Raw genomic sequence first — 57,671 nt, forward strand, 5'->3', positions numbered from 1 at the left:
AGGGAACCGCCGATGGCTCGAAGTTGGGCTCACCCATGTTGACGCGCACCAGCTCGTCGTCGGTGACGCTGAGCACCATGCGACCATTCGCCGTGCTGACGCGAATATCGCGCTTGTTGGTCAGCCCTTTCAGGCGCACGAAGCGCGCAAAGCAGCGCGCACCGTTGCCGCACTGGGAGACTTCGCTACCGTCGGCATTAAAGATGCGGTAGTGAAAATCGAGATCGGGATCGTAGGGCGGTTCGACCACCAGCAGCTGATCAAACCCCACTCCCAGATGCCTGTCCGCCAGGCGACGAATCAGCTCAGGGGAAAAAAAGACATTCTGCGTTACCGCGTCGACGACCATAAAATCGTTGCCAAGGCCATGCATTTTAGAGAACTGCATCATTTACTCCATTGCGCGGTTGAACAACTGATTGTCAGAAGTTGACCTGGCTTGGGCCACCGTTGTCGCCGCGATCGTTGCTCACCGGTGTCGATGACTCAATCTGGCTTGGCACGGGTTTGGTTGGCGGCGGAGCGGTTTTATCTGCCGGCGGGAAGTACAACGGCCCTTTCAGACCACAGCCAGTCAGACTAAACAAAGTGATGAGAACGGCAAGCGTTCGAAAAACGTTTTTCATTATAGGTTGCCCGTAAGTTCATGCTTTCTGTTTCTATCATCGCAGGAGAAGGCACAAAAGCAAGAGTTAGCCGCTTTCCTGCAACGGGAATTATTTAGCGTTATACTGCCGCCATCACGAAAAACAGGAACAAAACCATGAATGACAGTGAATTCCATCGCCTGGCCGATACCCTGTGGCAGACCATTGAAGAGCGTCTGGACGACTGGGATGGCGACAGCGATATCGATTGTGAGATCAACGGCGGCGTGCTGACGCTGAGCTTCGAAAACGGCAGCAAGATTATTATTAACCGCCAGGAGCCGCTGCACCAGGTGTGGCTGGCGACAAAACAGGGTGGCTACCATTTTGATCTGAAAGGTGACGATTGGATTTGCGACCGCAGCGGCGAAGCGTTCTGGGATTTGCTGGAGCAGGCGGCGACGGGGCAGGCGGGCGAGGCGGTGAGTTTTCGCTAAATGAAAACATACCGTTTCTTTCTGGAAACGGTATTCACCGAAAATATTCCATCAATAGTAATTATCTTTTCTATTCATTAATAAAAACAGGCACGATCATCACCTCACATTGGTCCGTTAAAACCATTGATTTATTTTCAATGCGAGAACAATATTTCGCCTTGTATATTCAAAAACGTCAAATACATAATTTAAATAAATACATAACGAGGGAATGATATGTCTGACCTGGTTTATTTAACACTAAACGGCGATCTACAAGGTTTGATTTCTGCTGGCTGTTCCTCAATGAGTTCCATTGGAAATAAAGCTCAACTCGCACATGTTGATCAGATCATGGTCTATGCGCTGAAACACGCACTGTCGCGAGTCCAGAACGTTAATCATCAGGAATTAAGCATCGTCAAACCCATCGATAAATCCTCGCCTCTGTTAGGGAAAGCCATCAACGATAATGAAACGTTGAGTTGCGAATTTAGTATTTATCGTACTAACCGGGTGGGCATGCATGAGCTTTACTATAAAATAAAACTGACTAACGCCCACATTTCGCACTTTGAAACTGTAATCCCACACAGCGTGATTGAAAACGGTGCAGAGTCGCAGGAGAGAGTGTCATTCAGCTATGAGTCAATTACATGGGAACATTTCTCTGCCGGAACCAGTGCCTATAGCTTATGGAACGAACGGATTTTTTAATTTGATGGAGTTGTGACGATGAATCAATGGAACAATCAACCTGATAATTGGAATAATGATCCCTTTCATCCCTATCCCAGTTTGAATCCGCTGCTGGGAGATATGGCCAGATTCAATGAATCATTCATTACTGAAAGTCACCATATTCTCTTGCTGACGCTGGAAGAGGCACAAGGCGTTGTTGATGATCTACTCGGAAGAATTGATAACTTTTTCTCGTACCGGGCTGGGCCGGGGAACATCAAAGACTCAATAGACGGTTTTCATTTTCTCAATCGACTGACAACCTACTACAACCCCACAGGGCAATTGATCGTTAACTTTAAATCACTGGGTATTAAGGCAGTTGAGTACACGCTGAATGGTCATAGTTATATCAAAATTACGGGTTATCCTGGTCTGCGTCGTATTTTCCAGGGGACCCGCTATGGTGCTCGCAATGTACAGATGCTGGAAATGGGAGTTGGGAGGGTTGGATTCTTCGGTGCTATTACAGGAGGGATTAAATGTTGTATCTATTTTTCCCTGGCTTGGCGGGCAATAGAACTCATTTTTAAATCTGACTACACGCTAAATGACTTCCTGGTAGATGTTCCAATGGATGCAGTGAAGGCGATTGTTGCGGGTGTGGTGATTGGGTTCATTGGTGGGGTCGTTATGTTAATAAGCAGCTCAATTTTAATTGCTCCTGCTTGTATCATTGTCTTGGGAATTTTTGCGAACATTGGGTTAAATATTATAGATGACAAATTACACTTGTCTTCAGGGCTGAAAAAAGAGCTATTTAAAGCGATTCATGAAAGAAATAAAATCAGTGAATGGAATTTTCAACATAACAATCAATTTTCCAGCAATTTATTTATACAGGGATGGTAACAATGAAAAAAAACACAATACTAAGCTGGAAAATGTTTATCATTAGAAAAATTGCCTCTCTTTTTATAATGATAATATTCTCGCTATTAATTCTATTTATTATCAAGTCAGCCCCACTACGTAGTGTGATATCATTAATTAAACATAGTGATGTTGTTTTCAACTACGGTATGTCGATCGCATGCGTTGGAGGCTTACCATTTGCTATATATATGATTGGCCTTTCGTTACGTACTTTATTTCAGAAAAGAAGTACTCGTTCAGAACGACCAACCTTAGCAGGGAGTATATTTTTATTTTTCAGCATTATTATTTTGGGTGTATTTATTATCGCATCTTATTTAGTACCATTTTGGTTAATGTTCTCTGGTTATCATCCGTGTAGGGGGGACTCGATGCATGGGTACTTTGCTATTGATATAAATTTGTGTAAGACAATTATACCGCCAGCAGGTTTTTGGTAAAGCATTACAGTATTTCTGAATTTACTTATAAAGCCTTTGCCCGGTGGCGCTGCGCTTACCGGGCCTACGGTTCGAGGCATTGTAGGCCGGATAAGCAAAGCGCATCCGGCAAAAACGCCTCAGGAGAAATACTGCTGCAACAGCGGCTGATTGGCGTCCTCATTCATCGGCAACGGAGCAATCGTCTGGGTGCGGAACGGAATCACCTGCGCGCGGCCATCAACTTTCACAATCTGATAGAACTGCGGCAGGTTGAAGTTGATGAAGCTTGAGCCGTAGGTAAAGCGATCGTGTGAGGACGAATAGAAGCGGCTGACGTCGCGCACCAGCTCCTCTTTGCTGCCTTCGCAGTGGTGATACACCTCAGCGCGGTTGGTCTCATCCAGAATATAAATATTAAACCCGGATTCATCCCCCGCCTCTTCGAAGAAGAACTGAATAATCCCTTCGCTGGCAAAGCCATCCACCACCTGCGGCAGTTTAACGTGGTTGGTTTCCACCTGCACGGACAGGCCGTGAAGTTTGTTGTGGGAAATCGCGCCGTAGAACTCAATCGCGTTTTCCAGCTTCTGCACCGACACGTTCAGACGTTCAAAGAACAGACCCCAGGTCTGGCCGGAGACGCGCAGCGCTTTGAAGCGTCCGGTTTCCTGACGCGTACTCGACAGGCGCAGTTCGATGCATTCGGACACCAGCTGCTGCACGCGGGTGCGAATCAGACCACGCAGATGCTGGCTGTAGCAGAACACTTCCACGCTATCCGGCGGTGCGGCGTCCTGGTGCATTTTGCCGAGAATGGTTTTCAGGGCTTCGATCATCGCCTGCTCGCCGTTGAAGTGCAGGGTACGCACTTCGTTCCACGAGTTGCGATACAGCAGGTCAACGCTGCCCACCAGGCAGTTTTGCTGCTCGCCAAAGCTAAAGACATCCAGCTTGCGGAAATCAAAATGGACCACCTGATTGCGGAAGGCCGCCGTCGGGTCGTATTCCAGGTTGACGATAATCGCCAGATGGCGAATTTCACACGGGCTGTAGAGCGCTTTTGGCGTCGGCGCGGGCAGACGCAGCGGGAAGTGGTGCGACACATCGGCGACCATTTCCTGCAATTTAGCGAGATCGACGACGTCGTTGCCTTTGATAAACAGGCGGGTACGCGACGTCAGCAGGCCGTTGAACCAGGCCCAGGCCACCAGCTTATTGAGATAGCGGTTATATTCCAGCGGCTGATGGCTGATGATCGAATCCATGCTTGGCGCACGGTTGTACAGATACCAACCGGTGCGGTTGGCGCGGCCTGGCGGAACATAGATAAAGGTCAGGTTCGGTTCTGACAGGTCAGGCGAAATCTGCGGGTTCACCAGCGTGACTTTGCCCGGCAGCGCTTCGAACGCGGCGTACAGTTTACGGGTCAAGACACCGATATCCTGCGGGCTGGCGGAGACGCTGAGGTTGTTACGGCGGGCGAAGCGAATCAGGTTGCGGTAGCTCTGCATCATCGCATCGAGCAGTTCGTTGTGCGCTTCACGCACCTGATCGATTTTCCAGTTGGCGCGGTTATCGAGCATGGACAGACGCTCTTCGTCCCATCCCCACTCTTTGACTAACTGACTGACCACTTCACGACGCCAGCCAACGCATGCGCGTTCGCGGCTGAGTTTTTCACAGACTTTGAGATAGAAACATCGACGCACCAGGTCGAGACGCGTGGTGTCATCAATGGCTTTCAGGTATTCGGTGACGCGTTCGAGCATCATGCAGTAGGCATCGAGGCCGAAGGAGACGATCTCCCCGTCGTGCAGACGCTGTTTGATATCTTTCGCCAGCAGGCGTGGCGTCGGGTATTCCCAGGAGTAGGCTTCGAGCAGCAGGGTTTTCAGCACCGCTTTGTACGGTGAATCGATACTTTTATAGAGCTGCCACAGGCTCGCGCCAAAATACTCTTCGGCGGACAGGGAGCTTAAACCGCCCAGATCCAGCCATTCGTTTGGCGTCAGAACACCCTGAGAATAGAGCGACATGACGTAGTCGTCGTAATGCTCTTCTTCTTCGCACGGCACCATATTCCACAGAATACGCTTCCCGGCGAGACGCACGGCGCTACGGTAAAATTCGTCGAGCAGCAAAATGTGCTGCGTGGAGCCGCAGTCTTCACCGCCGAGACTGCCACTTTCGTTGTGGCGGAAACGGTTCTCATCAATCAGGAAGAAGCTCACTTCCACGCCGAGCGACGCCGCCCAGCTTTCCAGCAGGCTGCATTTACGCTGCAGCAGCTGACGCTCGTCGTTATCGAGCCAGGATTGATGGCAGACCCAGATATCCAGGTCAGAAGAGCAGCTTTGTCCTACGGACGAGGTACTCCCCATGGTGTAAACGCCGGTAATCGGCAGCTCACCTTTCGGGGATTCTTGCGGCGGCATACCGCGGTAGAGTTCCAGCTCGCTCAGATAGTGCTGCTGGGTTTCATCAGGCGTGAAAATACATATGCCCTGGGGAACGTTACCATCAAGGTAACCCGGCATCAGCGGATGGTGATAGTGCAGTAATGTTGGCAGCAGACTGTAAACCTGTTGGAAAGCAGGTCCCATGGCAGCAAGCGCACGATCCACGCGCAATTGATTTATGGCATCCAGTCTCTGTTTCAGAGTCTCAATATAGAGGTACAAGACATATCGCCTGATGTTGCCGGACGTAGCAATCGTTCAAAAGCGCGAATGATTACGAGCCCGCAGTATTTCAAAAAAGAACCGTTACCCTTTTTCGTCTCTCACTTTATGGTGGTAGCGACGAAAAAATGGTCTAAAACGTGATCAATTTAACACCTTGCCGATTGACCGTAAAGAAAGATGCGCTACATACAAGTGTAGCACCGTTCTGTACGTGTAAATTCCTTAATACGGCAGCGGGTGTCCTGCGCACCGCCTTGTCCCTCACCCCTTCATCGACCGTAAAACTGACATCCCAGAGTCAACAATGTTAGGATGGTCAGCGATTGATAATGACGGTAACAAGCATGTTAGACAATGTTTTGAGAATTGCCACACGCCAAAGCCCCCTTGCGCTCTGGCAGGCACAATATGTTAAGCAGCGCCTCGAAGCCTGCCATTCAGGGCTGCGTGTCGAACTGGTTCCGATGGTGACGCGCGGCGATGTGATCCTTGATACCCCTCTCGCGAAAGTGGGCGGAAAAGGCCTGTTTGTCAAAGAGCTGGAAGTTGCACTGCTTGAGAATCGCGCCGATATCGCCGTCCATTCCATGAAAGATGTTCCGGTCGAATTCCCTGAGGGATTGGGCCTGGTGACGATTTGCGAGCGCGAAGATCCGCGCGATGCGTTCGTCTCCAACCACTACGCCTCCCTCGATGATTTACCTCTCGGGAGCGTGGTTGGCACGTCAAGTTTACGCCGCCAGTGTCAGCTGGCTGAACGCCGTCCGGATCTGGTGATTCGCTCCCTGCGCGGTAACGTCGGGACGCGTCTCGGCAAACTGGATAACGGTGATTACGACGCCATTATTCTGGCGGTAGCGGGCCTGAAGCGTCTGGGGCTGGAGTCTCGTGTGCGTGTCGCCCTTCCGCCTGAGCTTTCCCTTCCAGCTGTCGGCCAGGGCGCGGTAGGAATTGAGTGTCGTCTTGATGACGAGCGCACCCGCAGCCTGCTCGCCCCGCTCAATCACGACGAGACCGCGATTCGCGTTCAGGCAGAGCGTGCGATGAATACCCGTCTGGAAGGCGGCTGTCAGGTGCCGATTGGCAGCTATGCTGAATTAACCGACGGTGAACTCTGGCTGCGTGCGTTGGTTGGCGCGCCGGACGGTTCACAGATGGTGCGCGGTGAACGCCGCGGCCCGGCAGCAGACGCCGAAGCGCTCGGCATTTCTCTGGCCGAAGAGCTGCTGAATAACGGCGCACGTGAGATCCTGGCAGACGTCTACAACGGAGAACCACCAGCATGAGTATTCTCGTCACCCGCCCTTCTCCCGCAGGAGAGCAGTTAGTGAGCCGTCTGCGCGCACTGGGGCAGGTGGCATGGAGTTTTCCGCTGATTGAGTTCTCCCCGGGTCGGCAGCTCTCTGCGCTCGCCGACCATCTTTATGCCCTGAAGGAAGGCGATTTGGTTTTCGCCTTATCGCAACACGCCGTAGAATTTGCTCACGCCCAACTGCAGCAAGAGAAGCAAAGCTGGCCGACTGCGCCACGCTATTTCGCCATTGGACGCACCACCGCCCTGGCCCTGCATGCGGTCAGCGGAATTGACGTTCAATACCCGTTAGATCGGGAAATCAGCGAAATCTTGCTACAATTACCTGAATTACAAACTGTTGCGGGTAAGCGCGCACTGATCCTTCGCGGGAACGGCGGTCGTGAATTACTGGGTGAAACCTTAAGCGCCCGTGGGGCTGACGTGACCTTCTGCGAATGCTACCAGCGCTGTGCCAAATATTATGATGGTGCAGAGGAAGCGATGCGCTGGCACACGCGCGGCGTGGATACGGTGGTCATCACCAGCGGCGAAATGCTCCAGCAGCTCTGGTCGCTGATTCCGCAATGGTATCGTGAAAACTGGTTACTCCGCTGTCGACTTCTGGTCGTCAGCGAGCGTCTGGCGAACCTCGCCCGGGAACTGGGCTGGCAAGATATTCGGATCGCTGATAACGCCGACAACGATGCGCTGCTGCGCGCATTACAATAACTCTCATAATGGGAAGCCATAATGACGGAACAAGAAAAATCCTCCGCCGTGGTTGAAGAGACCAGGGAGACTGTGGCCACCCCGCCGCAGCCAGAGAAGACTGAACAGATTGTTGAGAAAAAAAACGGCAGCAATAAAACCAGCCTCGCGCTGAGCGCGATCGCTATCGCCATTGCCCTGGCGGCCGGTGTCGGTTTGTACGGTCTGGTGAAAAAGCAGGCCACTAACCAGACAATGACCAGCGATGCGCTGGTGAATCAAATCACTGCCCTGCAAAAAGCGCAGGAGACGCAGAAAACCGAGCTGGAAGGCGTGATCAAGCAGCAATCTACGCAGCTGGCCGAAGCCCATTCCCGTCAGGAAGAGCTGACCAAACAGCTCGGCGAAGTGCAGCAGAAAGTGGCGACCATTTCCGGGACCGATGCCAAAACCTGGCTGCTCTCTCAGGCGGATTTCCTGGTCAAACTGGCCGGGCGTAAGCTGTGGAGCGATCAGGATGTCACCACTGCCGCCGCGCTGCTGAAAAGCGCCGACGCCAGCCTGGCCGACATGAACGACCCAAGCCTGATCGTCGCCCGTCGCGCGATTACCGAAGACATCGCCAGCCTCGGCGCGGTTTCGCAGGTGGATTACGACGGCATTATTCTCAAGGTCAATCAACTGGCTAACTCGATTGATAACCTGCGTCTCGCGGATAACAACGACGACGACTCCCCAATGGATTCCGACGGCACCGAGCTGTCGAGCTCCCTGAGCGAGTGGCGCATCAACCTGCAGAAAAGCTGGCAGAACTTCATGGACAGCTTTATCACCGTCCGCCGCCGAGACGAAACCGCCGTTCCGCTGTTAGCGCCGAATCAGGATGTCTATCTGCGCGAGAACATCCGCTCCCGCCTGCTGGTTGCCGCGCAGGCCGTGCCGCGTCATCAGGAAGAGACCTACAAACAGGCGCTGGATAATGTTTCGACGTGGGTGCGTGCTTACTACGACACCAGCGATGCCACCACCACCGCGTTCCTGGACGATGTCGATAAGCTCAGTCAGCAGAACATCACCATGAACGTCCCGGACAAACTGGAAAGCCAGCCGATTCTGGAGAAACTGATGCAAACCCGCGTGCGCAACCTGCTGGCTCAGCCAGGCGTGGCCGCACAGCCGGATGCAGCAGCCCCTGCGCCTGCCCCTGAAAGCGCACCTCAAGGAGAGTGATCATGTTAAAAGTCTTATTACTCTTCTTATTGCTGATCGCCGGGATCGTCCTTGGACCTCTGATTGCAGGTCACCAGGGCTATGTCCTGATCCAGACCGATAACTACAACATCGAAACCAGCGTCACGGGTCTGGTGATCATCTTGATCCTGACCATGGTGGTGCTGTTTGCGATCGAATGGATCCTGCGCCGCATCTTCCGTACCGGGGCGCATACCCGCGGCTGGTTCGTCGGACGCAAACGCCGTCGCGCGCGCAAACAGACCGAACAGGCGCTGCTCAAACTCGCGGAAGGCGATTATCAGCAGGTTGAAAAGCTGATGTCGAAAAATGCCGATCACGCCGAGCAGCCGGTGGTGAACTATCTGTTAGCCGCCGAAGCCGCTCAGCAACGTGGGGATGAAGCGCGCGCGAATCAGCATCTTGAGCGCGCGTCGGAGCTGTCATCGAACGATCAGATCCCGGTAGAAATTACCCGCGTGCGCATTCAGCTGGCGCGTAACGAGAATCACGCTGCGCGTCATGGCGTTGACCGTCTGCTGGAGATCACCCCGCGTCATCCGGAAGTGCTGCGTCTGGCCGAGCAGGCTTATATCCGCACCGGCGCATGGGGTTCACTGCTGGATATCATTCCGTCGATGGCGAAAGCCGACGTGGGCGATGACGAGCATCGCGATGCGCTGCAGCGTCAGGCGTGGATTGGTCTGATGGATCAGGCGCGAGCCGATCTGGGCAGCGACGGTCTGAAAACCTGGTGGAAAAACCAGAGCCGCAAAACGCGTCAGCAGGTTCCGCTGCAGGTGGCGATGGCGGAGCATCTCATCGAATGTGACGATCATGACACGGCGCAGGAGATCATACTTGATGGCCTGAAACGTCAGTATGATGACCGTCTGGTGATGGTGATCCCACGTCTTCGGACCAACAATCCTGAGCAGATGGAAAAAATGCTGCGCCAGCAGATCAAAACCGTGGGCGACCGCCCGCTGCTGTGGAGCACGCTGGGCCAGTCGCTGATGAAGCACGGCGAATGGCAGGAGGCGAGCCTCGCCTTCCGCGCAGCGCTGAAACAGCGCCCGGACGCGTTTGATTACGCCTGGCTGGCTGACACGCTGGACAAGCAGCACAAGCCGGAAGAAGCCGCAGCCATGCGTCGCGACGGCCTGCTGTTAACCTTGCAGAATAACGGTCAGTAAGTTCAAGCACCGCGCATCAGGAGGCCTCAAGGCCTCCTTTTTTATGGCCGCTATTTCGGGCATCGCCCATAAAAAAACGCCTGCTATAAAAGCAGGCGTTAAACAGGTCTGTTTGACAACATATGTGGTGCTTCACTCAACGTTATGTCCATGGTGTTTGATGAGACCGAAGCGACATCTGTCTGTGGACGATAAGCACCTTAAATGGCTCTGCGTCATTCCTGAGTTTATGAGGCACTAAGGCGAACATAAGAGATGGAATGAGCATCTACACGTATATTATTGCACGTAACGTGCCAGGGTTACAGAAAGAAGTTTTACATTTCGCAACATGATAAGAAAAAAGGAATTTTTCTTTTAATGGGGGTATTCGGAGCAGCAGAAAGAGCTTCAAAACTGGCGCATGTGTCTCCTGAGAGCGACACAAATACCAATAAAGAAAAATAGTGATATAAAACAGTGAATTAGCTGTCTCTGAATCGCGACAAAGAGGGATGGCGTTGTCGGGAAATGACAACACAGGCACAAACCGCAGAAAACAAAAAACCCCGCCGAAGCGGGGTTCAAAATTGGTCGGCGAGAGAGGATTCGAACCTCCGACCCACTGGTCCCAAACCAGTTGCGCTACCAAGCTGCGCTACTCGCCGATGTACTGCTTTTTTGAATTTTTAGTTCAATTCTGTAAGTCGTGGTGCGAGGGGGGGGACTTGAACCCCCACGTCCGTTAAGACACTAACACCTGAAGCTAGCGCGTCTACCAATTCCGCCACCGTCGCAATGTCACAACTTATCAAATAATGGGGTGGCTAATGGGATTCGAACCCACGACAACTGGAATCACAATCCAGGGCTCTACCAACTGAGCTATAGCCACCACTACTTATTCTTTCACGCGGTATGTACTACTACCACCGCAGCTCGAACGCCAGACTACTTAATTGGCGCGCCCGACAGGATTCGAACCTGAGACCTCTGCCTCCGGAGGGCAGCGCTCTATCCAGCTGAGCTACGGGCGCTTAGCGCCGTTGCGGGGCTGGATATTACGGAGGTCTCGGTCTGCTGTCTAGTGCTTTTTCGAAAAAAATGCGCGTTTGGTTACGCTTTGTGCATTTTGTCGCTTATTACTCCACTTTCTGGATTTCAGCGTGGCGGCTGAGGCCAAAAAGCTTGTAGCCAATCGACACGGCGGCCATAAAGATAATCCCGACAAACAGCGACATGCGGGTGTCTTCATTGAAGTACATTCCGATCAGAACGCAAATCAGGAACGCCATCGTCGCATAGTTCGCCCATGGGAACAAAATGGAGCGGAACGGGTGGCTGGCAATCGCCTCTTTGTGCGCCTGACGGAAGCGCAGCTGGCTTATCAGAATCACAAACCACGGCACCATGCCCGGCAGCACGCTGGCGCTGTAGACGTAAACGAACACACGCTGCGGATTCGGGATAATGTAGTTCAGGCACGAGCCTATCAGCAGAATGACGATAGAAACCGTCACACCCGCCACAGGCACACCAGCGCGGGAGACTTTACCCATTGCCGCCGGCAGCTGACGGTTTTTCGCCAGCGCATAGAGCATACGGCCACAGCTGTACATCCCGCTGTTACAGCCCGACAGCGCCGCCGTCAGCACCACGAAGTTGATAATCCCTGCCGCCGCGGTAATCCCAATTTTGGCGAAGGTCAGCACGAACGGGCTGCCGGTGGTGCCAATCTGGTTCCACGGGAAGATGGTGACGATAACGAAAATCGCGCCCACGTAGAAAATCAGGATGCGCCACAGGACTTTGCCCACCGCGCTACGCAGGGTGACCTGCGGGTTTTTTGCTTCACCGGCAGTGATGCCGATCAGCTCCACGCCCTGATAGGACGCCACCACGATACAGAGCGCCGTCAGGAAGCCCTTCCAGCCGCCGGCAAAGAAGCCGCCGTGCTCGGTCAGGTTGCCAAAGCCAATCGACTGCCCGCCGTTGCCGAAGCCAAAGAAGATCACGCCAAGGCCAACCACAATCATCACGATAATGGTGGTGACTTTGATCATCGCAAACCAGAACTCGATTTCCCCGTACAGTCGCACGGCCGCCAGGTTTGCAAGCGCCACCAGCCCCACGGCGATGAGCGCGGGTATCCACTGCGCCATTTCCGGGAACCAGAACTGGACGTAGACCCCAATCGCGGTGATCTCCGATATCCCCACCGCCATCCACATAAACCAGTACGACCAGGCCGTGAGGTAGCCAAAGAACGGGCTCATGTATTTGTGCGCGTAAACGGCGAATGAACCGGCGACCGGCTCAAGGAACAGCATTTCGCCCATCGAGCGCATGATGAAGAAGACGAACAGCCCGGCGACGATATACGCCAACAGTACAGACGGACCAGCCCATTTGAGCGTGCTGGCGGAGCCCATAAACAGGCCAACGCCGATAGTGCCGCCCAGCGCTATCAATTCTATGTGACGAGCTTCCAGCCCACGCTGAAGCTCAGGTTTTTTCTCTGCCATAAATCCTCGGTTGTGTTTGCTGTTGCCCGGCTTTTGCCGGTTATTATTTTTGGGTACTGAAATACGGGGAGGAATGGTTTCTTAAATCCTGCCAAATGGCAAACGAAGCATTAAAAAAATGAACGTATTGCACAGAAACGCAGCAGTTTTGCAGGTGGGTTGCAGCGCGAATAGCACATCGCGCTACATTTTGATTACATTTTGCCGGTGTAGTGCCAGGCGAGGTAACGCAGGAGTTTGATCTGTCGTTTGATGCGGCTCGGCTGGGACAGGAGGCGATACAACCACTCCAGGCCTAAGTTCTGCCACACTTTTGGCGCGCGCTTCACATGGCCAGTAAAGACGTCGTAGGTGCCGCCAACGCCCATATACAGCGCATTCGGACAAACCAGACGGCAGTCGCGCATCAGGATTTCCTGGCGCGGTGAGCCCATCGCCACAGTCACGATTTTCGCCCCGCTGTCGCGGATGCGCTCAAACAGCGCCTGCCTGTCTTCCGGTTTGAAGTAGCCGTCCTGACTGCCCACGATGTTAACATTCCACTGCGCGCGGAGCTTCTGCTCCGTCTGCGCCAGCACATCGGGTTTGCCGCCAATCAGGAACACCGGCGTGCCGTCCTGCCCTGCCCGCGCCATCAGCTCTTCCCACAGATCGGCCCCCGCGACGCGCGAAACCTGCGCCTGCGGGAACTTCTTGCGGATCGAACGGACGACGCTGATGCCGTCAGCGTATTTAAACTCGGCGGCTTCAATCAGGCTTTTCACTTCCGCGTTATCTTCAACGGCCAGCATTTTTTCAGCGTTAATCGCCACCAGCGTACCGGATTTGATCTGCCCATCAGCGCAGAGATAATCCAGCGCGTGCTGCATATCGCGCCAGCCAATCAGTTTCAGTCCGCGCAGGGTATACACTGGCGCAGAGGTATTGTCAGTCATGATTATCCTTACTCAGACCTGGGAAAGTGTTCGGGTTGTGCGCGTCAGGCGACGGTGAATCAGGCCCGCGCTGTCAAACAGCCAGTACAGCAGTTTCGCCAGTAGCAGGCAGAGACCGAAGACCACCATGAAAAAGACCACGCGCGAGACAAATGAATCCAGCCCCTCACGCGCCAGCACGATCATATTGAAAATGGCACCAAAACAGAAACTGTGCAAAATCGCCGCCTTGTAGCGGTTGGTCTCTTCGTTCCCGCGCACATACAGCCAGTCGAACCATTTGATGATAAGCCCTACAGCCAGGGCGCCCGGCAGGATAAACCATACGCCGCCCATCACCACCAGCGAACCAATCAGCGTCGGGGAGATCGCAAGGCCGGAGTGATTATTCAGCACTTCCCAGGTGAAGTAGTTCGCCGTGTTCAGCACCACGCCTGGCCGGTCTGGCCATAGCCAGGTCGGGATAAAGACGTAGAAATCACGCACGATGGGCGCCAGCCCCTGGAAGTCGATTTTGTCGTAGTTTTGCAGGAGCAGCGCCAGGTTTTCCCACGGCGAGAAGGTGTCGCGAGTGAGGTACAGGAAGGTGTAAAACGCCTCGTCACCGCTCACGTCCATGCCGTAGCGTTTAAGCGCCAGCCAGAACATGCCGACGATGCCAAACACCCCTGCGGCAACCAGCATCCATAGCGAGATCCAGCCGCGGATGATGCCGATGAACAGGAAGATCGCGAAGGCAATGATGATGTTGGCGCGCGTTCCGCCCACAATCATGTAGGTCAACAGACCAAACGCCACCGTGCTCACCAGGAAGAACAGCCAGGCTTTGCTGTCCTGGCGCAGGAAGTAGATGACCAGCATTGCCGGGATGAAGAAATAGAAGAAACGCTTAAGTGCCACGCCGGAGACTTCGGCGGAAAATATCTGGCTGTAGGAGTGCAGTTTGAACAGCAAAAAGCCGTTATGCATGAAGAAAATACCGACGCTGACCAGGGCGATAATCATCAGCATCACCCAGGTCAGATGCGTTTCCACCCGGTTCATGGTGAACAGCGGGCGGCGCGGCGCGTGGTTCGCCGGGCGTAAGCGCGTTTTGTAAGTCACGTAATACACGGCATAGAAACAGGTGGCGGAGAGCAACGCCTGCATCAGAATTTCCGGCGGCGCGACGCTGACGTCAAAGCGGAAGACCAGAATGCTGGTCAGCGGAAAGCCGAAGAAGAAGGTCAGCAGGAACAGCAGCGAGAAGAAGACGTTGAAGTTAAAACGCACGCGGCGGAACTCAAACCAGGTGAGCGTGGCGATAAACAGCGAGGCCAGAAGCCAGATCACCAACAGGCCGCTAAATTGCAACTGGCTCATGCCTTCTCTCCTGCAGCAATCCGCAGCGCCTGATGCCAGGGCGTGAGGAAATTCGGGCTGAAAAAGTCGATGGCATTTTTATCCACCAACGCCAGCTGGCGCTGTGCTTCACGCACCACGTCGTCATTCAGTTCATCGGTAGTGAACAGCACCGGAATGTGCTGCTCGGCCATATCCTGCCAGAACGGATTCTCACGGTTCAGCACGCACGGCACTCCGGCCTGAATCAGCAGACACAGCGTGCCAATCCCCTGCTGACGGGCAAAAATGAAGTACCCAAGATCGCATTTTCGCAGCAGAGCCAGGTAATCATCAAACTCCAGCTTATCGCTGAGGATCTGCAGATTCTCCGGGCTAAACAGCGCCAGACCGCTCTGACGCACCTCTGAAATGTACGCGTCATTATTTGCAGGATAGCCCATCGGCACGATCACGTTCACCGTATCGCCAAACTGTTGATGGACGGCCTTCAGCGCCGCGATGTGTTCATTGCTGCGATCGCCGGAGTTACCTACCAGAATGGTCAGTTTGCCTTCCCGCTGCGCCTCGTTCGCCATATTGTTCAGCGCCGGGTCCATGCGGGTCGGGAAATAGAGTAATTCGCCGCGCACGTTGGGGTGCTGCTTCGCAAAATAGTTCAGGTCGCCGCGGGTGGCAAACACGCAGCCAACGCGGCCCTGAGCCATCCGGCGCAGAGGATAGAACAGGCGGAATTTCCAGCCGCAGGAGACTTCATACAGATCCGCGCCCCAGATATGCCAGTTAAACTGCGCGGGCTTGATGCCGCCTTTCAGCAACGCCAGCCACAGGCCGGTATTAAACTGGCCGTGGAAAAAGAAACGCTGCTCGCGATTCGCTTTGGCTTTGGCGATCACCGCCTTTGCCAGCGCGGATTTGTCCGGCCAGAAGCTTATCGACAGCGCAGGACAGGCGGCACTCAGCCCATTATCCTGGCCCGCGACCATAAACTCGCGCGCGTCGGCGCTGCCGGTCGCCAGCGAGTCATTAAAAAACTGTAATACTGTGCGGTTGTGATGCGGAATATCCGAACCCAACACGTGAATCAGTGCAGTCATGCGCGTCTACGCCAAAGTAAAAATACGCCGCAACAGGCAGCGAAATAGACAATGTAAGTGGCCATGTAGGCCTGAGCTGCGCCCAGCGCACCATGCGTTGGGATCAGCCAGTGAGAGAACGCGGTCAGCAGCGTGAACTGGCTGATCTCCGCCAGGATATAGAGTCGCAGAGAAGCTTTGGCAATCACCAGATAGCCGAAAACGTAAGCACCCACTTTCAGTACATCACCCACCAGCTGCCAGGCGAACAGGTCGCGCATCGCGGTAAATTTCGCGGAGAACAGCAGCCAGATAGCGACGTCACGCAGCAGCCAGACGGTCAGACTCGCGGCGGCCACGGCAGGCAGCACGAAGCGCAGGGAGCGGCCGATTTCGCGGGTGATGTCTTCACGAGAGGCCAGGCGCGACAGCGTCGGCAGCAGGTAGACGCTAAACGAGGCGGTGATGAACTGGAGATAAGCGTCAGAAATACTGCTCACCCCTTGCCAGATCCCTACTTCATCCCAGCTGTAATGCGCCGCCAGCAGGTTTCGCATCATCACATAGGCCACGGGAAGCGTGACGGAGGTGATCAGCGCCATCAGGGTGAATTTCCCCAACTGCCCGGCCAGCATTTTGTCCCACTGCGGTTTGAGATAGCTCAGCGGAATGGTGCGTCTGCGCATCAGCATAAACGCGGCAGGAATGACCACCAGCGCCGGAACCAGCGCCAGGCCCAGCAGCGCGCCTTCATAGCCGCCGAGACGATAGCAGACGTAATAGGCGACGACGCCGATAAGGCTCCCCAGAATCAGCGCCAGCGCATTCCCGGCGGCGTCGCGGAAGCCTTTCATCAGCGCTAACAGCAGGTTAGCCCAGGCGATTCCCATCTGCACCAGCGCGACCAGACGCACCAGCCCCTGATAATGAGTATTGCCAAACAGCCCCTGACTGATAGGCGCAGCAGCCAGTAAAAAGACGATGGCCAGCAGCGTGGAAAAACCTAAGACCATCGCCGAGGACGTCCCGACCACCCTGCGCAGCGCCGCCGCATCATCGTGATGCTGCGCCACGTATTTGGTGACACCGTTGAAGATTCCGGCCCCGGCGAGAACGCCGAGCACGGTCACAAGCTGGCGGAAGTTTCCGGCCTGTCCGACACCGGACGGGCCAAAGGAGACCGCCAGCAGTTTAACCACCAGCAGCCCTGCGCCAATCTTGACGAGCGTGGACGCGGCGGTCCACACCGATGCTTTCGCCAGAGACATATCAGCGGAAGTAGCTCAGAAGGGTATTAATCACCGTGCGCTGATTGACCGGCGCGAGGTTGTAGAACAGCGGCAGACGAAGCAAACGCTCACTTTCTTTGGTGGTGTAGCGATCTTCACCGACAAACTGACCGAAGGCTTCACCCGCCGGGCTGGAGTGCAGCGGGATGTAATGGAACACCGCCATGATCTCCGCCTCTTTCAGGTAGGCGATCAGGTTGCTGCGGTCATCGTTGTCGCGCAGTTTGATGTAAAACATGTGCGCGTTGTGAACGCAGTCTGCCGGAATGGTCGGCAGCTCGATGCGCCCTTGCTGCGCCAGCGGCGCGAAGGCATCGTAATAGGTCTGCCACAGGGACAGACGCTGCTGGTTGATGCGCTCGGCCGCTTCAAGCTGCGCCCAGAGATAGGCGGCCTGCAGATCGGCCATCAGATAGCTGGAGCCGATATCGCGCCAGGTGTATTTATCGACCTGCCCGCGGAAGAACTGGCTGCGGTTGGTGCCTTTCTCGCGAATCACTTCGGCGCGTTCCACCAGCGCACGGTCGTTGATCAGCGTCGCGCCACCTTCACCGCCTGCGGTGTAGTTTTTGGTTTCGTGGAAGCTAAAGCAGCCGATGTGGCCGATCGTACCCAGAGCGCGGCCTTTGTAGGTGGACATCACGCCCTGCGCGGCATCTTCCACCACGAACAGGTTGTGCTTTTTGGCGATGGCCATGATGGTGTCCATCTCACACGCCACACCCGCGTAGTGAACCGGCACAATCGCCCGCGTTTTGTCGGTGATCGCCGCTTCAATCAGGGTTTCGTCGATGTTCATCGTATCCGGGCGGACATCAACAAAGATAATTTTTGCGCCACGCAGAACGAACGCGTTCGCCGTCGAAACAAAGGTGTAGCTCGGCATGATGACTTCGTCACCCGGCTTGATGTCCAGCAGCAGCGCGGCCATCTCGAGGGACGCCGTGCAGGACGGCGTCAGCAGCACTTTGGCGCTGTGAAAACGCTGCTCCATCCACTGCTGACAGCGACGGGTAAATCCGCCGTCGCCGCAGAGTTTGCCGCTGCCCATGGCAGACTGCATGTAATCAAGTTCAGTGCCCACAACGGGAGGCGCGTTAAATGGAATCATCTTGTCACCTGTATAGCCAGTAAGCGGTCGCATCAATGTTGCCACCGCTTGCAATGTAACGTTTAAGCGCGGCGGTGTTACCCAGTTGGGTCGCCACCCGCAATGTTGATACCTGACGCTGCGCGGCCCAGTGAAGCGCCGCCTGCATCAGTTTGTCCCCCATCCCGCGACCGGCGAGCAGGCCGATACGTGCTTCGCTCTCACTCAGCTGGCGCAGAGAGACAAATGCCTCAATCTCGCCGCTGCTGGCGCGGAAAACCAGGCACTCATGGTCGAAGGTGCCTTTAACGGCGTTTTCAATCCACTGCGCGTAAAACCGACCGCTGGCGTCGGGCGCATACCAGGGCGCACGAAAGCGGCTCTGGGCAAAAGCCAGGGCTGCCATCTGGCGCAGCGCGGGAATATCCCGCTCCGTTGCCACTTCAGCTTCTGTCGGAGCGTGCTGCGTGACGGCGATGGTCAGATCGACTTCACCTTCCACCAGCTGAAAACCGAGCTTTTGCAGGGCATCTAACCAGTCGGCACGTCCCGCCGGGATTTTGGCCTGTACGCGCTGCCACGGCGTGAAATCCGCCGTCGTCAGTGCCGGAGCATCGTCGCGAAAGCGCACCACCGCCGAGGAGAGACCAAAAAAATCGGTCTCCCAGGTGAGCGGTTCAATACTGGCGTGGACGGGCACGAAGTAGCTCCAGCAGATACTGGCCATAGCCTGTTTTAGAGAGTCGGCTGGCGGCGCGTTTCACGCCTTCGTCGTCCAGCCAGCCATTGCGCCAGGCGATCTCTTCCAGGCAGGCAATTTTAAATCCTTGACGTTTTTCGACGGTCTGTACGAACGTACTGGCTTCAATCAGGCTGTCGTGAGTACCGGTATCAAGCCAGGCAAAGCCACGGCCCAGCAATTCGACGGTCAGCTTTCCATCCTCCAGATACATCTGGTTAATGGAGGTGATCTCGAGTTCGCCGCGTTCAGAAGGTTTCACCCGTTTCGCATAATCGACCACGTTGCTGTCGTAGAAATAGAGCCCCGTGACGGCCCAGTTCGATTTAGGGTCTTTGGGTTTTTCTTCCAGACTGATGGCGCGGAAATTATCATCAAACTCCACCACCCCAAAACGTTCAGGGTCCATAACCTGGTAACCGAAAACCGTCGCGCCTTCAGAACGTGCCGCGACATGACGCAGTTTAGGACTAAACCCCTGACCAAAAAAGATATTATCGCCAAGCACCAGGCAGGAAGGCTCGCCGTTTAAAAACGCTTCGCCAATGATAAAAGCCTGAGCCAGACCGTCCGGGCTCGGTTGCTCGGCGTAACTCAGTTCAATGCCAAACTCTGAACCATCACCCAGAAGACGCTGATAGGAGGCTTTATCTTCCGGCGTCGTGATGATCAGAATCTCGCGAATACCTGCCAGCATAAGCACTGAAAGCGGATAGTAAATCATGGGCTTATCGTAAATCGGCAGAAGCTGTTTCGACACGCCTCTTGTGATCGGATGCAGTCGCGTACCGGATCCACCCGCCAGAACAATACCTTTCATCAGATTTCTCCTGCGTTATCCCTGTAGACCCAGTCGCTCGCCCTGATAGCTCCCATCCTGAACCTGTTTCCACCAGGTCTCGTTTGCGAGATACCACTCCACCGTTTTACGAATACCGCTCTCAAAGGTTTCTTGCGGTATCCAGCCCAGTTCGCGCTCAATCTTCGATGCATCAATAGCATAACGAAGATCGTGCCCGGGGCGATCGGCGACGTAAGTAATCAAATCACGATAATGGTTCACGCCTGCAGGTTTTGCCGGAACCAGATCCTCCAGCAGATCGCAGATCGTCGTCACCACATCCAGATTTTTGCGTTCGTTATGACCGCCGATGTTATAGGTTTCGCCAGGTTTACCCTGCGTAGCCACCAGATACAGCGCTCTGGCATGGTCTTCAACATGCAGCCAGTCGCGAATTTGCTGCCCATTGCCATAAACAGGCAGGGCTTTTCCGGCAACGGCATTCAGTATGATCAGTGGAATAAGTTTTTCAGGGAAATGGTACGGACCATAATTGTTGGAACAGTTGGTCACCAGAGCGGGCAGTCCGTAGGTTCTCTGCCATGCGCGCACCAAATGATCGCTACTGGCTTTCGAAGCAGAATAAGGGCTGCTTGGCGCATAAGGCGTTGTTTCTGTGAAGTAATCATCGGTTGAATGCAGGTCGCCGTACACTTCGTCCGTCGAGATGTGATGGAATCGGAACTGGGCTTTTTTATCGCCAGATAGTCCCGCCCAGAATTCACGGGCACTCTCGAGCAGCGTGTAGGTGCCAACGATGTTGGTCTCGATAAACACTGCAGGGCCGTCGATGGAGCGGTCCACGTGGCTTTCAGCGGCCAGATGCATGACGGCGTCTGGCTGGTATGTCGCGAATATCCTTTTTAGGGCGTCGCGATCGCAAATATCCACCTGCTCAAACGCAAAGCGCAAATCATCCGCGACCGGGGCCAGAGAGGCCAGGTTGCCGGCATAGGTCAATTTGTCCACCACCACCACGGAGTCCGTGGTGTTTTGGATAATGTGGCGGACAACCGCAGAGCCGATAAACCCTGCGCCGCCGGTAATCAGGATCCGTTTCAACGCCACACCCCTTTGGTATCAACGATAAACTTCTGCTGCACCGCGTCGCCGCTGATGGCTTTGAACTCTTTGTGATCCACCAGCAGGACCAGCACATCGGCCGTTTTCAGAGCGTCATCGAGCGTGGCGAGCTGACAGTGCCCCGCCAGTTTCTTCGGCAGGGTATGAATATTTGGCTCAACGACCAGCGTTTCGCCCGTGTGCCAGGTGGCAATCATCTCGGCGATGCCCATCGCCGGGCTTTCGCGCAGATCGTCGATGTTCGGTTTAAACGCCAGACCAAAGCAGGCAATTTTGACTTCGCTGGCGCGCTTGCCGCTTTCGGCGAGGCAATCCGCCACCGTGGCTTTCACCTGGTTCATCACCCAATGCGGTTTGCCGTCGTTCACTTCGCGGGCGGTGCGGATCAGGCGCGCCTGATCGGGGTTTTGCGCCACGATGAACCACGGGTCTACGGCGATACAGTGCCCGCCGACGCCTGGGCCCGGCTGGAGAATGTTGACGCGCGGATGGCGGTTCGCCAGGCGGATCAGTTCCCAGACATTAATCCCCTGGTCGGCGCAAATCAGCGACAGTTCGTTGGCGAAAGCGATGTTCACGTCGCGGAAGCTGTTTTCGGTCAGCTTGCACATTTCCGCCGTGCGTGAGTTAGTGACCACACACTCGCCTTCGAGGAAGATGTTGTAGAGTTCGCTGGCGCGCGCAGAACAGACGGGCGTCATGCCGCCAATCACGCGGTCGTTTTTAATCAGCTCAACCATCACCTGGCCCGGCAGAACGCGCTCCGGGCAATAGGCGATATTGATATCAGCCTGCTCGCCCGCCTGCTGCGGGAAGGTCAAATCAGGGCGGGCTTCGGCCAGCCACTGCGCCATCTGCTCGGTCGCCCCGACAGGAGAGGTCGACTCCAGAATCACCAGTGCGCCTTTCTTCAACACCGGGGCGATGGATTTGGCCGCCGCTTCGACGTACACCATATCCGGCTCATGCTCGCCTTTAAACGGCGTTGGCACGGCAATCAGATAGGCATCGGCTTCGACGGGCGTCGTGCTGGCTTTCAGGAAACCGCCTTCGACGGCGGTTTTGACCACTTTGTCGAGATCCGGCTCCACAATATGAATTTCACCACGGTTAATGGTATCTACCGCATGCTGGTTGATATCCACCCCGATAACCTGCTTTTGACGTGAAGCAAAGGCGGCCGCAGTCGGTAGTCCAATGTAGCCAAGACCAATGACAGAGATGGTAGAAAAACTCATAGCGTTACCCGATTATGTTTAAGTGCATGCAAAATACGGCTGCAGGCCTGCCCGTCACCATAAGGATTATGGGCGTGGCTCATCGCCTGATACTCTTTTTCATCGTGCAGCAGGCGTGTGACCTCTGCCACCAGATGTTTGGTGTCGGTTCCCACCAGGCGCACCGTTCCGGCTTTGATCGCCTCCGGGCGCTCGGTGGTTTCGCGCATCACCAGCACCGGTTTACCCAGTGATGGGGCCTCTTCCTGAATGCCGCCGGAATCCGTCAGGATCAGCCAGGCGTGGTTCATCAGCCAGACGAACGGCAAGTAGTCCTGCGGCTCAATCAGGATCACGTTCTCGATATGACCCAGAATACGATTCACCGGCTCGCTGACGTTAGGGTTGAGGTGGACCGGATAGACGATCTGCACGTCCGGGTTTTGCGCGGCGATTTCCGCCAGCGCGTGGCAGATTTGCTCAAACCCGCGGCCAAAGCTCTCGCGGCGGTGGCCCGTCACCAAAATCATCTTTTTGCCTGCGGTAAGGAACGGATAGCGCACCGCCAGTTCTTCACGCAGGTCGTCGCTCGCCATCACGCGATCGCGCACCCAAATCAGGGCATCAATCACCGTGTTGCCGGTGACGAAAATTTTGTCGTCGCGAATGTTTTCGCGCAGCAGGTTCTGCCGGGAGTTTTCGGTTGGCGCGAAGTGATACATCGCCAGATGGCCGGTGAGCGTGCGGTTGGCCTCTTCAGGCCATGGGGAATAGAGGTCGCCAGTGCGTAAACCAGCTTCAACGTGCCCGACCGGAATGCGCTGATAGAACGCGGCCAGACTGGTAGCGATAGTGGTGGTGGTATCGCCGTGAACCAGAACGACGTCTGGTTTAAATGATTCCAGAATAGGTTTTAACCCTTCCAGAATACGACAGGTAATTTCGGTCAATCCCTGTCCCGGTTTCATAATATTAAGATCGTAATCCGGAACAATGGAAAAGAGATTTAAAACCTGATCAAGCATCTCCCGATGCTGCGCGGTGACGCAAACTTTCGCCTCAAACCAGGGATCATTTGCCAGCGCATGGACCAGCGGCGCCATCTTGATGGCTTCCGGCCTTGTGCCAAATACGGTAAGTACTTTCACATCGATTCTCTTCGATTAGGTGATGAAGGCCGGAGCCTTCATCGTAGACGGCGTTCTTAATTTGTGCGACGACGTGTTAACGCCACGCCTGCGCCCGTCAGTGCGCCCACAATCCCCCACATAATCATCAGGAATGCGCGACGCGGACTATCGCGTTTTACAGGTTCTTCAGGCGTTCGCAAATAACGATAGGTCTGAAAACGCGGATCCAGTGTTGGACCCACATTCAGGGTGTTAAGCATGGCGCGGTTCTGGTCGTAGTCGAGATCGAAATCTGGCCCGACGGCCTGCAGGTTTTCAAGACGCGCCTGCAGCATCGGGCGGCCCAGCAGGAACATTTCGGAATCCGGCAGCTCGTCGGCCGGAACGTCTGTTTCACTGCGGGAGATATTGCGCTGCTCGGCGATTTTCAGCGCCTGTTCAATATTATGGACGCGGCGGGAGAAAATGGCTTTTGCCACCTCTTCCTGACGTTTAACCTGCGCCTTCATTTGAATGGTGCGCGCGGCCCATGCGCCTTTCAGCTCATCGTTCAGATGGCTCGCAGCCCGCTGGCTGGCGAAGGCGACATACTGGCGAAGCAGATTGTTCGCGTCCGGCGCGGTTTCAGCAATCAGCTTAACGTTGTCGTTGATGTTGCGCAGCACATCGCCTGGCGTGAACTGGATGTTGTTGATCAGGTCATCCAGCAGGGCGGCGTCGGCTTTACTGTTACCGACCATGCGCTGTTTGTAGTAGTCCGTCTGGGACCAGAAGTCGCGGCGAGTATCCCAGGAGGCCAGCTGCATGATGAACTCTTTGTAGGATTCATCCATCACAGAGGGCTGGTCCGAAGAGGCCAGATTGGCTTTGATATCGAGGTTACGCAGGAACTGCTGCTGCGAATAGAAACCGCCCAACATGTTTACCGTTGGTCGATCGGTGATCGCGGTTGCGCTCCACTCTTGTTTCGCAAAAAAGGTGTACGCCAGCGCCAGCAGCGCGAACCCCAGTGCGATTCCTGCAATCCACAGCTTGCCCGCCCATAAAACACGAAACAAACCACGAATATCCAGCTCGTTCTCAGTTACCACTGATTTCGTTCCCGCCAACGGTTGAGTCATCACAGTCCCGTTTTTACTTAGTTAATGTTGGATTTTTACCACTGTTTCTACGCATCCGGCGTTTTACACGTTTAATGAAGCGCGCGACTTTCCATGCGCGTTTAATGCAATAGCCGTACATGAAGAATGCTAGCAAGAATAATACCAACATTACCCATTCAGGAATAAAGTGCGCATATTCTGCGGCTACCCCAATGCCGGCCAGCAGCGCGGCGGCGAGGGTGATCAGCACAAATGCCTGACGTGAAGTAAAACCTGCACGCATGATCAGGTGATGAATATGCTGGCGATCCGGTGAGAAAGGACTCATACCCTTGCGCAGACGACGATACATGATTGCTACCATGTCCATCAGCGGAATAGCGATGATCCACAGCGCGGTGACCGGGCTGATAGGGTGCGTTTTTCCCTGAGTCGTTTCCAGCAGGATCCAGATGACAGTGAAACCAATCAGCGTACTGCCTGCATCGCCCATAAAGACTTTATAGCGACGCCCCAGCACACCGAGATTAAGCAGGATATAAGGCAGGATGGCCGCAATCATGGCGAAACACCACATTGACAGGCTGTACTGACCATCAAACCATAAAATGATACCGATAGCGGCGAAGGAGACAGACGACAGGCCACCCAGCAGACCGTCAATTCCATCAACCATGTTGAAAGCGTTGATGGCAGCCCACACGGCAAACAGCGTCAGGAAGAAACCGAACGGACCGAGCACCATCTCCCAGGTGCCAAAGATATAACCGAGGCTGCTCAGATAGAGCTTACCGACCACCATCATGATGATGCCGATCGCGGCCTGAACCGAAGCACGGAATTTTACGCTGATATCGAAGCGGTCATCGAGCGCGCCCACCAGCACCAGAACACCCGCACAGGCCAGATAGAGTGCAGCGTGAGGGATATAATAATCTGCGATTCCAAAGGTAAAGCAAATGCCCGCGTAAACGGAGATTCCCCCAACCAGCGGGATCAGGCCCTGATGGCGTTTACGATAATTGGGTTTATCCACTAACCCGACTCTTTTTGCCACCTTACGCGCAATGAACAAAAAACAGGTTGTGAATAAAAAAATACTGATTAGCTCAGTAACCGCAGTGAGTAGATTCACAATTCATGCTCTCAACAAATGTTAATCCTGGAAGTATAACTACGAAGCCATAGCTCCCGAAGGAATAAAGCCAGCCTCTTACAACTCCCTTTGTATGTTTTTCAATCAATTACTTTTTGACGTTACAAACATTCTAATTGTCGCACTGGTCGGTCAAAAATGGGAGTCTGCGGTTATAGCGTATAGTCCAAAAAAAGAAAACGCCACGTAAAAACGTGGCGTTAGCTGGGTTTATTTGTATTACGAGCGTTTCATCATGTCGAAGAATTCGTCGTTTGTCTTAGTCATAGCCAGCTTATTGATGAGGAATTCCATTGCGTCGATTTCGCCCATTGGGTGAATGATTTTGCGCAGGATCCACATTTTCTGCAGCTCTTCCTGGGTGGTGAGCAGCTCTTCTTTACGGGTACCGGAACGGTTGTAGTCGATTGCCGGGAAGACGCGCTTCTCTGCAATTTTACGAGAGAGGTGCAGTTCCATGTTACCTGTACCTTTAAACTCTTCGTAAATCACTTCGTCCATTTTGGAGCCGGTATCGATCAGCGCTGTCGCGATGATGGTCAGGCTTCCGCCCTCTTCGACGTTACGTGCAGCACCGAAGAAACGTTTTGGACGATGCAGGGCGTTCGCATCCACACCACCGGTCAGCACTTTACCGGAAGCCGGTACGACGGTGTTGTACGCACGCGCCAGACGAGTGATGGAGTCGAGCAGAATGATAACGTCTTTCTTGTGTTCAACCAGACGCTTCGCTTTCTCGATAACCATTTCAGCAACCTGAACGTGGCGAGAGGCTGGCTCATCAAAGGTAGAAGCAACCACTTCACCTTTAACCAGACGCTGCATCTCGGTCACTTCTTCTGGACGCTCATCGATCAGCAGAACCATCAGTACGCAGTCTGGGTGGTTGTAAGCAATGCTCTGTGCGATGTTCTGCAGCAGCATGGTTTTACCCGCTTTCGGCGGTGCCACAATCAGACCACGCTGGCCACGACCAATCGGAGAAGCCAGATCCAGAACGCGAGCGGTGAGGTCTTCGGTAGAACCGTTACCACGCTCCATGCGCAGACGCGAGTTTGCGTGCAGCGGCGTTAAGTTTTCGAACAGGATCTTGTTGCGCGAGTTTTCAGGTTTATCGTAGTTAACTTCGTTAACTTTCAACAGCGCAAAGTAGCGTTCACCCTCTTTCGGAGGACGAATCTTACCTGAAATGGTATCACCTGTGCGGAGGTTGAAACGGCGGATTTGGCTAGGGGAAACGTAGATGTCATCAGGACCGGCGAGGTAGGAGCTGTCTGCAGAACGGAGGAAACCAAATCCGTCTTGCAATATCTCCAGGACACCGTCGCCAAAGATATCTTCGCCACTCTTTGCGTGCTGCTTCAGGATGGCAAAAATAATGTCCTGCTTGCGCATACGAGCCTGGTTTTCCAGCCCCATATTTTCGCCGAGAGTGATCAGCTCAGAAACCGGCGTATTCTTTAATTCGGTAAGATTCATAATGGTGTGGGTTCTTAAACTCGGGGTGATACTCGAACTTAATGTTGTGAATGGTATGGCAGGGTCATCCATGCCTGTTAGCGGCCATCAACTCATGTCTGTTCGCTGTCTGGTCAAAGAGAAAGCACAGAACTGAAACGACAAGACGGATTGAGTGACAAGCCCGGAATCTATCTACCTCTCGCATCGTTCATTTAACAATGGGAAGTATCGGGTAAAACCAGAACGACAAGGTAGTGTGTAAATCGAAGTCATAGGTAACTTAGCACGACTAAAGCCGGGCGTCCAGAGATCCACAGAATTTCGGAATCCAGACGCCGGCCGAGAAACCTTACGCCAGATTAGCGTCCAGGAACTCTTTCAGCTGACCTTTGGACAGTGCGCCCACTTTGGTTGCAGCCACTTCGCCGTTTTTGAACAGCAGAAGGGTTGGGATGCCACGGATGCCGTATTTTGGCGCGGTGCCCGGGTTCTGGTCGATGTTCAGCTTGGCAATGGTCAGTTTGCCCTGATATTCGTCAGCGATTTCATCCAGAATCGGGGCGATCATTTTGCAAGGACCACACCATTCAGCCCAGAAATCGACGAGGATCAGCCCGTCAGCTTTAAGTACGTCCGTGTCAAAACTGTCGTCAGTCAGGTGAATAATTTTATCGCTCATATATAACTCCACAGGAATAAGCCTGGCGTGTTGGTGTAGGATTAATCAACGACGTGTTGATGTAGCATTAACCAACTAAAGGTTGACTTTATTTCACCGGATACGCTTTCGTAAAGCAATAGTAAGCTGATATTCTACCACACTATGAGCAAAACACATTTAACAGAACAGAAGTTTTCCGACTTCGCCCTGCACGCAAAAGTTATCGAAGCCCTTGAAAATAAAGGCTTTCATAACTGCACGCCCATTCAAGCCCTCGCCCTGCCGCTCACGCTGGCCGGTCGCGATGTTGCAGGGCAGGCGCAAACCGGTACTGGCAAAACGATGGCGTTTTTGACGTCAACGTTTCATTATTTACTTTCTCATCCAGCAATTGCTGACCGAAAAGTTAACCAACCGCGTGCGCTGATCATGGCTCCAACGCGAGAACTTGCGGTGCAGATCCATGCCGACGCGGAACCTCTGGCACAGACCACTGGCCTGAAATTAGGCCTGGCTTATGGCGGCGACGGCTACGATAAACAGCTGAAAGTGCTGGAAAGCGGCGTTGATATTCTGATCGGTACCACCGGTCGTCTGATCGATTACGCAAAACAAAACCACATTAACCTCGGTGCAATCCAGGTTGTGGTCCTCGATGAAGCCGATCGCATGTACGATCTGGGCTTTATCAAAGATATCCGCTGGCTGTTCCGTCGTATGCCACCGACCACGCAGCGCCTGAACATGCTGTTCTCTGCCACCCTCTCCTACCGCGTCCGTGAACTGGCGTTCGAACAGATGAACAACGCCGAATACGTGGAAGTCGAGCCGGAGCAGAAAACGGGCCACCGTATTAAAGAAGAGCTCTTCTATCCGTCTAACGAAGAAAAGATGCGTCTGCTGCAAACGCTGATCGAAGAAGAGTGGCCAGATCGCGCCATTATCTTTGCCAACACCAAGCATCGCTGCGAAGACATCTGGGGCCATCTGGCGGCAGACGGACATCGCGTTGGCCTGCTGACCGGTGACGTGGCACAGAAAAAACGTCTGCGTATTCTTGAAGAATTTACCCGTGGTGACCTCGATATCCTGGTCGCTACCGACGTGGCTGCGCGCGGTCTGCACATTCCTGCCGTCACACACGTCTTTAACTACGATCTGCCTGACGATTGTGAAGACTACGTTCACCGTATCGGCCGTACCGGTCGTGCTGGCGCAAGCGGTCACTCCATCAGCCTGGCCTGTGAAGAGTACGCTCTGAACCTGACGGCGATCGAAACCTATATCGGCCACTCTATTCCGCAGAGCAAATACAATCCCGATGCGCTGTTGAGTGAACTGCCACCGGCGAAGCGCCTCACTCGCGCCCGCTCCGGCAATGGCCCACGCCGCACCGGCGGAGCACCACGTAACCGTCGTCGTTCAGGTTAATTACTATGCTCAGTTCCACCTCGCTTTATGCAGCTATTGATTTAGGTTCGAATAGTTTTCATATGCTGGTTGTACGCGAGGTGGCGGGGAGCATTCAGACCCTGACGCGCATCAAGCGCAAGGTCCGCCTCGCGGCGGGCCTGAGCAGCGATAATCATCTCTCTCCTGAAGCGATGGAACGCGGCTGGCAATGCCTGCGTCTGTTTGCTGAACGTCTGCAGGATATTCCGCACAATCAAATCCGCGTTGTGGCTACCGCCACGCTGCGACTGGCCGTGAACTCCGTCGATTTTATCGCGAAAGCGCAGGAAATCCTCGGCTGTCCGGTACAGGTCATCAGCGGTGAAGAAGAAGCGCGTCTGATTTATCAGGGTGTCGCCCACACCACCGGTGGCGACGATCGCCGTCTGGTGGTGGACATTGGCGGCGCCAGCACCGAATTGGTCACGGGCACCGGTTCACAGGCAACGTCATTGTTCAGCCTGTCGATGGGGTGTGTGACCTGGCTCGAGCGCTACTTTACCGATCGTAATCTTGCCCAGGAAAACTTCGACGAGGCCGAAAAAGCCGCGCGCGAAGTGCTGCGTCCGGTGATGGATGAACTGCGTTATCACGGCTGGAAGGTGTGTGTCGGCGCGTCGGGCACGGTTCAGGCTCTGCAAGAGATCATGATGGCGCAGGGCATGGACGAACGGATTACGCTGGCCAAACTGCAGCAGCTGAAACAGCGCGCCATTCAGTGCGGTCGTCTGGAAGAGCTGGAAATCGAAGGGCTGACGCTCGAGCGCGCGCTGGTGTTCCCGAGCGGTCTGGCAATTCTGATCGCCATCTTCACCGAATTAGATATTCAATGTATGACCCTGGCCGGCGGCGCACTGCGCGAAGGGCTGGTCTACGGCATGCTGCATCTGGCGGTGGAACAGGATATTCGCAGCCGAACGCTGCGTAATGTTCAGCGTCGTTTTATCGTCGATACGGAGCAGGCACAGCGCGTGGCCCAACTGGCCTCCAGCTTTGCAGACCAGGTGGCGACCACCTGGGCGCTTGAACCTCTGAGCCGTGATCTCTTACTGAGTGCCTGTGCGCTTCATGAAATTGGTCTGAGCATTGATTTCAAACAGGCGCCGGTTCACGCCGCGTATCTGGTCCGTAATCTGGATCTGCCGGGTTTCACTCCGGCGCAGAAAAAGCTGCTGGCGACATTGCTCCTGAACCAGACCAACACTGTCGATCTCTCGTCTTTGCATCAGCAAAATGCCGTCCCGCCGCGGGTTGCCGAGCATCTCTGTCGACTGCTGCGTCTGGCGATTCTGTTCGCCAGCCGTCGCCGCGCCGACTTATTGCCTGCTATCACCCTCTCCGCGGATGGCGAAAACCTGACGCTGACGCTGCCGGATAACTGGCTGGATCGTCACCCGCTTGGGGCTGAGATGATTGAGCAGGAATGCCAGTGGCAGAGCTACGTCCACTGGGATCTGGAAGTGAAATAGCGCCGCCGTTACTTCTCTTTGGCTTTCGCCAGCATGGCGCGAATGTTCGCCACGTTGGCTTGCCCTTTGTGCATCCTTTCTTCAGCCGTAATCACCTTACGCTCTTGCTCCCAAATCAGATCGTCCTGCGGCAGTTCCAGCAGGAAGCGGCTCGGTTCCGGGCGTACCATTTCGCCATACTGACGGCGCTCTTTGCACAGCGTAAAGGTCAGCTCTTTTTGCGCACGGGTAATGCCCACGTAAGCCAGACGTCGTTCTTCATCGACGTTGTCCTCATCAATGCTGCTCTGATGCGGCAATAATCCCTCTTCCATTCCCACCAGATAAACATAAGGGAATTCAAGGCCTTTGGACGCGTGCAGGGTCATCAGCTGAACCTGGTCCGCTTCCTCTTCGCTCTCGCCGCGCTCCATCATGTCGCGCAGGGTAAAGCGGGTGACGACCTGCGTCAGGGTCATCGGCTCGTCGATCTCGGAGCCCTCCAGCATTTCGGTCATCCACGTAAACAGCTGGTTGACGTTTTTCATGCGCATTTCTGCCGCTTTCGGGCTGGCGGACGTTTCGTAAAGCCAGGATTCGTAATCGACCCCGTGGATGAGATCGCGCACGGCGGCGATCGGCTCGCGCTCGGCGAGGCGCTGGATCTCTCCCAGCCACTGGGTAAAGCGCGTCAGCGACTCGTAACCGCGCCCGGTGAGCGTCGTGCTCAGCCCCATATCGAAGCTGGCGGTGAACATGCTTTTATTGCGGGTCATCGCCCATTCACCCAGCTTTTGCAGCGTCGCCGGGCCGATTTCACGCTTCGGCGTGTTGACGATGCGCAAGAACGCGCTGTCGTCGTCCGGGTTGGTCAGCACGCGCAAATAGGCGAGCAGATCTTTGATCTCAGGGCGGGAGAAGAACGAGGTCCCGCCGGAGATTTTGTAAGGGATGCGGTTTTGCATCAGCATCTTTTCAAAGACGCGCGACTGGTGGTTCCCGCGATAGAGGATGGCGTAGTCCTTGTACTCGGTTTTATTGACGAAGTGATGGGCAATCAGCTCGCCTGCCACGCGCTCGGCCTCGTGCTCTTCGTTGTTGGCACTGAGGACTTTCAGCTCGGTGCCATACCCCAGCTCGGAGAAGAGGCGTTTTTCGAAGACGTGCGGGTTGTTGGCGATCAGAATGTTAGCCGCTTTCAGAATGCGCCCTGATGAACGGTAGTTCTGCTCGAGCTTGACCACCTGCAGCGCGGGAAAATCTTTGCTCAGCAGGACCAGGTTTTGCGGACGTGCCCCGCGCCAGGAGTAGATCGACTGGTCGTCGTCGCCCACCACGGTAAAGCGCGCGCGTTGCCCCACCAGCAGTTTCACCAGCTCATACTGGCTGGTGTTGGTGTCCTGATATTCATCCACCAGCAGATAGCGGATCTTGTTCTGCCAGCGCTCGCGCACCTCTTCATTGCGCTGGAGCAGCAGCGTCGGCAGCAGGATCAGGTCGTCAAAATCGAGAACGTTACAGGCTTTGAGGTGGTCGTCATACAGGCTGTAACAGTGGGCGAAGATCCGATCGCGCTCGCCTTTGGCGCTCGCCGCAGCCTGCGCCGGCGTCATCAGATCGTTTTTCCAGTTGGAGATCGTTGAGATCAACTGCTGGAGGATGGTTTTGTCTTCTTCGAGCCGCCCTTCGGTCAGCTCTTTCAGGAGTGCGACCTGATCCGTATCGTCGAAGAGGGAGAAGTTAGACTTCATCCCCAGCGCGGCGTATTCACGCTTAATGATATCCAGCCCCAGCGTGTGGAAAGTGGAGATCATCAGCCCGCGCGCCTCTTTGCGCCCGAGCGTCTGCCCGACACGCTCTTTCATCTCGCGCGCCGCCTTGTTGGTGAAGGTCACCGCCGCGATATGGCGCGCCTGATAGCCACAGCCGCGGATCAGATGGGCGATTTTATTGGTGATCACGCGCGTCTTTCCGGAACCCGCACCCGCCAGCACCAGGCAAGGTCCGGTGACGAATTCGACGGCTTGTTGTTGTCCGGGGTTTAAACGCATAAGAAGTTCACTCAATGAAGGTCGGGAGGAGATAAAAAGGAAAAACGCGTGTGGTAGTATAGCGAGCCTAATCCATACCACTCAAGGCACGATCATGGCAAAAACAGCAGCAGCACTGCATATTCTTGTTAAAGAAGAGAAACTGGCACTGGATCTTCTGGAGCAGATCAAAAACGGCGCGGACTTCGAGAAGCTGGCGAAGAAACACTCTACCTGCCCGTCAGGCAAAAAAGGCGGCCACTTAGGTGAATTCCGTCAGGGCCAGATGGTTCCGGCGTTTGATAAAGTGGTGTTCTCCTGCCCGGTGCTGGAGCCAACCGGCCCACTGCACACTCAGTTCGGTTATCACATCATTAAAGTGCTGTACCGGAACTAACAGCAAAAAGCCCGGTGGCGGCTTCGCCTTACCGGGCCTACGAACGGAAGATGTGTAGGTCGGGTAAGCGTTAGCGCCACCCGACTTTTTTATTATCCTGCTACAGCAATACGCTTCATATCCTTCATGTATCCACGCAGCGTATGGCCCACGCTCTCAATCGCATGGCTACGAATCGCTTCGTTCACGTCGCGCAGCTGTGCGTTATCAACCGTGCCTTCGGCAATCGCTTTACCCAGATCGCCTGCCTGCAGGGTGGTCATGAACTCTTTCAGCAGCGGTACGCAAGCGTAAGAGAACAGGTAGTTGCCGTATTCTGCGGTATCAGAGATTACCACGTTCATTTCATACAGACGCTTACGGGCGATGGTGTTCGCGATCAGCGGCAGCTCGTGCAGTGATTCGTAGTAAGCGGATTCTTCGATGATGCCGGAGTCGACCATGGTTTCGAACGCCAGCTCGACGCCCGCTTTCACCATCGCGATCATCAGAACGCCTTTATCGAAGTACTCCTGCTCGCTGATTTTACCGTCAAACTGAGCGGCGGTTTCGAACGCGGTTTTACCGGTCTCTTCACGCCAGGTCAGCAGTTTCTTATCGTCGTTCGCCCAGTCAGCCATCATGCCGGAGGAGAATTCACCGGAGATGATGTCGTCCATGTGTTTCTGGAACAGCGGCGCCATGATCTCTTTCAACTGTTCGGACAGCGCATAAGCACGCAGTTTTGCCGGGTTGGACAGACGGTCCATCATCAGCGTGATACCGCCCTGCTTCAGCGCTTCGGTGATGGTTTCCCAGCCGAACTGAATCAGTTTTTCTGCGTAAGACGGGTCGGTACCCTCTTCCACCAGCTTGTCGAAGCACAGCAGAGAACCGGCCTGCAGCATACCGCACAGGATAGTCTGCTCGCCCATCAGGTCAGATTTCACTTCTGCTACGAAGGAAGATTCCAGCACGCCCGCACGGTGACCGCCGGTTGCCGCAGCCCAGGCTTTGGCAATCGCCATGCCTTCGCCCTTCGGATCGTTTTCCGGGTGAACGGCGATCAGGGTCGGTACGCCGAAACCACGTTTGTACTCTTCACGCACTTCGGTGCCTGGGCACTTCGGCGCAACCATCACTACGGTGATGTCTTTACGGATCTGCTCGCCCACTTCAACGATGTTAAAACCGTGAGAGTAGCCCAGCGCCGCGCCGTCTTTCATCAGCGGCTGAACAGAGCGTACAACGTCGGAGTGCTGTTTGTCTGGAGTCAGGTTAACCACCAGATCCGCCCGTGGGATCAGCTCTTCGTAGGTACCCACTTTAAAGCCGTTTTCGGTCGCTTTACGCCAGGAAGCGCGCTTCTCAGCAATTGCTTCTTTACGCAGGGCGTAGGAGATATCCAGACCGGAGTCACGCATGTTCAGGCCCTGGTTCAGACCCTGTGCGCCACAGCCGACGATGACCACTTTTTTACCCTGAAGGTAGCTCGCGCCATCGGCGAATTCATCGCGCGCCATAAAGCGGCATTTGCCCAGCTGTGCCAGCTGCTGACGCAGATTCAGTGTATTGAAGTAGTTAGCCATGGTGAACTCCGTGATGTTGTGTTGCTTGTTGTTCTGGTCGCTTATGCGAGTATGGACTTACTATATGACAGGAATTTTATTGCGGAAATTGATATATTCACAACGTCACGTTGCAATTTCTGCAACGTAAAAACGTGGAGTGTGGTCTGTGGATTTACGCGATCTCAAAACCTTTCTGCATCTGGCGGAAAGCCGTCACTTTGGCCGCAGCGCGCGGGCCATGCACGTCAGCCCCTCCACGCTTTCCCGGCAGATCCAGCGCCTGGAGGAGGATCTCGGTCAGGCCCTGTTTGTGCGCGATAACCGCACCGTGACGCTCACCGAAGCGGGCGAAGAGCTGCGATCGTTTGCCCAGCAGACGTTGCTCCAGTACCAGCGGCTGCGGCACACCATCGATCAGCAGGGGCCCTCCCTCTCCGGCGAGTTGCATATTTTCTGCTCCGTGACGGCCGCCTATAGCCACTTGCCGCCGATTCTGGACCGGTTTCGCGCCGAGCACCCGTCGGTAGAAATCAAGCTCACCACGGGGGACGCCGCTGACGCGATGGAGAAAGTGGTGACGGGTGAAGCCGATCTGGCGATCGCAGGCAAACCCGAAACGCTGCCCGGCGCGGTCGCATTTTCGATGCTGGAGAATCTGGCGGTGGTGTTAATCGCCCCGGCGCTGCCGTGTCCGGTGCGCAATCAGGTGTCGGTCGATCATCCCGACTGGTCAACGGTGCCGTTTATCATGGCCGATCAGGGGCCGGTGCGGCGTCGTATCGAGCTGTGGTTCCGCCGGCAAAAAATCAGTAATCCCTCGATCTATGCGACGGTGGGCGGGCATGAAGCCATGGTGTCGATGGTCGCCCTCGGGTGTGGCGTGGCGTTGCTGCCGGAAGTGGTGCTGGAGAACAGCCCGGAGCCGGTGCGCAATCGCGTGATGATTTTAGAGCGCAGCGATGAGAAGACGCCGTTTGAGCTTGGCGTGTGCGCACAAAAAAAGCGGCTGCATGAGCCGCTTATTGATGCGTTTTGGCAGATTTTGCCAAACCATTAAACCCATACCGGACGCATTGTAGGCCCGATAAGCGCAGCGCCATCGGGCATTTGGACGTTAGCCCGCCAGGAAGAACCTGAACGCCGGGTTATGAGTTTCGTCATGGCAATCGTAGCCCAGCTCGTTCAGCCGGGTTTCGAAATCCGGTTCATGCTCACCCAGCTCGAACGCCGCCAACACGCGCCCGTAATCGGTGCCGTGGCTGCGATAGTGGAACAGCGAGATGTTCCAGTGGGTGCCCAGCGTGTGCAGGAACTTGAGCAAAGCCCCCGGAGATTCCGGAAACTCAAAGCTGAACAGACGCTCCCGCAACGGCTTCGACGGACGCCCGCCGACCATATAGCGCACGTGCAGTTTCGCCATCTCGTCATCGGAGAGATCCACCACGCTGTAGCCGCCCTCATTCAGCAGGTGAAGGATCTCTTTGCGTTCCTCCAGCCCACGACTCAGCCGCACACCGACAAAAATGCAGGCATCTTTGGCATCGGCAAAGCGATAGTTAAACTCGGTCACCGAGCGTCCGCCGAGCAGCTGGCAGAATTTGAGGAAACTGCCCTTCTCTTCAGGAATCGTCACCGCCAGCAGGGCTTCACGTTGTTCACCCAGCTCGCAGCGTTCGGACACGTAACGCAGGCCGTGGAAATTGACGTTCGCGCCAGAGAGCACATGCGCCAGGCGTTCCCCGCGGATGTTGTGCTGAGCGATATATTTTTTCATCCCCGCCAGCGCCAGCGCGCCAGACGGTTCTGCTACCGCGCGGACATCCTCGAACAGATCTTTCATCGCCGCGCAGATCGCATCGCTGTCGACGGTGATGATGTCGTCGAGATACTCCTGACACACGCGGAAGGTTTCGTCGCCGATGCGTTTCACCGCCACACCTTCAGCAAACAACCCAACGCGCGGCAGATCCACCGGATGACCGGCGTCCAGGGCCGCTTTCAGGCAGGCGGAATCTTCCGCTTCCACCGCAATCACTTTGATCTGCGGCATCAGCTGTTTAATGAGCACCGCGACACCCGCTGCCAGACCTCCACCGCCGACCGGGACAAACACGCGATCGAGATGGGCGTCCTGCTGCAGCAGTTCCAGCGCCAGCGTACCTTGCCCGGCAATCACCATCGGGTGATCGAAAGGTGGTACCCAGGTAAAGCCCTGCTGCTGCGCCAGTTCGATGGCGCGCGCTTTGGCTTCATCAAAATTGGCACCGTGGAGCAGGACTTCGCCGCCGAAGCCGCGAACCGCGTCGACTTTGATATCAGCGGTCGCGACCGGCATCACGATCAGCGCTTTCAGCCCTAAACGTGCGGCAGAAAACGCTACGCCCTGGGCGTGATTCCCCGCCGATGCGGTGATAACCCCGCGCGCTTTTTGCTCTTCGGTTAACCCGGCCATCATCGCGTAGGCGCCGCGGAGCTTAAAGCTGTGGACCGGTTGGCGGTCTTCGCGCTTCACCAGAATCACGTTATCGAGACGGGACGACAGCTTGTCCATTTTCTGCAGCGGCGTGACCTGCACCGCCTCGTAGACCGGCGCGCGTAGCACCGCTCTGAGATATTCCGCCCCCTCAGGGGCGGCGGATAAGGGTTGTGATTCGGCCATCATTAGCCCCCAAGTTTGGATTTATCGCGCACCGCGCCTTTGTCCGCACTGGTGGCAAGGGTGGCGTAGGCGCGCAGGGCGAAGGAGACTTCGCGCTGGCGATCTTTTGGCGTCCAGGCTTTATCGCCACGCGCTTCCTGAGCTTCACGACGGGCAGCAATTTCCTGCTCGCTCAGCTGCAGCTGAATGCCGCGATTAGGAATGTCGATCGCAATCATATCGCCGTCTTCGATGATGGCAATGTTGCCGCCGCTCGCCGCTTCCGGAGAGACGTGACCGATGGAGAGACCGGACGTACCGCCGGAGAATCGACCGTCGGTGATCAGCGCGCAGGCTTTACCGAGGCCCATGGATTTCAGGAAGGTGGTCGGATAGAGCATCTCCTGCATGCCCGGCCCGCCTTTTGGCCCTTCGTAGCGGATGACAACCACGTCGCCCGCGACCACTTTACCGCCCAGAATGGCTTCCACCGCCGCGTCCTGGCTTTCATACACTTTTGCCGGACCGGTGAATTTCAGAATGCTGTCGTCCACGCCTGCCGTTTTGACGATGCAGCCGTTTTCCGCAAAGTTGCCGTACAGCACGGCCAGACCGCCGTCTTTGCTGTAGGCATTCTCCAGAGAGCGGATACAACCTTCGGCGCGATCGTCATCCAGGGTGTCCCAGCGACAATCCTGCGAGAAGGCCTGGGTGGTGCGGATGCCTGCCGGACCGGCGCGGAACATCTTTTTCACCGCTTCGTCTTTGGTCAGCATCACGTCGTACTGGTCCAGCGTTTGCGGCAGCGTCAGGCCGAGAATGTTTTTCACTTCACGATTCAACAGCCCGGCGCGCTCCAGCTCACCGAGAATGCCCAGCACCCCACCGGCACGGTGAACGTCTTCCATGTGGTATTTCTGGGTACTTGGCGCGACTTTACACAGCTGTGGCACCTTGCGGGAGAGCTTGTCGATGTCACTCATGGTGAAATCAATTTCAGCTTCCTGCGCGGCGGCCAGCAGGTGCAGAACGGTGTTGGTGGAACCGCCCATGGCGATATCCAGAGTCATAGCATTTTCGAACGCCGCTTTGTTGGCGATATTGCGCGGCAGCGCGCTGACGTCGTCTTGCTCGTAATAACGTTTGGTCAGCTCAACGATGCGCGTACCGGCATTGAGGAACAGCTGTTTGCGGTCGGCGTGAGTCGCCAGCAGCGAGCCGTTGCCCGGCTGTGAAAGACCCAGCGCTTCGGTCAGACAGTTCATGGAGTTGGCGGTGAACATCCCGGAACAGGAGCCGCAGGTCGGACAGGCAGAACGTTCAACCTGATCGCTCTGCTCGTCGGAGACTTTCGGGTCCGCGCCCTGAATCATCGCGTCGACCAGGTCGAGTTTGATGATTTTGTCGGAGAGCTTGGTTTTACCGGCTTCCATCGGGCCGCCAGAGACGAAGATCACCGGAATGTTCAGGCGCAGGGAGGCCATCAGCATCCCCGGGGTGATTTTGTCGCAGTTCGAGATGCAGACCATCGCATCGGCGCAGTGGGCGTTCACCATGTACTCGACCGAATCGGCAATCAGCTCGCGCGACGGCAGTGAATAGAGCATGCCCCCGTGGCCCATCGCGATCCCGTCATCGACAGCGATGGTATTGAACTCTTTCGCCACGCCGCCTGCGGCTTCGATTTGCTCGGCGACCAGTTTACCCAGATCGCGCAGGTGAACGTGGCCCGGCACAAACTGGGTAAAGGAGTTAACCACGGCGATAATCGGCTTACCGAAGTCAGCGTCGGTCATCCCGGTTGCGCGCCACAGCGCGCGGGCACCGGCCATATTGCGGCCATGGGTGGTGGTGGCGGAACGATACTTAGGCATGCTTTATTTACTCCCGTCTATCTAATAAATGGGACGGTGCGTGCCGTCCCAAAATTATGCTTATGAATTAACTTGATCCAACCAGCCCCATTTATCTTCCGTTTCACCGGTGAAGAGGCCAAAGAATGCATCCTGAATACGTTTGGTGACCGGGCCGCGACGACCTTCGCCCACCTGAATACCGTCTACGCTGCGAACCGGCGTGATTTCTGCCGCGGTACCGGACATGAAGACTTCATCGGCCAGGTACAGGGATTCGCGGGACAGCACCTGCTCGCGCACTTCGATACCCAGATCTTTCGCCAGCTTAATGATTGCATCGCGGGTGATGCCCGGCAGCGCGGAAGAGGTAAATGGCGGCGTGAACAGAATGCCGTCTTTCACTTCGAACAGGTTTTCACCGGCACCTTCAGAGATATAGCCGTTGACGTCCAGAGCGATACCTTCCTGATAACCGTGACGGCGCGCTTCGCTACCGACCAGCAGGGAAGAGAGGTAGTTCCCGCCCGCTTTCGCCGCGGTTGGGATGGTGTTTGGCGCAACGCGATTCCAGGATGAAACCATTGCGTCGATCCCCTGCTCCAGCGCTTCTGCACCCAGATAAGCACCCCACGGGAACGCGGCAATGATGACATCTGTGGAGTAACCGGCTGGCGGGTTCACGCCCATACCGACGTCACCCACGAAGACCAGCGGACGAATATAGGCGCTGGTCAGATTGTTTTTGCGCAGCACCGCGCGGCATGCTTCCATCAGCTCATCAACGCTTTGAGAAACCGGGAAACGATAGATTTTGGCTGAGTCATGCAGACGCTGCATGTGTTCGCGATGGCGGAACACCACTGGTCCTTTGTGAGAATCGTAGCAACGGACACCTTCAAACACAGAGGTACCGTAATGCAGGGCGTGGGACATCACGTGTACCGTGGCATCTTCCCAACGAACCATCTCACCGTTGAACCAAATGTAATCAGCTTTCTTCGTCGTCATGTTTTCTTCCTGTCACGCTCAAGCGCGGATTTGTTGTGATGTGGTTGTGCTCTGGCAGATGGCCACGTGGGCGACATCAACCAGTTTACTTAACTGGCTAAACAGTAAGTCGACCGACCGTGGGCTGGCAACGGTCAATTCGATATTTATGTTCTGGGCATCGGTGGCGGTTTCCATATTCATGGCGCAGATCTGAAAACCACGGTGACGGACCACGCGTAAGACGCGTTCTAATGTTTCGGGATTGAAGCGGGCCTGAACGGCGACCTGATGTTGCATCATGATAATTTCTCCATCATTTGTGCGTTACTGGCGCCAGGTGGCACCAACGGCCAGACATTCTCAAGCTCGTCGATTGAGACATGAAGCAGGTATGGCCCTTCGCTGGACAGCATGGTGTCGAGTGCCGCTTCAACCTGGTCTTTACGGGTGATGTGCTGGCCAGGGATGCCGAAGGCGCTGGCCAGTACGAGGAAATCGGGGTTATCCGTGAGGGTGGTTTCGCTGTAGCGCTCCTGGAAAAACAGCTGCTGCCACTGGCGAACCATTCCCAAACGCTGGTTATCCAGCAACAGGATTTTCAGCGGCAGCTGCTTACGTTTGACCGTGCCCAGCTCCTGCACGTTCATCATGAACGAGCCATCACCGGACACGCAGATGACCGTATCATTCGGGCGTGCAACCTGAGCGCCTACGGCTGCTGGCAGGCCGAAGCCCATGGTTCCCAATCCGCTGGAGGTGATGAAGTTTTCCGGGCGGGTATAGGTCATATGCTGGGCCGACCACATCTGGTGCTGGCCGACGTCGGTGGTGACGACAGAGTCTGCCGGTTTACGATCTGACAGCTGTTTTAACAGCAGCGGGGCATAGATGGCCTCGCCAGGATGCTCGTAACGCCAGGCGTTTTCCACGCGCATCTGCGCGGTGTGCTGGCGCCAGCTGTCGACGGACAATGGCTGTTGCAGCGCCGGTAACAGGGCGTTCAGATCGCCCTGCAGCGCGACGTGCGCCTGACGCAGTTTGTTCATTTCGGCCGGGTCGATATCCATATGGATCACTTTGGCATACGGCGCGAAGGTATTCAGCTTGCCCGTCACGCGGTCGTCAAAACGCGCGCCAACGGCGATCAGCAGGTCACACTCTTGCACCGCCAGGTTGGCGGCTTTGGTGCCATGCATCCCCAGCATGCCGAGGTAGTGCGGGTCATTGGCATCAACTGCACCCAGGCCCTTCAGCGTACAGGTGGAAGGTATTTGGGTGACGGCGATAAATTCGCGCAGCGCCGGAACCGCCTGCGCCATGCCCACTCCACCGCCCACGTAAAGCATCGGCTGTTGCGCCTGAGCCAGCATCTGGCGGGCTTCTTCAACGGCTTCGTGCGGGAAAGAGCCATCGCTTTCAACGGTGGAGAAATGCGGCTCTAAATCGCCGATCGCCAGCTGAATGTCTTTAGGAATATCAATCAGAACCGGGCCAGGACGGCCTGAGTTTGCCACCTGGAAGGCTTCTGCCATGACGCGCGGCAGCTCTTCCAGCGACTGCACCAGGAAGCTGTGTTTGGTGCAGGCCAGGGACAAACCGAGAACGTCCACTTCCTGAAACGCATCGGTACCGATGAACGGCGAGGCGACCTGCCCGGTAATCGCGACCACAGGGACAGAATCCAGCAGCGCATCGGCAAGTCCCGTGATCAGGTTAGTCGCGCCCGGTCCGGACGTCGCCATGCACACACCGGTTTTACCGGTGGCGCGCGCAAAGCCAATCGCCGCCATGGCCGCACCCTGCTCGTGTCGACACAACAGGTGCTCCACGCCGCCGTCATACAGCGCATCGTAGATCGGCATGATTGCGCCACCCGGATAGCCGAAGACCGTTTCGACCCCCTGTGCTCGCAACGCATGTACTACCCATTGTGCCCCGTTCATAGTGAGTTCCCCGTCATAAATCTGGAGAAACAGAATTTTGTGCTAGTTGTCATATTCTGCTCCTCGTTTAAGTTTTTAGGTCATAAAAAAACCCCCGGACCTTTCGGTGCGGGGGTCTTAGTTCGTTAAGGCTTGTTTTTTAAGCCTTTCCTCGTCCAAGTGCAGCCCCGCACGGTGGGATAATAATCACCACCACGCTAATCACGACCAGGCTAATCACTAGTAGAAGGGCTGTCATTTTGAGTTCTTTTGGCATCTTGTTCGAAGGAATACCTAAAGAGTTATCACAGACATCGAATTAAACACAAGAAAAATTTATGACCCGATTCCTTAGGCTGCGAATAATTTCTCAAAAAATGTTTGTTTTATATGAGAAAAACAGGAAATGAATATTTTTCATTTTTTGTCAGCCGCCGATGGCCGCAAAAACTTCGCTTTTTGTCTTTTTGCGAGCGGGATCCAGCCAGAAAGTAACCATTTCCTCATTGCATCAAAATGCAGGAACATGCCTCGTAATAGCGCAATTTGTCGCTAAAAAACGAAGAAATGAACTGGCATAGTGACCTCCAAAGGAGACACCTATGTCACTGTCAGTTGTTTATACTCGCGCCGCTTTAGGGGTGCAGGCACCACTTATTTCCGTTGAGGTCCATCTGAGCAATGGGCTGCCCGGCTTAACGCTCGTTGGACTCCCGGAAACCACGGTGAAGGAGGCTCGGGATCGCGTGCGAAGTGCGATCATCAATAGCGGTTATACCTTCCCCGCTAAGAAGATCACCATTAATCTTGCGCCTGCCGATCTGCCGAAAGAAGGCGGGCGATATGATTTACCTATCGCCCTGGCGCTCCTCACCGCCTCTGAGCAGCTTAACGCGCCCAATTTGAGCAGGTATGAGTTTGTGGGCGAACTGGCGCTTACAGGCGCGTTAAGAGGCGTTCCCGGTGCAATCTCTGGCGCGCTGGCAGCGTTAAATGCTGGAAGACAAATTGTTGTTGCTGCTGAAAATTCCTCAGAGGTTAGCCTGATCGAAGAGAAGGGCTGCCTGATTGCCGTGCATTTACAGGAGGTCTGCGCCTTTCTGGAAGGCCGTCATGAGCTGGCTGAGCCAGAGGAGAATCGCATCGTTCCACCGGAGCATACCGAAGACCTGAGCGATATCATCGGCCAGGAGCAGGGAAAGCGCGCATTAGAGATCACCGCGGCGGGCGGGCATAACCTATTGCTAATAGGGCCTCCGGGGACCGGGAAAACGATGCTGGCCAGCCGACTGAATGGTTTGCTACCGCCGTTGAGCAACCATGAGGCGCTGGAGAGTGCGGCAATCATCAGTCTGACGAATTCCACGTCATTACAGAAACACTGGCGCAGAAGGCCGTTCCGTTCGCCTCACCACAGTGCTTCACTTACCGCGATGGTTGGCGGCGGCTCGATTCCTGAACCCGGTGAGATCTCCCTCGCCCATCACGGCATTTTGTTTCTGGATGAGTTACCTGAGTTCGAGAGACGCGTGCTGGATGCGTTGCGAGAACCGATTGAGTCTGGGCAGATCCACATTTCGCGTACTCGCGCCAAGATCAGCTATCCGGCTCAGTTTCAGCTCATCGCTGCGATGAATCCAAGCCCTTCAGGCCATTATCAGGGTAACCACAACCGGAGCACGCCCGAGCAGACACTTCGCTATCTGGGGAGGCTGTCAGGGCCCTTTCTCGACCGTTTTGATCTCTCACTGGAAATTCCATTGCCGCCGCCAGGTGTGCTCAGCCAGACAAATGTGACTGGCGAAAGCAGCCGCATTGTACGGGACAGGGTGATTCACGCGCAGGAACGGCAGTATTTACGCCAGGACAAACTCAATGCGCGTCTCGATAACACTGAGATCCGTCAGTTTTGCCACCTGGCAGAGAGTGATTCTCGCTGGCTGGAAGAGACGCTGACGAGGTTTGGGCTCTCAGTACGTGCCTGGCAACGGTTATTGAAGGTGGCGCGCACTATCGCTGATTTAGAGGGGGATGATGATATACAGCGGCGGCACCTGCAGGAGGCGTTGAGTTACCGCGCAATAGATCGATTGCTGCTGCATCTGCAAAAGATGCTGGCGTAAAAAAGGGGCCGCAGCCCCTTTTCACATCATATCAATCGTCAGATTCGGTGTAGTCTTCTGCACCTTCCATCTGCGGCTTACCGCCGGAGAGAGTATGGAAACGCTTTGGTCGCTTGATGCGAGCCATGTATTTGATCCATACGCGTTCTGCTTCAGATTCTGGCTCACGCTCACCACGGCAAACGGCAACAAACAGTTTTTCGTCTTCAGTTGCAGGCTCACGTTTCCCCAGATCCAGCTCGTTAAAGGCATAACCATGGCGCTCAAGCAGTTGCGCCTCTTTGATGGTGAAATCGCCATGACGAGAGAACCCGCGCGGATAATTTTTATTGTCGAAAAAACGATTAGTTGTCGTAAAGCTTTCCGCCATCCTACACGCTCCTAATTCTTTGGCCGAGCTATTTATGGCGCGGAGTATTAGTTACGCTTGACAGAGCGTCAAACAAAACATTTAAATCATAACGACAAATAATTTTGCGGAGAAAGATGTGGATACGGAATTGCTAAAAACTTTCCTCGAAGTGAGTAGAACGCGTCACTTTGGGCGAGCAGCGGAAGCACTTTACCTGACTCAGTCGGCGGTGAGTTTTCGTATTCGTCAGCTGGAAAATCAACTCGGTGTGAATCTTTTTACCCGCCATCGCAACAACATCCGGTTAACGGCGGCCGGGGAGAAGCTCTTACCCTACGCCGAAACGCTGATGAATACCTGGCAGGCTGCGCGAAAAGAGGTGGCTCATACGTCCCGATACAATGAGTTTTCCATCGGGGCAAGTGCGTCTTTGTGGGAGTGCATGTTGAGCCAGTGGCTCACGCGACTGTATAAATCTCACGATAATCTACAGTTTGAGGCCCGGATCGCGCAGCGGCAGTCCCTGGTGAAACAGCTTCACGAGCGTCAGTTGGATCTCCTGATCACCACAGAAGCGCCCAAGATGGATGAATTTAGCAGCCAGATCCTGGGGCAGTTTAGTCTTTCGCTCTATGCGTCTGAGCCCTCAATGATGAAAGCGGACCTCAGTTATCTGAGACTCGAGTGGGGACCCGATTTCCAGCAGCATGAAGCCGGTTTGATCGCTGCCGATGATGTCCCTACGTTGACAACCAGCTCAGCTGAAATTGCCTGTCAGCAATTAGCCCTTCTGAAAGGTTGCACCTGGTTACCCACTCGCTGGGCAGATGAGAAACCGGGCCTGCATACTGTCGCTGATTCAACCACGCTTATCAGGCCACTTTATGCCATCTGGCTTCAGAACAGCGATAAACATGCTCAAATTAAAGATCTATTGAAAATCAATGTGATGGATTAGTTCAAAACGCTTGCAGGGACGCAAGAAAGAAGGGAAGTTTGAGGTTTTTGAAGCAAAAAAAATCCTTTGCCGAAGCAAAGGATTCTATATGGCAGGGGCGGAGAGACTCGAACTCGCGACACCCGGTTTTGGAGACCGGTGCTCTACCAACTGAGCTACGCCCCTAAATCTTCTTGCTATTAAGCCTGCTACGTAAGCAGGCTTAATATCTTAATAAGTGGCGGAACGGACGGGACTCGAACCCGCGACCCCCTGCGTGACAGGCAGGTATTCTAACCGACTGAACTACCGCTCCACCGAAGACTTCTGTAACCACCGGATTCATGCACCGGTTTACTACTTAATTTGATGCCTGGCAGTTCCCTACTCTCACATGGGGAGACCCCACACTACCATCGGCGCTACGGCGTTTCACTTCTGAGTTCGGCATGGGGTCAGGTGGGACCACCGCGCTAAAGCCGCCAGGCAAATTCTGTTTTATCAACACGCATCTCTGCATGCCGATTAATCTGTTATCAGGCTGAAAATCTAAGTCTCTGCTTTCGCCAAAACATCTTCGGCGTTGTAAGGTTAAGCCTCACGGTTCATTAGTACTGGTTAGCTCAATACATCGCTGCACTTACACACCCAGCCTATCAACGTCGTAGTCTTCAACGTTCCTTCAGGACCCTTAAAGGGTCAGGGAGAACTCATCTCGGGGCAAGTTTCGTGCTTAGATGCTTTCAGCACTTATCTTTTCCGCATTTAGCTACCGGGCAATGCCATTGGCATGACAACCCGAACACCAGTGATGCGTCCACTCCGGTCCTCTCGTACTAGGAGCAGCCCCCCTCAATTCTCCAGCGCCCACGGCAGATAGGGACCGAACTGTCTCACGACGTTCTAAACCCAGCTCGCGTACCACTTTAAACGGCGAACAGCCGTACCCTTGGGACCTACTTCAGCCCCAGGATGTGATGAGCCGACATCGAGGTGCCAAACACCGCCGTCGATATGAACTCTTGGGCGGTATCAGCCTGTTATCCCCGGAGTACCTTTTATCCGTTGAGCGATGGCCCTTCCATTCAGAACCACCGGATCACTATGACCTGCTTTCGCACCTGCTCGAGCCGTCACTCTCGCAGTCAAGCTAGCTTATGCCATTGCACTAACCTCCTGATGTCCGACCAGGATTAGCTAACCTTCGTGCTCCTCCGTTACTCTTTAGGAGGAGACCGCCCCAGTCAAACTACCCACCAGACACTGTCCGCAACCCGGATTACGGGTCTACGTTAGAACACCAGCCATTAAAGGGTGGTATTTCAAGGTTGGCTCCACGCAGACTGGCGTCCACGCTTCAAAGCCTCCCACCTATCCTACACATCAAGGACCAGTGTTCAGTGTCAAGCTATAGTAAAGGTTCACGGGGTCTTTCCGTCTTGCCGCGGGTACACTGCATCTTCACAGCGAGTTCAATTTCACTGAGTCTCGGGTGGAGACAGCCTGGCCATCATTACGCCATTCGTGCAGGTCGGAACTTACCCGACAAGGAATTTCGCTACCTTAGGACCGTTATAGTTACGGCCGCCGTTTACCGGGGCTTCGATCAAGAGCTTCGCCTTACAGCTAACCCCATCAATTAACCTTCCGGCACCGGGCAGGCGTCACACCGTATACGTCCACTTTCGTGTTTGCACAGTGCTGTGTTTTTAATAAACAGTTGCAGCCAGCTGGTATCTTCGACTGGTTTCAGCTCCGTCCGCAGGGACTTCACCTACACACCAGCGTGCCTTCTCCCGAAGTTACGGCACCATTTTGCCTAGTTCCTTCACCCGAGTTCTCTCAAGCGCCTTGGTATTCTCTACCTGACCACCTGTGTCGGTTTGGGGTACGATTTGATGTTACCTGATGCTTAGAGGCTTTTCCTGGAAGCAGGGCATTTGTTACTTCAGCACCGTAGTGCCTCGTCATCACACCTCAGCGTTAGTAAGCGTCCGGATTTACCTAAACGCTCCGCCTACATGCTTAAACCGGGACAACCGTCGCCCGGCTAACATAGCCTTCTCCGTCCCCCCTTCGCAGTAACACCGAGTACAGGAATATTAACCTGTTTCCCATCGACTACGCCTTTCGGCCTCGCCTTAGGGGTCGACTCACCCTGCCCCGATTAACGTTGGACAGGAACCCTTGGTCTTCCGGCGAGCGGGCTTTTCACCCGCTTTATCGTTACTTATGTCAGCATTCGCACTTCTGATACCTCCAGCACCCCTCACAGGACACCTTCAACGGCTTACAGAACGCTCCCCTACCCAACAACGCCTAAGCGTCGCTGCCGCAGCTTCGGTGCATGGTTTAGCCCCGTTACATCTTCCGCGCAGGCCGACTCGACCAGTGAGCTATTACGCTTTCTTTAAATGATGGCTGCTTCTAAGCCAACATCCTGGCTGTCTGTGCCTTCCCACATCGTTTCCCACTTAACCATGACTTTGGGACCTTAGCTGGCGGTCTGGGTTGTTTCCCTCTTCACGACGGACGTTAGCACCCGCCGTGTGTCTCCCGTGATAACATTCTTCGGTATTCGTAGTTTGCATCGGGTTGGTAAGCCGGGATGGCCCCCTAGCCGAAACAGTGCTCTACCCCCGAAGATGAGTTCACGAGGCGCTACCTAAATAGCTTTCGGGGAGAACCAGCTATCTCCCGGTTTGATTGGCCTTTCACCCCCAGCCACAAGTCATCCGCTAATTTTTCAACATTAGTCGGTTCGGTCCTCCAGTTAGTGTTACCCAACCTTCAACCTGCCCATGGCTAGATCACCGGGTTTCGGGTCTATACCCTGCAACTTAACGCCCAGTTAAGACTCGGTTTCCCTTCGGCTCCCCTATACGGTTAACCTTGCTACAGAATATAAGTCGCTGACCCATTATACAAAAGGTACGCAGTCACCCCATAAAAGAGGCTCCCACTGCTTGTACGTACACGGTTTCAGGTTCTTTTTCACTCCCCTCGCCGGGGTTCTTTTCGCCTTTCCCTCACGGTACTGGTTCACTATCGGTCAGTCAGGAGTATTTAGCCTTGGAGGATGGTCCCCCCATATTCAGACAGGATACCACGTGTCCCGCCCTACTCTTCGAGTTCACAACGTGTGCATTTTTGTGTACGGGACTATCACCCTGTACCGTCGGACTTTCCAGACCGTTCCACTAACACACGCGCTGATTCAGACTCTGGGCTCCTCCCCGTTCGCTCGCCGCTACTGGGGGAATCTCGGTTGATTTCTTTTCCTCGGGGTACTTAGATGTTTCAGTTCCCCCGGTTCGCCTCATGCCACTATGTATTCATGACATGATAGTGTGTCGAAACACACTGGGTTTCCCCATTCGGGTATCGCCGGGTCAAAGGTTCATATCACCTCGCCGACGCTTATCGCAGATTAGCACGCCCTTCATCGCCTCTGACTGCCAGGGCATCCACCGTGTACGCTTAGTCGCTTAACCTCACAACCCGAAGATGTTTCGTAAAACATCGTCGTGTTGCGAAAATTTGAGAGACTCGAACACACCGTCATTCTGTTCTTATTACGGAGAACAGACGCAGCGTGTCGTTTCAATTTTCAGCTTGATCCAGATTTTTAAAGAGCAAAACTTCGCAGTGAACCTTTTCAGGTACACTCTGAAGTTTTCTTGTGTTTTCGCAGTAAAAAGGATGGTGGAGCTATGCGGGATCGAACCGCAGACCTCCTGCGTGCAAGGCAGGCGCTCTCCCAGCTGAGCTATAACCCCATCACAAATGCTAAATCTCATTACCGGTAATTTAGACTGAGACAAGGCGTGGAAGGGCGAAGCATACTGAAGTATGCGAGTCGTTTCACAACGCAGTATCAGGATAAATTTGGTAGGCCTGAGTGGACTTGAACCACCGACCTCACCCTTATCAGGGGTGCGCTCTAACCACCTGAGCTACAAGCCTGCAGAGATTTTTTACTGCTTATTTTTCATCAGACAATCTGTGTGGACACTACAAAGGCAGGTTCTTTCAGGTAAGGAGGTGATCCAACCGCAGGTTCCCCTACGGTTACCTTGTTACGACTTCACCCCAGTCATGAATCACAAAGTGGTAAGCGCCCTCCCGAAGGTTAAGCTACCTACTTCTTTTGCAACCCACTCCCATGGTGTGACGGGCGGTGTGTACAAGGCCCGGGAACGTATTCACCGTAGCATTCTGATCTACGATTACTAGCGATTCCGACTTCATGGAGTCGAGTTGCAGACTCCAATCCGGACTACGACGCACTTTATGAGGTCCGCTTGCTCTCGCGAGGTCGCTTCTCTTTGTATGCGCCATTGTAGCACGTGTGTAGCCCTACTCGTAAGGGCCATGATGACTTGACGTCATCCCCACCTTCCTCCAGTTTATCACTGGCAGTCTCCTTTGAGTTCCCGGCCGAACCGCTGGCAACAAAGGATAAGGGTTGCGCTCGTTGCGGGACTTAACCCAACATTTCACAACACGAGCTGACGACAGCCATGCAGCACCTGTCTCAGAGTTCCCGAAGGCACCAAAGCATCTCTGCTAAGTTCTCTGGATGTCAAGAGTAGGTAAGGTTCTTCGCGTTGCATCGAATTAAACCACATGCTCCACCGCTTGTGCGGGCCCCCGTCAATTCATTTGAGTTTTAACCTTGCGGCCGTACTCCCCAGGCGGTCGACTTAACGCGTTAGCTCCGGAAGCCACTCCTCAAGGGAACAACCTCCAAGTCGACATCGTTTACGGCGTGGACTACCAGGGTATCTAATCCTGTTTGCTCCCCACGCTTTCGCACCTGAGCGTCAGTCTTTGTCCAGGGGGCCGCCTTCGCCACCGGTATTCCTCCAGATCTCTACGCATTTCACCGCTACACCTGGAATTCTACCCCCCTCTACAAGACTCTAGCCTGCCAGTTTCGAATGCAGTTCCCAGGTTGAGCCCGGGGATTTCACATCCGACTTGACAGACCGCCTGCGTGCGCTTTACGCCCAGTAATTCCGATTAACGCTTGCACCCTCCGTATTACCGCGGCTGCTGGCACGGAGTTAGCCGGTGCTTCTTCTGCGAGTAACGTCAATCACTGCGGTTATTAACCACAATGCCTTCCTCCTCGCTGAAAGTACTTTACAACCCGAAGGCCTTCTTCATACACGCGGCATGGCTGCATCAGGCTTGCGCCCATTGTGCAATATTCCCCACTGCTGCCTCCCGTAGGAGTCTGGACCGTGTCTCAGTTCCAGTGTGGCTGGTCATCCTCTCAGACCAGCTAGGGATCGTCGCCTAGGTGAGCCATTACCCCACCTACTAGCTAATCCCATCTGGGCACATCTGATGGCAAGAGGCCCGAAGGTCCCCCTCTTTGGTCTTGCGACGTTATGCGGTATTAGCTACCGTTTCCAGTAGTTATCCCCCTCCATCAGGCAGTTTCCCAGACATTACTCACCCGTCCGCCGCTCGTCACCCGAGAGCAAGCTCTCTGTGCTACCGCTCGACTTGCATGTGTTAGGCCTGCCGCCAGCGTTCAATCTGAGCCATGATCAAACTCTTCAATTTAAGTTTGATGCTCGTGAATTAAACTTCGTAATGAATTACGTATGTTCACTCAGAGACTTTGGTATTCATTTAGCGTCTTTCGACGTTTAGAATCCATGTCACTTTGAGTGCCCACACAGATTGTCTGATAAATTGTTAAAGAGCAGTGCAACGCGGCTTTCGCTCACCGTTGCGAGGTCCCGTATAATACGTTTTCCTCATTCAGAGTCAAGCGTTTAATTTCGCTTTTCTCTGTCGGCGTTCATCGCTGAACCCCTGCTGCTACGGCGGCTTGCGTGCCGTTGTTCCGTGTCAGTGGAGGCGCATTATAGGGAGTTCTCAGACGTTGACAACCCCTCTTTTAAAAAAAACTTTCAACCGTCTTTTTTTTGCGCAAAACCGTGCTATAGCGCCAGTTTTTCGAGCGTTTCAAACCCATACCGATGTAAAACGGGCAAAAGCTGCACAGTCTCAGGGGTGAGCGCCATGCAATAAGCTATATTCTGGTCACTGGATTTAGCATCCGGCGCTTCATGTTCAAGCAGCCAGGCAGTACGGCGGGCGATCGCGGCGCCAGAATCCACCAGACGCGTGCCTTCCGGCAACACCTCAAGCAGCTCTTCCTGTAATAGCGGGAAATGCGTGCACCCCAGCACAACCGTGTCCGGTGGCTCAGCCATCCGCAGCCACGGACGCAGAATGCGACGCAGCTCTTCCAGCGACACCGGCTGACCGTGCAGCTTCGCTTCCGCCATCTCCACCAGTTCGGCAGAGCCAAGCATAGCGATCTTGCATTCGTTAGCAAAACGGTCGATCAGCTCACGCGTATAAGGACGCTTTACCGTTCCGCGCGTCGCCAGCAGGCCAACAACGCCATTCGCCGTCAAACGGGCAGCAGGCTTGATCGCCGGAACGACGCCCACAACCGGGAACGGGAATTTTTCACGTAATGCAGGAAGGGAAACGGTGCTTGCGGTATTACAGGCAATCACGGCCAGCGCTAAAGGGTAGCGCTGTTGAACGGCAGTGACGATTTCCACAACGCGCTCAACGATAAAGTCTTCGCTCTTTTCCCCATAAGGAAAGGCGACGTTATCGAAGGCATAGATGTAATGAAGATCCGGCAGAAGATGCCGAATCTCATCATAGACCGAAAGCCCACCGACGCCGGAGTCAAACACCAGCACGGTGGGACGTGGATCAGAAGGTGTAGCTGCCAGACAAGGTGTATTCCCGTCCTGCAGTTTGGTAGCCATAAACTGTCTCGTAATCTTTATCGAACAGGTTGGCTATTTTACCACGAACTGTCAGGTGTGAGGTGACAGGATATGAAACTGCGACATCCCACAGGCTTACACCGCCCATTTTCACCTTCTCACTCGGGTAAGATCCGAAATCGGTATCGTAACGGGTGCCCAGATAGTGGTATGTCAGGCTCCAGTCGAAATCATAGACTTGCGTATCGAGTTGATATTTCACCTGCTGCTTAGCGCGGCGAGACAGAAGTTCGTTGGTGGTTGCATTGCGGGCATCAACATAGTCGTAGCCGACGGTATGCATCAACGGACCCGTATCAAACGACGCGGTTGCTTCAACGCCTTTGATTCGCGCTTTACCGACGTTGTAATACTGCTGGGTGTTATTGTTGAAGTCGATCAGGTTATCAACGTCATTACGGTAAGCCGACACGCGCCAGGTCACGCCCGCTGACAACCCTTCGAAAGCCCCTTCCCACTGCTTGCTCTCTTCCGGATCCAGATGGTCGTTACCATAGAAACCGTAGAGTTGACCCAGGTTGGGGGCTTTATAGGCGGTGCCATAGGACGCGATGAAGCGATAGCCTTCAATGAACTCCCAGGCCGCGCTGCTCTGCCAGGTACCGTGGCGACCAAACTGTGAGTTGTCGTCGCTGCGGGCTGCCCCTTCCAGGGTGAAATCGCCAAACTTTTGCAGAGCCGTCAGGTAAACGCCGGTGTTACGAATGTCGTAAGCATCCTGCACATAGTTAGTGCCCGGCTCGGTGCTCTGCTTCTGCCAGTCGACACCGGCACCAATATTGCCCTGCCCGACGTCAACAGAGTTTGTCCACTGCAGGTTGTATTGCTTAATTTCATCCAGCGTGGCGGTCGAGTCGTAGCGTCCCAGATGCGGATCGTAGTTATAGTCCTTGCTGTGGCTATAGCTTGAGAGCAGCTGCGAGTGGAAAATGTCGTCATTAAAGCGCAGCCCGGCATCCCAGGTCTGGTTATACAGCTGACGCGTATCCACTAAGACATTCGGTGTAAATGAGCTGTAATAAGCATCATAGGCGGTACGGTTGCTGTAGCCATAGCCACGAACAAAACCACTCCACTGATCGGAGAAAGCATGGTCCAGCGCGCCGTAGATAGTTTTATTCATAAAACCGTCGCGGTCGGGCTGAGCAAGTCCGCCATTGTTGCCGTCCGCCACCACATCAAAACCTTTGGTGTAGGTGTAATCACCCGCCAGCGTAACGCGCGTGCTGTCGCCAAGGGTCTGCTGCGTGCTGCCACCATAGTTTTGATAGCCGTGCGAACCCACACCCGCATTCAGCGTCGTGCCGTCCTTCGCGCGCGTGGTGATGATATTCACGACACCGCCAATCGCATCAGAACCATAAACCGCAGAACGTGGCCCGCGAATATACTCAATGCGCTGAACCAGTGAGATCGGGAACTGGCTAAGATCGGATGACCCCGTCACGCCCGCCTGGTTAAGGCGAATCCCATCTACCAGAATCAGGACATGGCTGGAATTAGTGCCACGAATAAAGAGAGAGGAGAGTTGGCCCATACCGCCGTTTTGCGCGGTATCGACGCCGGGTAAGCGTCGCATCACGTCAAGCACCGTGGTCGACTGCCAGCGGTCAATATCTTCCCGGGTTACAACAGACGTTGGCGCCAGAACGGTACTTGCCGGTTGCTCAAAACGGTTTGCTGTCACCACCAACGAGTCAGCGCTTTCCTGCGCCCAGCCCGAAAAAGCCGTGACGGAAAGCGCCGTCATCAGCGATACTTTTTTAATCATTGTTAAAGCATCCACAATATAAGAAGGATGCCGCAGGCGTCATCTATAGCACGCGATGATGAAACCAATTGCGACGTAGTACCGGCAGGTCTTCGGGCTTGGTGGCGTGTGCGGATGAAGACTTCCCACTCGAAAGCAGTGTCTACAACATTCATCCCGCCAGTCTTTACCGCTGCGCGTCAGCTCCAGATTTACACTGGATTCCCTTTTCACTTAAAGGAAACCGGAAACAGAATGCTACAATTAGAAACGTATGGATGTCCAGACAGCTATGCATGATTAAATCTGGACATCCCCTGTACAGTGCTTACAATCCCCGCGAAATTCTTTACCACTCAGGATGCATCATGACCCCCGAACACCTCCCGACAGAACAGTACGACGCGCAGCTGGCAGAGAAAGTGGTCCGCCTGCAAAGTATGATGACGCCTTTCGCGGCGCCCGTTCCCGAGGTGTTCCGCTCGCCGGTCAGCCACTATCGCATGCGCGCCGAGTTCCGCATCTGGCACGACGGCGACGACCTGTACCACATCATTTTCGATCAGCAGACCAAGTCCCGCATCCGCGTAAACACTTTCCCGGCGGCGAGTGAATTAATTAACCAATTGATGACGCTGATGATTGAAGGAGTGCGTGAAAACCCGATCCTGCGCCACAAACTGTTCCAGATTGATTACCTGACCACGCAAAGTAACCAGGCGATCGTCTCCCTGCTGTATCACAAAACCCTGACCGACGAATGGCGCCAGGAAGCCGAAGCGCTGCGCGACGCGCTGCGTGCGCAGAACATTAATGTGCATCTGATAGGCCGGGCGACCAAAACCAAAATCATGCTCGATCAGGACTATGTTGATGAGCGTCTGCCGGTGGCCGGTAAAGAGATGATCTATCGCCAGGTCGAGAACAGCTTCACCCAGCCGAACGCGGCGATGAACGTGCAGATGCTGGAGTGGGCGCTTAGCGCCACTGAGGGTTCAACGGGTGATTTGCTCGAACTGTACTGCGGAAACGGCAATTTCTCGCTGGCTCTGGCGCGCAACTTTGAGCGCGTTCTGGCCACCGAAATCGCCAAACCGTCCGTCGCCGCCGCGCAATACAACATTGCGGCGAACCATATCGACAACGTGCAGATTATCCGCATGGCGGCGGAAGAGTTTACTCAGGCGATGAACGGCGTGCGTGAATTCAACCGTTTGCAGGGAATCGATCTGAAGAGCTACCAGTGTGAGACGATTTTCGTCGATCCGCCGCGCAGCGGGCTGGACAGCGAAACCGAGAAGATGGTGCAGGCGTACCCGCGGATTCTGTACATCTCCTGCAACCCGGAAACCCTGTGCAAGAATCTGGAAACATTAAGCCAGACGCACAACGTGGAACGTCTGGCCCTGTTCGACCAGTTCCCGTACACGCACCACATGGAGTGCGGCGTGCTGCTAACGGCGAAGTAACAGAATCGTCTTTTCGTAGGGCAGGTAAGCGAAGCGCCACCTGCCAAAAAATGCCGGATGGCGCTTCGCTTATCCGGCCTACAAAAACCACAAAATCACAAAACCGCGTTATTCCTGGATCTGATGCTTACGGTTACGCATCTTAATCCCGATCCAGAACACCAGCGCCACCGACAGCACCGCAGGCAGGAAGTTGGAGCCGATATCCGGATATTCAGCGCGCACCACGGTGCTATACAGCAGAACGCCCAGGATAAAGAACGCGGCAGCCAGGCCCGGTAAACCGACCGGCATGGTGCGGTTTTGATAGCGCTGATGCAGACAATAAACCGTCAGCACCAGGGCGATAATCGGAAAGATTGAGAATGGCACAATCGAGCTAAACACCGCTGCAAACGTCCCATTGATAGATAAGCCAGCGATCAATGCCAGCAACAACGTACCTTTATCCTGACCAGACTGTTTCATGACTCACTCACCTTCGTCGATGTAATGCGCCGACTTTTCTTGTTCCCGGCGGTACCAGTAATACGCCCCTTTGGAAATCATCCGCAGCTGCAATACCAGTCGCTCTTCGAGTTGTTTGCGTTGTTCAACGCCGACATCCAGTGCTTCGGCACCCGCACTGAAAACAATAGTCACCATCGCCTCGGCCTGCGCTTCCGTGAAGGCTCGCGGCATATGGTTTTCGATTTCGAGATAGTCGGCAAGTTCCGCAATAAAATGCTGAATTTCGCGCGCGACCGCGGCACGAAACGCGGCCGATGTGCCCGACCGTTCGCGCAGTAACAGGCGAAAGGCGTTAGGGTTGTTGCCGATAAATTCCATAAAAGTCGATACGGACGTGCGGATCACGCTACCGCCTTTGGCGATACGCTGACGCGCCTGGCGCATGAGCTGGCGCAGCATCAGGCCGCTCTCATCCACCATGGTCAGACCCAGTTCATCCACATCACGGAAATGACGATAGAAGGACGTTGGCGCAATCCCGGCCTCGCGTGCGACTTCGCGCAGGCTCAAACTGGCAAAACTTCGCTCAGCACTCAGTTGACTGAATGCTGCTTCCACCAGCGAACGCCGGGTTTTCTCTTTTTGTTGTGCTCTTACGCCCATCACAATAGTTGAATCCTTCCAAAGGCCTTCAGGCACTATACCAGAGAATAAAATTAATCTGTTTGCATCGCTTTGTGAATGATTGTTTACGCGCGGTTTGTGCTCCACAGCCCGAAAAGAGCACAACGATAATTGGGTTATCCCGCTAATGATGTTACTATTCTGTTGCTTTTATGTATAAGAACAGGTAAGCCTTGCCATGTCACACACCTACGATTACGACGCAATAGTTATTGGTTCCGGCCCCGGCGGCGAAGGCGCTGCTATGGGGCTGGTGAAACAGGGAGCCAGAGTAGCGGTCATCGAGCGCTACCATAATGTTGGCGGCGGTTGCACCCACTGGGGCACCATCCCTTCCAAAGCCCTCCGCCACGCCGTTAGCCGCATTATTGAATTTAATCAGAACCCTCTTTACAGCGACCATTCCCGACTTCTTCGTTCTTCCTTTGCCGACATCCTCAACCATGCTGATAACGTCATTAATCAGCAGACGCGGATGCGCCAGGGGTTCTACGAACGCAACCACTGCGAAATCTTGCAGGGCGACGCGCACTTCGTCGACGAGCACACCCTGGCGCTGAAGTGCCATGACGGCTCGGTCGAGACGATTACCGCCGAGAAATTTGTCATCGCCTGCGGCTCACGTCCGTACCATCCGACCGACGTCGATTTCTCCCATCCGCGCGTCTACGACAGCGACTCGATTCTCAGTCTGCACCACGAACCGCGCCACGTGCTGATCTACGGCGCAGGGGTGATTGGCTGCGAATATGCGTCCATCTTCCGCGGAATGGATGTGAAAGTGGATCTGATCAACACCCGCGACCGTCTGCTGGCGTTTCTCGATCAGGAGATGTCCGACTCGCTCTCCTACCACTTCTGGAACAGCGGCGTAGTGATTCGCCACAACGAAGAGTACGAGAAAATCGAAGGCTGCGATGACGGGGTGATCATGCACCTGAAGTCCG

At 54.7% G+C, this 57,671-nt stretch carries 48 protein-coding genes, 8 tRNA genes, 3 rRNA genes and 1 riboswitch (2 of these 60 cut by a window edge); of the genes, 16 read left to right on the forward strand and 43 right to left on the reverse strand.

What is annotated here, in order from left to right:
- Both dapF and lptM read right to left on the reverse strand, forming a co-directional pair.
- Positions 1–388: the beginning of a diaminopimelate epimerase gene (dapF, locus tag AC3WS9_RS21455; RefSeq protein ID WP_095283888.1), read on the reverse strand. Its footprint begins 437 nt before the window's first position; the window shows 388 of its 825 coding nt (coding positions 1–388); its start codon is at positions 386–388; its stop codon lies beyond the left edge, outside the window.
- Positions 389–422: 34 nt separating this feature from the next.
- Complete coding sequence (gene lptM / locus AC3WS9_RS21460) at positions 423–626, reverse strand: LPS translocon maturation chaperone LptM (protein ID WP_282493916.1); 204 nt, start codon at positions 624–626, stop codon at positions 423–425.
- Positions 627–763: 137 nt separating this feature from the next.
- Here lptM and cyaY point away from each other — a divergent pair, with 137 nt between their 5' ends.
- The 4 genes from cyaY to AC3WS9_RS21480 all read left to right on the forward strand — a co-directional run bounded on the left by cyaY (position 764) and on the right by AC3WS9_RS21480 (position 3,123).
- On the forward strand, positions 764–1,084 hold the full coding sequence (gene cyaY / locus AC3WS9_RS21465; RefSeq protein ID WP_492490223.1) for an iron donor protein CyaY: 321 nt from the start codon (positions 764–766) through the stop codon (positions 1,082–1,084).
- 219 nt (positions 1,085–1,303) lie between these two features.
- Positions 1,304–1,783, forward strand: coding sequence for an Hcp family type VI secretion system effector (locus AC3WS9_RS21470; protein WP_282493914.1), 480 nt, complete (start codon positions 1,304–1,306; stop codon positions 1,781–1,783).
- 18 nt (positions 1,784–1,801) lie between these two features.
- Positions 1,802–2,659, forward strand: a complete 858-nt coding sequence (locus AC3WS9_RS21475) for a hypothetical protein (protein ID WP_492490224.1) — start codon at positions 1,802–1,804, stop codon at positions 2,657–2,659.
- A 170-nt stretch (positions 2,660–2,829) separates the two neighbouring features.
- Positions 2,830–3,123 carry a DUF1240 domain-containing protein gene (locus AC3WS9_RS21480; protein WP_492490355.1) on the forward strand — a complete coding sequence of 98 codons (294 nt, stop codon included), beginning with the start codon at positions 2,830–2,832 and terminating at the stop codon, positions 3,121–3,123.
- A 119-nt stretch (positions 3,124–3,242) separates the two neighbouring features.
- Here AC3WS9_RS21480 and cyaA read toward each other — a convergent pair whose 3' ends face one another.
- Positions 3,243–5,786: a class I adenylate cyclase gene (gene cyaA / locus AC3WS9_RS21485; protein WP_492490225.1), complete on the reverse strand. Its 2,544-nt coding sequence runs from the start codon at positions 5,784–5,786 to the stop codon at positions 3,243–3,245.
- Positions 5,787–6,133: 347 nt separating this feature from the next.
- On the opposite strand from cyaA, the gene hemC reads away from it, so the two are divergent.
- The 4 genes from hemC to hemY are packed head-to-tail and all read left to right on the forward strand — an operon-like array spanning position 6,134 to position 10,217.
- Positions 6,134–7,075, forward strand: a complete 942-nt coding sequence (hemC, locus tag AC3WS9_RS21490) for a hydroxymethylbilane synthase (protein ID WP_285148776.1) — start codon at positions 6,134–6,136, stop codon at positions 7,073–7,075.
- Positions 7,072–7,812 carry a uroporphyrinogen-III synthase gene (hemD, locus tag AC3WS9_RS21495; RefSeq protein ID WP_282493910.1) on the forward strand — a complete coding sequence of 247 codons (741 nt, stop codon included), beginning with the start codon at positions 7,072–7,074 and terminating at the stop codon, positions 7,810–7,812. The genes hemC and hemD overlap by 4 nt, the downstream gene beginning before the upstream one ends.
- Positions 7,813–7,833: 21 nt before the next feature.
- Positions 7,834–9,021 carry a uroporphyrinogen-III C-methyltransferase gene (hemX, locus tag AC3WS9_RS21500; RefSeq protein ID WP_282493909.1) on the forward strand — a complete coding sequence of 396 codons (1,188 nt, stop codon included), beginning with the start codon at positions 7,834–7,836 and terminating at the stop codon, positions 9,019–9,021.
- A 2-nt stretch (positions 9,022–9,023) separates the two neighbouring features.
- Complete coding sequence (gene hemY, locus AC3WS9_RS21505) at positions 9,024–10,217, forward strand: protoheme IX biogenesis protein HemY (protein WP_282493908.1); 1,194 nt, start codon at positions 9,024–9,026, stop codon at positions 10,215–10,217.
- A 570-nt stretch (positions 10,218–10,787) separates the two neighbouring features.
- On the opposite strand, the gene AC3WS9_RS21510 is transcribed toward hemY, so the two are convergent.
- The 19 genes from AC3WS9_RS21510 to trxA all read right to left on the reverse strand — a co-directional run bounded on the left by AC3WS9_RS21510 (position 10,788) and on the right by trxA (position 27,861).
- Positions 10,788–10,864, reverse strand: a tRNA-Pro gene (locus AC3WS9_RS21510).
- A gap of 42 nt (positions 10,865–10,906) precedes the next feature.
- A tRNA-Leu gene (locus AC3WS9_RS21515) sits at positions 10,907–10,993 on the reverse strand.
- 22 nt (positions 10,994–11,015) lie between these two features.
- Positions 11,016–11,091: transfer RNA gene (locus AC3WS9_RS21520), tRNA-His, on the reverse strand.
- 65 nt (positions 11,092–11,156) lie between these two features.
- Positions 11,157–11,233, reverse strand: a tRNA-Arg gene (locus AC3WS9_RS21525).
- 105 nt (positions 11,234–11,338) lie between these two features.
- Positions 11,339–12,721, reverse strand: a complete 1,383-nt coding sequence (thrP, locus tag AC3WS9_RS21530) for a bifunctional threonine/serine APC transporter ThrP (protein WP_282493907.1) — start codon at positions 12,719–12,721, stop codon at positions 11,339–11,341.
- Between the two features lie 194 nt (positions 12,722–12,915).
- A complete protein-coding gene (gene wecG, locus AC3WS9_RS21535) occupies positions 12,916–13,656 on the reverse strand; it encodes a lipopolysaccharide N-acetylmannosaminouronosyltransferase (RefSeq protein WP_282493906.1) in 741 nt (246 codons plus the stop codon).
- A gap of 12 nt (positions 13,657–13,668) precedes the next feature.
- Complete coding sequence (wzyE, locus tag AC3WS9_RS21540; protein ID WP_492490226.1) at positions 13,669–15,018, reverse strand: ECA oligosaccharide polymerase; 1,350 nt, start codon at positions 15,016–15,018, stop codon at positions 13,669–13,671.
- Positions 15,015–16,094, reverse strand: a complete 1,080-nt coding sequence (locus tag AC3WS9_RS21545; protein WP_492490227.1) for a TDP-N-acetylfucosamine:lipid II N-acetylfucosaminyltransferase — start codon at positions 16,092–16,094, stop codon at positions 15,015–15,017. Before AC3WS9_RS21545 ends, wzyE begins: the two co-directional genes overlap by 4 nt.
- A complete protein-coding gene (gene wzxE / locus AC3WS9_RS21550) occupies positions 16,091–17,341 on the reverse strand; it encodes a lipid III flippase WzxE (RefSeq protein WP_492490228.1) in 1,251 nt (416 codons plus the stop codon). Before wzxE ends, AC3WS9_RS21545 begins: the two co-directional genes overlap by 4 nt.
- A 1-nt stretch (position 17,342) precedes the next feature.
- Complete coding sequence (gene rffA, locus AC3WS9_RS21555) at positions 17,343–18,473, reverse strand: dTDP-4-amino-4,6-dideoxygalactose transaminase (RefSeq protein WP_282493902.1); 1,131 nt, start codon at positions 18,471–18,473, stop codon at positions 17,343–17,345.
- A 4-nt stretch (positions 18,474–18,477) separates the two neighbouring features.
- Complete coding sequence (rffC, locus tag AC3WS9_RS21560) at positions 18,478–19,179, reverse strand: dTDP-4-amino-4,6-dideoxy-D-galactose acyltransferase (protein WP_492490229.1); 702 nt, start codon at positions 19,177–19,179, stop codon at positions 18,478–18,480.
- The gene (gene rfbA / locus AC3WS9_RS21565) at positions 19,130–20,011 is read right to left on the reverse strand and encodes a glucose-1-phosphate thymidylyltransferase RfbA (protein WP_492490230.1); all 882 of its coding nucleotides are present in this window, start codon (positions 20,009–20,011) and stop codon (positions 19,130–19,132) included. The genes rffC and rfbA overlap by 50 nt, the downstream gene beginning before the upstream one ends.
- Before the next feature lie 15 nt (positions 20,012–20,026).
- Positions 20,027–21,094, reverse strand: coding sequence for a dTDP-glucose 4,6-dehydratase (gene rffG / locus AC3WS9_RS21570; RefSeq protein WP_492490231.1), 1,068 nt, complete (start codon positions 21,092–21,094; stop codon positions 20,027–20,029).
- Positions 21,091–22,353 (reverse strand): UDP-N-acetyl-D-mannosamine dehydrogenase, encoded by a 1,263-nt coding sequence (gene wecC, locus AC3WS9_RS21575; RefSeq protein WP_285145529.1) that lies wholly within the window; start codon positions 22,351–22,353, stop codon positions 21,091–21,093. The genes rffG and wecC overlap by 4 nt, the downstream gene beginning before the upstream one ends.
- Positions 22,350–23,480: a non-hydrolyzing UDP-N-acetylglucosamine 2-epimerase gene (wecB, locus tag AC3WS9_RS21580; RefSeq protein WP_282493897.1), complete on the reverse strand. Its 1,131-nt coding sequence runs from the start codon at positions 23,478–23,480 to the stop codon at positions 22,350–22,352. Before wecB ends, wecC begins: the two co-directional genes overlap by 4 nt.
- A 56-nt stretch (positions 23,481–23,536) precedes the next feature.
- Positions 23,537–24,583, reverse strand: a complete 1,047-nt coding sequence (gene wzzE / locus AC3WS9_RS21585) for an ECA polysaccharide chain length modulation protein (protein WP_282493896.1) — start codon at positions 24,581–24,583, stop codon at positions 23,537–23,539.
- A gap of 13 nt (positions 24,584–24,596) precedes the next feature.
- Positions 24,597–25,700, reverse strand: coding sequence for a UDP-N-acetylglucosamine--undecaprenyl-phosphate N-acetylglucosaminephosphotransferase (gene wecA, locus AC3WS9_RS21590; RefSeq protein WP_282493895.1), 1,104 nt, complete (start codon positions 25,698–25,700; stop codon positions 24,597–24,599).
- A 240-nt stretch (positions 25,701–25,940) separates the two neighbouring features.
- Positions 25,941–27,200 (reverse strand): transcription termination factor Rho, encoded by a 1,260-nt coding sequence (gene rho / locus AC3WS9_RS21595; protein WP_061706582.1) that lies wholly within the window; start codon positions 27,198–27,200, stop codon positions 25,941–25,943.
- A gap of 331 nt (positions 27,201–27,531) precedes the next feature.
- On the reverse strand, positions 27,532–27,861 hold the full coding sequence (gene trxA, locus AC3WS9_RS21600) for a thioredoxin TrxA (protein ID WP_002437994.1): 330 nt from the start codon (positions 27,859–27,861) through the stop codon (positions 27,532–27,534).
- A 144-nt stretch (positions 27,862–28,005) separates the two neighbouring features.
- Here trxA and rhlB point away from each other — a divergent pair, with 144 nt between their 5' ends.
- Both rhlB and gppA read left to right on the forward strand, forming a co-directional pair.
- Positions 28,006–29,274, forward strand: coding sequence for an ATP-dependent RNA helicase RhlB (rhlB, locus tag AC3WS9_RS21605; RefSeq protein ID WP_282493894.1), 1,269 nt, complete (start codon positions 28,006–28,008; stop codon positions 29,272–29,274).
- Between the two features lie 5 nt (positions 29,275–29,279).
- Positions 29,280–30,764, forward strand: a complete 1,485-nt coding sequence (gppA, locus tag AC3WS9_RS21610; protein ID WP_492490232.1) for a guanosine-5'-triphosphate,3'-diphosphate diphosphatase — start codon at positions 29,280–29,282, stop codon at positions 30,762–30,764.
- A gap of 8 nt (positions 30,765–30,772) precedes the next feature.
- On the opposite strand, the gene rep is transcribed toward gppA, so the two are convergent.
- Positions 30,773–32,794, reverse strand: a complete 2,022-nt coding sequence (gene rep, locus AC3WS9_RS21615; protein WP_285145531.1) for a DNA helicase Rep — start codon at positions 32,792–32,794, stop codon at positions 30,773–30,775.
- A 94-nt stretch (positions 32,795–32,888) separates the two neighbouring features.
- Between rep and ppiC the strand changes: the two genes are divergently transcribed.
- On the forward strand, positions 32,889–33,170 hold the full coding sequence (ppiC, locus tag AC3WS9_RS21620) for a peptidylprolyl isomerase PpiC (RefSeq protein ID WP_015960967.1): 282 nt from the start codon (positions 32,889–32,891) through the stop codon (positions 33,168–33,170).
- A gap of 92 nt (positions 33,171–33,262) precedes the next feature.
- Here ppiC and ilvC read toward each other — a convergent pair whose 3' ends face one another.
- Positions 33,263–34,738 carry a ketol-acid reductoisomerase gene (gene ilvC, locus AC3WS9_RS21625; protein WP_492490233.1) on the reverse strand — a complete coding sequence of 492 codons (1,476 nt, stop codon included), beginning with the start codon at positions 34,736–34,738 and terminating at the stop codon, positions 33,263–33,265.
- Positions 34,739–34,886: 148 nt separating this feature from the next.
- Here ilvC and ilvY point away from each other — a divergent pair, with 148 nt between their 5' ends.
- Positions 34,887–35,777 carry an HTH-type transcriptional activator IlvY gene (gene ilvY / locus AC3WS9_RS21630; RefSeq protein WP_282493890.1) on the forward strand — a complete coding sequence of 297 codons (891 nt, stop codon included), beginning with the start codon at positions 34,887–34,889 and terminating at the stop codon, positions 35,775–35,777.
- Between the two features lie 57 nt (positions 35,778–35,834).
- Here the strand turns inward: ilvY and ilvA are convergent, their stop codons facing one another.
- The 7 genes from ilvA to ilvL form a co-directional block, all read right to left on the reverse strand.
- Positions 35,835–37,379 (reverse strand): threonine ammonia-lyase, biosynthetic, encoded by a 1,545-nt coding sequence (gene ilvA / locus AC3WS9_RS21635; protein ID WP_282493951.1) that lies wholly within the window; start codon positions 37,377–37,379, stop codon positions 35,835–35,837.
- Between the two features lie 2 nt (positions 37,380–37,381).
- The gene (gene ilvD / locus AC3WS9_RS21640; protein WP_282493889.1) at positions 37,382–39,232 is read right to left on the reverse strand and encodes a dihydroxy-acid dehydratase; all 1,851 of its coding nucleotides are present in this window, start codon (positions 39,230–39,232) and stop codon (positions 37,382–37,384) included.
- A gap of 60 nt (positions 39,233–39,292) precedes the next feature.
- Entirely contained in the window at positions 39,293–40,222 is a 930-nt protein-coding gene (ilvE, locus tag AC3WS9_RS21645) for a branched-chain-amino-acid transaminase (protein WP_282493888.1), read from the reverse strand.
- An 18-nt stretch (positions 40,223–40,240) separates the two neighbouring features.
- On the reverse strand, positions 40,241–40,504 hold the full coding sequence (gene ilvM, locus AC3WS9_RS21650) for an acetolactate synthase 2 small subunit (RefSeq protein ID WP_095283916.1): 264 nt from the start codon (positions 40,502–40,504) through the stop codon (positions 40,241–40,243).
- The gene (ilvG, locus tag AC3WS9_RS21655) at positions 40,501–42,147 is read right to left on the reverse strand and encodes an acetolactate synthase 2 catalytic subunit (protein WP_492490234.1); all 1,647 of its coding nucleotides are present in this window, start codon (positions 42,145–42,147) and stop codon (positions 40,501–40,503) included. Before ilvG ends, ilvM begins: the two co-directional genes overlap by 4 nt.
- A complete protein-coding gene (gene ilvX / locus AC3WS9_RS21660) occupies positions 42,144–42,200 on the reverse strand; it encodes a peptide IlvX (protein ID WP_194514210.1) in 57 nt (18 codons plus the stop codon). The genes ilvG and ilvX overlap by 4 nt, the downstream gene beginning before the upstream one ends.
- 86 nt (positions 42,201–42,286) lie before the next feature.
- A complete protein-coding gene (ilvL, locus tag AC3WS9_RS21665; protein WP_023620831.1) occupies positions 42,287–42,385 on the reverse strand; it encodes an ilv operon leader peptide in 99 nt (32 codons plus the stop codon).
- A 343-nt stretch (positions 42,386–42,728) separates the two neighbouring features.
- On the opposite strand from ilvL, the gene AC3WS9_RS21670 reads away from it, so the two are divergent.
- Complete coding sequence (locus AC3WS9_RS21670) at positions 42,729–44,249, forward strand: YifB family Mg chelatase-like AAA ATPase (protein ID WP_492490235.1); 1,521 nt, start codon at positions 42,729–42,731, stop codon at positions 44,247–44,249.
- Between the two features lie 31 nt (positions 44,250–44,280).
- Here AC3WS9_RS21670 and AC3WS9_RS21675 read toward each other — a convergent pair whose 3' ends face one another.
- On the reverse strand, positions 44,281–44,619 hold the full coding sequence (locus AC3WS9_RS21675) for a MaoP family protein (protein WP_100778408.1): 339 nt from the start codon (positions 44,617–44,619) through the stop codon (positions 44,281–44,283).
- 118 nt (positions 44,620–44,737) lie between these two features.
- Between AC3WS9_RS21675 and hdfR the strand changes: the two genes are divergently transcribed.
- Positions 44,738–45,559 carry an HTH-type transcriptional regulator HdfR gene (gene hdfR / locus AC3WS9_RS21680; RefSeq protein WP_282493885.1) on the forward strand — a complete coding sequence of 274 codons (822 nt, stop codon included), beginning with the start codon at positions 44,738–44,740 and terminating at the stop codon, positions 45,557–45,559.
- 89 nt (positions 45,560–45,648) lie between these two features.
- Here the strand turns inward: hdfR and AC3WS9_RS21685 are convergent.
- The 9 genes from AC3WS9_RS21685 to btuB form a co-directional block, all read right to left on the reverse strand.
- Positions 45,649–45,724: transfer RNA gene (locus tag AC3WS9_RS21685), tRNA-Trp, on the reverse strand.
- Between the two features lie 53 nt (positions 45,725–45,777).
- A tRNA-Asp gene (locus AC3WS9_RS21690) sits at positions 45,778–45,854 on the reverse strand.
- Positions 45,855–45,909: 55 nt separating this feature from the next.
- Positions 45,910–46,025, reverse strand: a 5S ribosomal RNA gene (gene rrf / locus AC3WS9_RS21695).
- A 100-nt stretch (positions 46,026–46,125) separates the two neighbouring features.
- Positions 46,126–49,032, reverse strand: a 23S ribosomal RNA gene (locus AC3WS9_RS21700).
- Positions 49,033–49,241: 209 nt separating this feature from the next.
- A tRNA-Ala gene (locus AC3WS9_RS21705) sits at positions 49,242–49,317 on the reverse strand.
- A gap of 110 nt (positions 49,318–49,427) precedes the next feature.
- Positions 49,428–49,504 (reverse strand) — tRNA-Ile (locus AC3WS9_RS21710).
- 71 nt (positions 49,505–49,575) lie between these two features.
- Positions 49,576–51,115 (reverse strand): 16S ribosomal RNA (locus tag AC3WS9_RS21715).
- The 16S, 23S and 5S rRNA genes sit together here with 4 tRNA genes alongside, the layout of an rRNA operon.
- 383 nt (positions 51,116–51,498) lie before the next feature.
- Positions 51,499–52,350, reverse strand: a complete 852-nt coding sequence (murI, locus tag AC3WS9_RS21720; protein ID WP_492490236.1) for a glutamate racemase — start codon at positions 52,348–52,350, stop codon at positions 51,499–51,501.
- Positions 52,295–54,142 carry a TonB-dependent vitamin B12 receptor BtuB gene (gene btuB, locus AC3WS9_RS21725; RefSeq protein WP_492490237.1) on the reverse strand — a complete coding sequence of 616 codons (1,848 nt, stop codon included), beginning with the start codon at positions 54,140–54,142 and terminating at the stop codon, positions 52,295–52,297. Before btuB ends, murI begins: the two co-directional genes overlap by 56 nt.
- Positions 54,143–54,208: 66 nt before the next feature.
- Positions 54,209–54,385, reverse strand: a riboswitch (cobalamin riboswitch).
- Between the two features lie 104 nt (positions 54,386–54,489).
- Here btuB and trmA point away from each other — a divergent pair.
- The gene (trmA, locus tag AC3WS9_RS21730; protein ID WP_282492122.1) at positions 54,490–55,590 is read left to right on the forward strand and encodes a tRNA (uridine(54)-C5)-methyltransferase TrmA; all 1,101 of its coding nucleotides are present in this window, start codon (positions 54,490–54,492) and stop codon (positions 55,588–55,590) included.
- A gap of 108 nt (positions 55,591–55,698) precedes the next feature.
- Here trmA and AC3WS9_RS21735 read toward each other — a convergent pair whose 3' ends face one another.
- Both AC3WS9_RS21735 and fabR read right to left on the reverse strand, forming a co-directional pair.
- Positions 55,699–56,058: a YijD family membrane protein gene (locus AC3WS9_RS21735; protein WP_095283924.1), complete on the reverse strand. Its 360-nt coding sequence runs from the start codon at positions 56,056–56,058 to the stop codon at positions 55,699–55,701.
- Between the two features lie 3 nt (positions 56,059–56,061).
- Complete coding sequence (gene fabR, locus AC3WS9_RS21740; protein ID WP_282492123.1) at positions 56,062–56,706, reverse strand: HTH-type transcriptional repressor FabR; 645 nt, start codon at positions 56,704–56,706, stop codon at positions 56,062–56,064.
- 196 nt (positions 56,707–56,902) lie between these two features.
- Here fabR and sthA point away from each other — a divergent pair, with 196 nt between their 5' ends.
- On the forward strand, positions 56,903–57,671 hold the 5' portion of the coding sequence (gene sthA, locus AC3WS9_RS21745) for a Si-specific NAD(P)(+) transhydrogenase (protein WP_282492124.1). Its footprint extends 632 nt past the window's final position; 769 of the gene's 1,401 nt are visible here — the first part of the coding sequence; it begins with the start codon at positions 56,903–56,905; its stop codon lies beyond the right edge, outside the window.

It is taken from the genome of Lelliottia sp. EB106-05-01-XG201, assembly GCF_058791735.1.

Bases quoted from the DNA above. Each gene is read 5' to 3' on its own strand.
- lptM (WP_282493916.1), bottom strand. From the start codon at position 626: ATGAAAAACGTTTTTCGAACGCTTGCCGTTCTCATCACTTTGTTTAGT.
- cyaY (WP_492490223.1), top strand. From the start codon at position 764: ATGAATGACAGTGAATTCCATCGCCTGGCCGATACCCTGTGGCAGACC.
- AC3WS9_RS21470 (WP_282493914.1), top strand. From the start codon at position 1,304: ATGTCTGACCTGGTTTATTTAACACTAAACGGCGATCTACAAGGTTTG.
- AC3WS9_RS21475 (WP_492490224.1), top strand. From the start codon at position 1,802: ATGAATCAATGGAACAATCAACCTGATAATTGGAATAATGATCCCTTT.
- AC3WS9_RS21480 (WP_492490355.1), top strand. From the start codon at position 2,830: ATGTCGATCGCATGCGTTGGAGGCTTACCATTTGCTATATATATGATT.
- hemC (WP_285148776.1), top strand. From the start codon at position 6,134: ATGTTAGACAATGTTTTGAGAATTGCCACACGCCAAAGCCCCCTTGCG.
- hemD (WP_282493910.1), top strand. From the start codon at position 7,072: ATGAGTATTCTCGTCACCCGCCCTTCTCCCGCAGGAGAGCAGTTAGTG.
- hemX (WP_282493909.1), top strand. From the start codon at position 7,834: ATGACGGAACAAGAAAAATCCTCCGCCGTGGTTGAAGAGACCAGGGAG.
- hemY (WP_282493908.1), top strand. From the start codon at position 9,024: ATGTTAAAAGTCTTATTACTCTTCTTATTGCTGATCGCCGGGATCGTC.
- thrP (WP_282493907.1), bottom strand. From the start codon at position 12,721: ATGGCAGAGAAAAAACCTGAGCTTCAGCGTGGGCTGGAAGCTCGTCAC.
- wecG (WP_282493906.1), bottom strand. From the start codon at position 13,656: ATGACTGACAATACCTCTGCGCCAGTGTATACCCTGCGCGGACTGAAA.
- wzyE (WP_492490226.1), bottom strand. From the start codon at position 15,018: ATGAGCCAGTTGCAATTTAGCGGCCTGTTGGTGATCTGGCTTCTGGCC.
- AC3WS9_RS21545 (WP_492490227.1), bottom strand. From the start codon at position 16,094: ATGACTGCACTGATTCACGTGTTGGGTTCGGATATTCCGCATCACAAC.
- wzxE (WP_492490228.1), bottom strand. From the start codon at position 17,341: ATGTCTCTGGCGAAAGCATCGGTGTGGACCGCCGCGTCCACGCTCGTC.
- rffA (WP_282493902.1), bottom strand. From the start codon at position 18,473: ATGATTCCATTTAACGCGCCTCCCGTTGTGGGCACTGAACTTGATTAC.
- rffC (WP_492490229.1), bottom strand. From the start codon at position 19,179: ATGGCCAGTATCTGCTGGAGCTACTTCGTGCCCGTCCACGCCAGTATT.
- rfbA (WP_492490230.1), bottom strand. From the start codon at position 20,011: ATGAAAGGTATTGTTCTGGCGGGTGGATCCGGTACGCGACTGCATCCG.
- wecC (WP_285145529.1), bottom strand. From the start codon at position 22,353: ATGAGTTTTTCTACCATCTCTGTCATTGGTCTTGGCTACATTGGACTA.
- wzzE (WP_282493896.1), bottom strand. From the start codon at position 24,583: ATGACTCAACCGTTGGCGGGAACGAAATCAGTGGTAACTGAGAACGAG.
- rho (WP_061706582.1), bottom strand. From the start codon at position 27,200: ATGAATCTTACCGAATTAAAGAATACGCCGGTTTCTGAGCTGATCACT.
- trxA (WP_002437994.1), bottom strand. From the start codon at position 27,861: ATGAGCGATAAAATTATTCACCTGACTGACGACAGTTTTGACACGGAC.
- rhlB (WP_282493894.1), top strand. From the start codon at position 28,006: ATGAGCAAAACACATTTAACAGAACAGAAGTTTTCCGACTTCGCCCTG.
- gppA (WP_492490232.1), top strand. From the start codon at position 29,280: ATGCTCAGTTCCACCTCGCTTTATGCAGCTATTGATTTAGGTTCGAAT.
- rep (WP_285145531.1), bottom strand. From the start codon at position 32,794: ATGCGTTTAAACCCCGGACAACAACAAGCCGTCGAATTCGTCACCGGA.
- ppiC (WP_015960967.1), top strand. From the start codon at position 32,889: ATGGCAAAAACAGCAGCAGCACTGCATATTCTTGTTAAAGAAGAGAAA.
- ilvC (WP_492490233.1), bottom strand. From the start codon at position 34,738: ATGGCTAACTACTTCAATACACTGAATCTGCGTCAGCAGCTGGCACAG.
- ilvA (WP_282493951.1), bottom strand. From the start codon at position 37,379: ATGGCCGAATCACAACCCTTATCCGCCGCCCCTGAGGGGGCGGAATAT.
- ilvD (WP_282493889.1), bottom strand. From the start codon at position 39,232: ATGCCTAAGTATCGTTCCGCCACCACCACCCATGGCCGCAATATGGCC.
- ilvE (WP_282493888.1), bottom strand. From the start codon at position 40,222: ATGACGACGAAGAAAGCTGATTACATTTGGTTCAACGGTGAGATGGTT.
- ilvM (WP_095283916.1), bottom strand. From the start codon at position 40,504: ATGATGCAACATCAGGTCGCCGTTCAGGCCCGCTTCAATCCCGAAACA.
- ilvG (WP_492490234.1), bottom strand. From the start codon at position 42,147: ATGAACGGGGCACAATGGGTAGTACATGCGTTGCGAGCACAGGGGGTC.
- ilvL (WP_023620831.1), bottom strand. From the start codon at position 42,385: ATGACAGCCCTTCTACTAGTGATTAGCCTGGTCGTGATTAGCGTGGTG.
- AC3WS9_RS21670 (WP_492490235.1), top strand. From the start codon at position 42,729: ATGTCACTGTCAGTTGTTTATACTCGCGCCGCTTTAGGGGTGCAGGCA.
- AC3WS9_RS21675 (WP_100778408.1), bottom strand. From the start codon at position 44,619: ATGGCGGAAAGCTTTACGACAACTAATCGTTTTTTCGACAATAAAAAT.
- murI (WP_492490236.1), bottom strand. From the start codon at position 52,350: ATGGCTACCAAACTGCAGGACGGGAATACACCTTGTCTGGCAGCTACA.
- btuB (WP_492490237.1), bottom strand. From the start codon at position 54,142: ATGATTAAAAAAGTATCGCTGATGACGGCGCTTTCCGTCACGGCTTTT.
- trmA (WP_282492122.1), top strand. From the start codon at position 54,490: ATGACCCCCGAACACCTCCCGACAGAACAGTACGACGCGCAGCTGGCA.
- AC3WS9_RS21735 (WP_095283924.1), bottom strand. From the start codon at position 56,058: ATGAAACAGTCTGGTCAGGATAAAGGTACGTTGTTGCTGGCATTGATC.